The following is a 43,819-nucleotide window of genomic DNA, read 5'->3' as shown; positions in this document are numbered from 1 at the left end:
GGTGCTGGGCGCCTTGGAGGACGCTTATGCCAAGAAGAAGCCTCCAAAAGGGTTAATGCATCACTCCGATCGGGGCACGCAGTACGCATCCGAAGATTACCGCAAGAAACTCGAATCGTACCACATGCGGACCAGTATGAGCCGCAGAGGGAATTGCTATGACAATGCCTGCATCGAGTCGTTTCACAGCTTGATCAAAAAGGAACTGATCTACTGCACGAGGTTTCAAACGAAGGAGCAAGCGCGCCAAGAGATCTTCGAGTACATCGAATTGTTCTACAACCGCAAGCGAATTCACAGCTCGCTGGGCTATTTGTCGCCCGCGCAGTTCAGCAAGCAATTTGAAACCTCTTTATCTAAATTTTTTTCTTAAATTTGTGTCCACTTTCTTGACAGAGGTCCAAGAAGTTCCGTTATGCCAGCGGGAAGCGCCGTATTCCATTCTTTTTACCGGGTTAACGGAACTTTAACTTCCGTTATCGAGCCATTTCCACCCTTTCACTGCACCATAACGGAACAAGCGGTTCCGCTATGCCAAGCCGGACGGCGGATGCGCTCCCTGTTGGCGCGATGGGTCCCGCATGGCGATAATGCCTGAACCGTCCAAAGGCCGAGAACATCGATATACCGTGATCGGGTATATCTGTCCTCGGCTTTTGTGCATTCTACGGCCGGTATCGCCGGCGCCGATACGCGTACAGCTTACACTTTGCGGCCCTGCTGCGCTTTTCCGCCGCTGCGCTTATTTGCCGCTTCAATTGCTGGAGCAGCTCCACCGCCTTATCGGCAAACAACTGCCCTGCTCCGATCTCGTGGCGGCTGTAGTGCCGAATCCGGTTTTCATACCCGCCCTGCGCATACGCTTCCGGCGTGCACACATATCCGCTGACCGATCCGTTCGACAACTCGTTCACGATCGTCATAGCGAACGGCGAACGCGCCTTCACGTCCAGCCCGAATTCCACGAACATCTCCGCCGGCAGCGCGACGAGCGCCGTATCCTTATCTAGCGCCATCGCCTGGATTTCCACCTCCGCCTGCTCGTCGGCCCGCTCCGCAAGCTCAAGCGCCTGTTCGGCTAGCCGGACTTCCGTTTGCGGATAACGCTCAGGGGCGGCGAGCACTTCGCGCGCCTTAGCGACTTCGGCCTCTGTAGGCTTGCGGTAGTTCATCGTAACAAAGCCGCGGTCGGCAAGCAGCGGCAGGGTATCGGCCGTTTGCGCGCGCTCGCGCTGCCGAATGACCTCGCCCGCCAGTATGCGCCCCATCTTGATGTAGTGCGTCTCGCGCACGAACCGGCTGCGGCCGCTTACGTCGATATGGTTCACGTTGCCCGATGCGCCTTGGAAAAAGACGCTGACAAGCGATTCCCCGTACATTCGCTTCAGCGAACGGCTCAGCTCGCCGGGAAAATCGCCGTTGTATTCGAGCCCTCCTACAACATCGGCATGACACGCATAGTTGGTGACGATGCCGAGCGGTTTTCCGTTCGCGTCGTCAATGCGGATTACGGCAACGTCCGGATCGATCGGCCCCGTCGGACCGACAATGTCCGGATTGCCGACTCCCGGGTTTGTTCGCACCGTGCCGTCCTTCATCCGGAAGCGGCGGTTATAAGCGATCGTCTCTTCTTTTCCCAGCGCAAAGCCGATCCTCGCCGGCTGCCGTTTGTTCCATGCCATTACGAGCGCATCGGCGGACCGTTCCACGATAAATTGCAAATAAGCGTCGTCCTGGGCCGTCACATAGGTGGTCCGGATCGTCGGCCCGGACGTGTGCGCATGCGTCGCCGATACGCCAATCCACTCCGGCGTAAGTCCGGTCATCCCGGCCGCGCGCTGCCGAATCGCCTCCACTTCCTGCCGCCGCACGTCGATTGCATCAAGCACAACGAAAGCCATCGTCTGCCGCTCCGTTTCCAGAACGAACGCCTTCACGTATAAATCGTCCTTGACGCCCGTCGAAAGGCGCCGAACGCCGGCTCCGGGTATTTCGCTCCCAAGCGGCGGGGTAATGACCAGTTCGCTTAATCCGCATTTCATCGCTATCGTCCCCTCTCCCTGTACAGTTACATTAGCAAAATCACTCCGCCAATCATCGGTGTAAGCACCATCGCCGTCTTCAGCACCGGCGCCGGTAAACGTTTCGTAAATTTCGCTCCGATGTACGAACCGATCGTCACCCCGGCCACGACTTCCGCAAGCAGAAGCAGGTCCAGATGTCCCTGGCTGTAATAACCCGCTCCGCCTCCGAGCGCTATCGGCCATATCACGAGCATCGTCGTTCCGGCCGCCTGCCGAGGGGACAAACGAAGAAACGTCATCAAACCGATCTGGATGAACGGCGTCGAGCCGATACCGAATAAACCCGACAACACGCCGGTTACGAGTCCGACGCCGAGCGCTCCCATCCAGAAGCCCCGCCCCTTCGTCCGTTCCGCCTGACCTTCCTCGGAAGACTGGCGGCCGACGAGCGACATCCGCAGCCATAAAGCAAGACCTGACAAAATCAACATGCCCGCCGTAAACAGCTTCAAATTCTCCGACGGTATCGCATCCGAAAACTGCGTAGCGAGCAGCGCACCCGCCGCTCCCGCGCCGCCGGCGGTAAGCCCGACTTTCAAGACGGCGTTACCTTCCCGGTAATGGCTGAACGCCCCCGAGAAGGAGGAAAAAATCATGGCTGCGAGCGCCGTCCCTAATGCCGTTTGAAGCGGAACACCGAATGCGACCGAAAGCACGGCGATAATGAATCCCGACCCGCCCGCACCGACAAAACCTAACAGAAGCCCGACAATGAACATGGCGAGTACGACTTCCAGCAACATACCTTCAACGCGCCTTTCCCTGATGATGTTCCCGACCTCTCCTCCTCATTTAAGCATCGAATACTCATAACGTCCAATGTATATATCCAATCATTTCTATGCTAAAATGTAATCGATAAAATCCGGCTCGCCGCCGGGAAGGAGAATGCCGTATGGAATGGCAGCAGCTCGAATATTTTCAGGTCGTCGCCGAGGAAGAGCATTTCACGCGCGCGGCGCAATTGCTCTCGATCGCCCAGCCGACATTAAGCCGCTCCATCGCCAAGCTGGAGGAGGAATTGGGCGTTCCTCTGTTTGACCGGCAAGGGCGGCACGTCAAGCTGAACCGGTACGGCCAGTTGTTTTATCGCCGAGCGACGCGCATTTTGCGGGAAATGACCGATGCCAAGCGGGAAATCGCCGATATGCAAAATCCGGAGCAAGGCTCCGTTTCGCTCGCGTTTCTCAAATCGCTCGGACTCAGCTCCGTGCCGGAGCTGCTGCGGCAATTCCGCCGCCGCTATCCTTACGTAACCTTTCAACTGCATCAAAATTCCACGAACGCCATGCTGGACCAATTGGAAGCCGGCGAGATCGATTACGGCTTGGCCTCGATTACCGAGATGCGGCCCGGCATCGAATGGCAGCAGCTGTGGAGCGAAGACATCTACGTCTACGTACCGAACGACCATATCCTTGCGGACCGTTCGTCTGTCCGTCTCGACGAGCTGGCGCACGAATCGTTCGTCATTCTGAAACAAGGCTACGGCGCGCGCACCGTCTTCGACGAAGCTTGCCGCAAGGCGGGGATCGCGCCCCACATCGCCTTCGAAAGCGACGAAGCGGTCAGCGCCATCGGCTTTGTCAAAGCCGGACTCGGCATTACGATGCTGCCTGCCATTTCCGGTATCGATATGACGTTACTCGTGCGGCTTCCGGTCTCGGAACCGGCTTGCCGGCGCACGATCGGGCTTGCCTGGAACAGCCATCACTACCTCGACCCGACAGCGAGACTGTTCCGCCAATTTGTGAGCGATTATTACGATCGGCATCCTGGCCACTAGACGGTTTGCCGGTTCGCTTGGCCTATGTCACACTTCCGCCCTGAGGCGAACCTATCCTGTATTGCCACTTGTACCCGAATCGCTGGAGGATTTGCTTTCTGAATTTAATCGAATTATAATTTAGTTAACTTAACTAAATTATATTAGGGGAGGATCGTTTTGAAAAACAAACTCGTGTACCGGCTGGGGCTGATCTTTTTCGTCGTCTCCTGCGCGCTGTGGCTGCCCATTGTGATTGTCCCGTTCCTGCCCTTAACCACCGGAGTGAAGGCCATCATTGCCGCGGTTTCCGCCGTGCTCGCCGAAATCTGCTTCTGGATCGCCGTTCTGCTGATCGGCAAAGAAGTCGTGCACAAATACAGATCGTATTTGAATCCGAAAAATTGGAAAAAGAACAAAAAGGAACGAGAACATGAATAAACAACAAACCGCCTCCCTGTTGATCGAGATGATGGAGAACGTCTGGTTCCAATTCCATCAGGTGGAGAAACGATTTATTCCGTTTGAATTAAACAAACAACAGGAAATTTTGCTGAGCTATATTATCCGCAACCGGCTGAAGTCTCCTTCGTTTTTTGCGGAGCGAATGGGAATATCCAAAAGCGCGGTCAGCCAGCTGATTAACAAGCTGGAAAGCCGGCGGTTCGTCAAAAGAGTTCAATTAACCGACGATAAACGTTCAACCGCGCTGGATTTGGATGAATTGGGCCTCCGGTACGAGGAGGCGTACGACCGGTTTTATAACCGATTTATGGACAAATGCGGCCCCCTATTTACGGAAGAAGAGCTGTACCACACCCTGCAATTTTTTAAAACAACGCAATCCGTATTAACCGAGCTGATGGAATCCTCAGATTGAATCGCTGACCCCATTGGAGGGGCTCCACCACCACGTAGAAGCAAGAAGGGCGATCCGTCAACCGACGAAACCGCCCTCCCCTTTTCCATTCACTACCGCCACGCGCCGCTTACCTGCTAAGCTGCTCCTGAATCGCCTGGCCCATCTTTTCGTCGGCCTCGCGCAGCGCCGTGTTGATATCCTTGCCATCATATAGGATCGAATCGAACGCCTGGATAATAATCGTGGCGGCCGGCAAATTTTTGAACGTTTGCAGGATGGCCAGCTTCGGCTTCGTAAAGGCGACGACGTTTTTCGACTGGTAGCCGGGCACATTGCTGCCGAATTCGTTCTGGATCGCCGTATCCTTCAGCACCGACAAACGGCCGTCCCGGGACATGCGCCGCTGCACCTCGTCCGACAAAATGACCGAGATCACCTGGAACGCGGCGTCCTTCTGCTTGCTTTGCGCGGCGATCGCCAGCGTGAACGAATCGACCCGCTGCCCGACGCCCGGCGCCTTCGGATTTTGCGGATACGTGACGACATCCCAGTTCAGCTCCTTGACGGCCAGCATATTTTTCAGCGTCGAGGTCGACCCGCTCATCATCGCCAGCCGGCCCTCGTTAAATTCCTTCGTGTAGTTCGTGCCTTTCGGCGCATAGCCGGGAATTTTGTACAAGTCGTACCACATCGCGAACAGCTCTTTCCAGCCTTCCGTCTGGAACACGGGCTTATTCGCCTTGAAGTCGGCCCATAGCAAGCTCGCCTGATACGCCCCCCGATATACGCCGTCCGGCCACAGTCCCCAGTAGGAGACGCCGCCCTCGTTTCTTGTCATTTTGACGGCGATATCTCTCACCTGCTCCCACGTCATGCCGTCCTTCGGAAACGGCGTCGCCATCCGGCCGAACAAATCCTTGTTGTAAAACAGCGCGAACGACTGGTTGAACATCGGCAGGCCGGTCAAATAATCGAGGCTGCTGCCGATTTTGATCGATTCGACGAATTCGGGCTGAAGCCGGTTCAGGTCGAATTTGTATTTCTTGATCATTTCGTCCATATTGTAGGCGAGCCCAAGCTGGACATACTCGTTCAGATTAAGCGGGAAATTGGCGTAAATGTCGGGAATATCCTTCGCCGCAACCAGATCCGGCAGCGTTTTGCCTTTCTCCGCAATGTCGACGATTTGCACCGTGATGTGCGGATACATTTTAGCGACGGGATCGGTGATATACGCTTTGACTTCGTCTGCGGTCAAAACCGCACTGTTGGCTGCGAGCTTGATCGTCACCGGTTCCTGCTTGGCCGGCGCTTCCGGTTTCGCCGCTTCCGGTGGCTTCGGCTCCGCGGGAGAAGGAGCGCTGCCTCCCGAGCAGCCGGACAGTGCAAGCCCCGCCGCGAGCAGCGTGAAGATTGCGGTGCGTGTACGTATTTGCATAGCGACACCCCTTTGTCGTTCTAGTCGTTACGGCTCCATATTGCCCGGCGCGCACCGGTGGGCGTTCGCCCGCTCCCAGTAATCGTCCAGCGGGATCAGGCCGAATTCGCGGATGATGTCGAGCGCGGTAAACTCGTCGGTTTCGCTTGACAGCAGCACCGAGCCGAGCAGCCCCGGGTCGTGAATCGTCACCTTCGTGCCGTATTTGTTTTTGATTTTGCGGAAATGGGCTTCGTTGTAGTCGATATGAATGACAACGCTGTCGAGGTTGACCGTCCTCGTCACGTAGTGGTAGTAGTTCGTGCTCGTCGCGATCACCTCGCCGACCGGCGAAATAATCGAGCTCGTCGCATGCGTATAGATCGATCCGGCAAAAAACGCGCGGCAGCTGTACGCCCAATACTGCTGCATCAATCCGCCGTGGTAGGCGGACGAGAACAGGATCAGATCCGGCTTCTGCGCGGCGTACCTAAGTCGCAGGTCGTCGAAATTGAGGTCGAAGCAGATCGCGCAGGCAACCCGGCCGAATTCGGTTTCAAAGATGGGCGCGTCTTTGCCGTACAGCATACCGCCGTTCGTCCGTTCGCCTTCGACGAGATGGTTTTTGTTGTATATACCCGCCACGCTTCCGCTGCGGTCGAGCAGCTGCGTCGAGTTGCGGAACGTGCCGTCCTCCAGCTCGCGCACCGCCGAATAGGCGATCCAGCAGTTCCGTTCGGCGGCGACGCGGGCGAAAAAGTCGCGTATCCGGTTGCCGCGATACCGGTAATACTCCTTCATCCGCTCCGCCGTGTAGCCGGACTTCTCCGGCCTGTCGCAGCATTCCGGAAGCACGATCAGATCGGGCCGGTCCGGCAGCACCTGCTCCAGTTGACGCTCCCAAAAAGCGATCATGCGGACAACCGTGTCCTCCAGGCCCGTCTCGGGCGGCACCCGCAGCTGCGGAGCCGTTAAACAGCTGATTTTCACATAACGCGCCATGTGTATTCCTCCCCATTCGTCACTTCGCTCCGGCCCATTCGTTCACTTCCGCCGTGATCTCGTCGCCGCCGAGCCGCTTCCAATCCTCGGCAAATTGATCGAACTCCTCCAGCGGAGCGCCGAGGATGATCCGTTTCATTACATCCTCCTCAAGCTTCGCAAGCGTAGGCTGCTTGCGCACCATCGTTTTCGTCGGCAAACCGTAGAACCGGTCGGCCAGCAGTTGCCCCTTCTTGACGTAATCCAAAATAACCGTACCGCCGCCGCGCAAGCCGTTGCGGGCGATGACCGACCATTCGGCGGACCTGCCGCTCAAATAATCCTGGATCAGCACGTATTTCTCCCGCTCCTCCGGCGTAAGCCGGGCTTTCTCCGCAGCCGTCGGTTCTTTGCCGCTTACCAGAAACGGCTCCAGATGGGCGGATATTTCCGCGTTTTTGTACGATTTGTACAGCTTCACCGGCGCCTGCTGCCAGATCGAGGCTTTCTGCTCGATGTCGTAGTTGAACCGCTTATAGACGGCGTCGTCCGTATTCAAGTAAAACTTCTTGACGAATTCGTCGGCCATCCGCAGCACCGCCTCGGGGTGAGGCGTCCCCTTTTTCACCACCCAGAAGCCGATGTTCAGATTCAGTCCATGCTGGAGCATCGCACTGCTGCCATCGGCCGAAGGGGCCGGGTAAGCGAGCCAACGGCTGCCCGGCGTTTGCAAATACAGCTCGTTGGCCGACAGCGAGCCGTACGCCATGCCGATCTGACCGGCGCCGATCGACTCATATACTTTGCTGCTTTCCTTGATTCCAAAATCGGGGTCGATCAGCCCGGCACCGTACATGTCCCGCAGCTTGCCGAGCGCCTGCTTCATCTCGGGCCGTACGCTGCCGTACGCGAGCCGCCCGTCCCGTTCCGTGATCCAGATCCCTTTATACGCATGGTAGCCGTTCAGCAGCCCGATTCCCATCGACAGCGATTTATTCAGCGCCAGCCCGAACGTATCGTTCCGGCCGTTACCGTCGGGATCGCGCTTCGCAAACGCCTCGGCAATCGTCAAAACGTCGTCCGTCGTTTTCGGCTGCGGCAGGTTGAGCCTGCTGCGCCAGTCTTCCCGGACCCACAGCATCGGCACCGACTCCTTCGCCACCCCGGTAAACGGAATGCCCATCAGCTTACCGCCGATTTTCGCCGCTTCCAGCACTTCGGGACCGGCCTCCTCGATGACGCTGCGCACGTTCGCCGAGGCGTACTGCGGATATACGCCGGACAAGTCCTCGATCAGACCCGCCCGTTCGAGCTGCACGAGCTGCGTCGGCGTAGCGATGAAGAAGCTCGGGATGTTGCCGGAGGCGATCATCAGATTCGTCTTCTGCTCCAGCTGGCCGGCCGAAGTCTCCCACCATTTGTTCACGACGATACCAAGATTGTCCCGCAGATGACGCGTCCACGCATTGTCGTTCCTATCGTCGCCGGGCGGGTACACCGGGGCCGGCAGCGTCGTCCCCACCGTGGACAGCTCGATCGGAGGAACGTATTTGTAAACAAGCTCTCCGTTTTTGTTCCCGGCATCCGCGGCCGGCGTTTTCACTTGCGTGGTCCCGCAGCCGCCCAAGCCCCCGATACATCCGCCCAGCAGCAGAACGGCAGCCGTCGCAGCGATACTTGCACACCCCCTTCTGTAACCGAATCCCATGCTTTTCCCCCTTTGTACGAAACGCATGCCGTTCTCCCTTCCGCGCAAGCGGGGCCGCAATCGCTTACATCCCCACCATACAGGCGATCCCGCCCGCTGCGCCAGTCACTTGTTTTGCCATCCTATACGCTCGTTGCGCCATATCAAAACATGCAAACTAGTATAAAAAATGTAAACGGCGACGCTATTGACTTGGTCCTTAGGTTCGATTACCCTTATTTAGTCAAGGCGGTATCGCCGATTCGTAAGCGCTTTCCAAAACGGAGGGGACGGCTTTGAGAACGAACTCTTTATTCGTCAAGCTGCTGTCCGGGTTCATCGCGGTTATCGTTCTCCTGCTCTCGTTCAACATCGTCTCTTACACGTTCTTCTACCGCAATATCCGCGACGAAATTACGACGAGCAGCAAACAAAATTTGTCCCATATCGTCGACCGGTACGAAAACCATATTCAGTCCGTGCAGCTTTCGCTCGTCGGGCTGTTTTTCAACAACGAGCTGAACTATTTGTTCGATGCCGACCGTTCCGTCGCAGGCGATGCCGTCAACCAGCTTGTCAAACGAATCCGCGACATCCGCGAGAACGATATGCTGTTTCTGCAGGACATTATCGTCCAGTTCCAAACGAACTCGTTTGTCGTCCATCAAGGCGGGCCCGACCGGCTCGAGGCGTTGTATGCCAACACGTACCGAAGCCCCGAATACGGCGCCGACTTCTGGCGCGGGTTATTCCAAGCGGATTTCAAGCTGCGTTTGTACCCTCAGGCGGAATTTACCAATTCGCAGCAGCTGCGTCAAGGCGAATTTTTTCCGCTCGTGCTGAAATCGACGACGGACGAAAATATGTACGTCGCCGCCCTGCTCAACGCGGACAGCATGTTCCGCACCTTCGACAGCCGGACCTCCGGTTATTTCTACATACTGGACGAGGAGGGCCGCGTCCTGTTCGGCTCCGACCGAAGCCGCCCGTTCGCCCTCGCCGCGGATCGGCTCGACCCGGACAAGGATTACGTGAAGGCGGACAACAGCTACTACTTCTACCGCAAAGGCGGCGTCACCGGGCTTACTTACGCGCTCGTCATTCCGAATGCCAAAATCGCCAGCCAAATCTCGCGCATCAATGTCATGCTGCTCGTCCTGCTCGCTCTGGCGCTGCTCGTCAGTGCGGCGCTGTCGGTATTCGTCAGCATCCGCTTCTACACGCCGGTGCAGAACATTATTGAGACAATTCAGCGCCACGGTCCGCAGGCGAAGCTGCCCGATTCGAAGCGGATCGACGAGCTGCGGTTTATCGACGCCAACGTCAAGCAGTTTTTGCAGACGAATCTCGATATTAGCCGTGACCTGCGCAATCAGCAGTCGCAGCTCGCGCATCTCGGTTATATCCGCAAGCTCAAAAACATTTATACCCGCCCGAACGAGCTGCCGACCGCGGAGAAGCCGTTTTATCTCGTGTTGTTCCAGCTCACGATGACCGGCCGGTTTCGCGAGATGCCGGCGCCCGAGCAGGAGCGGGCGATGTTTTTCATCAAGGAGTTTATCGGGATTTCGCTCTCCGAATCGTACCCGGAGTCGGTAACGCTGCAAACCGAGAAACATCAAGTGCTGTCGCTGCTTTTTACGGAAGACGAAGCGAAGGGCGTGCAGGGCGTGTTGGAGAAGTTCAAGGCGGTGTTCGACCGCGACAGGCAATACGGCTATTTGACCGTGGCGTTTAAGCCCGAACTCGTGCAGCCGGGACGGATTACGGAGGCATACGAGGAAACGCTGGAGATGGCCGGCAGACGCAAGCTGCTGACGGAAACGCAGCTGCTCACTTCTCTGGAGCCGGAGCCGCTCTACGTCGGTCTATCTCCCGCGCAGGAGCAGGAGCTGTATGCCAATCTCCAGGCCGGACAGGCCGAGCATGTGATGTCGCTCATCGACCGCGCCCTGCGGCGGATGGAGAAGGATGCAGCGACCGAGGAGCAGTTTCGCGCCTTTGCCAAAGAAATCGTCGGGAAAACGGTCAAAGCGCTCGTCGCCGCGAATGTGGACATCGATACGGTGCTGGACCGGCTATCGCCGTATCAGGACATCAAGCTTTGCGCCAGCACGGACGAATACCGCGAGCTGTTTGCGCGGCTGCTCTCGCAGGCTGCGGGCCGCATTGCCGAGCGCAAGGAAAAGAAAGATCCCGTCGTCGAGTTCGTGCTGGACAGCATCCACAGCAAGTACCATGAGGATTTGTCGCTGGAGCGCGTCGCAAGCGGTCTCGGGCTGACGCCGAGCTACGTGTCGCGTTATGTGAAGGAGAAAACGGGCAGCAACTTCTCAGACTACTTAAACGAGGTGCGCATCGGCAAGGCGAAGGAGCTGCTTGCGAAGTCGAATGACCCGATCCGCGAGGTTGCGACCCGGGTCGGCTATGTGAACGTCACTTCGTTCATACGCATGTTTAAAAAAATGACCGGGCTGACGCCAAGCGACTACCGGCGATCGGAAAGCGGCCTACATGCGGAAAAGTCAGGAAACGTTTAAAATTGCGTTTTCTAAGCTCAGAAAAGCGATACTATTAGTAAACCGACCTAGCCGCAGGCTAGGTTTTTTTGTTGCGTGCGCTCTATTATCCCTCCAAACGCTTCGTTTGCTCGGCAGAACGGTAGCTGTCGCGATATAGTTTCGGAGTTGCGTTTTTCAGTTTTTTAAACGCCCGCCGCATCGTTTTGACATGATCGAAGCCGACTTCCACCGCTATATCCACGATGTCCATCTTCGTCGTGACGAGCAGACTCGCCGCGCGATCGACCCGAAGCTCATGAAGATGCTGAATGAACGTTTGCCCGAGATGCTGCTTGAACAGCCGGCTTACGTAAGAGGCGTTCCAACTGAAATGCTCCGCAATACTCGTAAGTGACAGCTCCTCGTTATAGTGAATATGGACGTACTGGAGCAGCAGCATAAAGTTGCTTTGCGTCTGAACGGCAGGAGATTCCTGTTCTACACCTGTATGCAAAGTGCGTGTAATAAACACTAGCCCTTCCATTAATTTGGAGCGCAAGGACGTTTCTTTAGCGAAAAATTCGCTCTCGTATTCCAGCTTCATCGCTTCGAACCACGTCTGCAGCAGGACGGTTTGCTCTTCGTCGAGCTTATACTGCGAAGGCAGCTTTTGGCCGGTCTGAAGCAAAAAGTTGGCAAACTTGCGATCCGACGGACTCGAGAAAAGCAGTTGAATGTCAAACATACAGTTGTATTTATGAACCGGCGCACGGTCCAGATGAATTTCATGAATATGATGCGGCAGCAGCAGAGATACCGTCCCGCGGCTAAACCGGAAAGGCTTCCCGTTAATGATTTCCGTGCCCGTTCCCTCGACGACGAGACTGAGCTCCGCGAAGTTATGGTAGTGCAGCCTGTAATTTCTCATCATTTGCTTCTCGACAATAAAAATCGGCAGCCGGCTTTTGCCAAATTGATCGTGTGACAGCGAATCTTCGTATCGAGGGAAAGATGCCATATCGGTCTCCTTGACATGGAATTGGATACTCTCATTGTATCATAGACCGTTAAAATGTGGGCCTCTTCGCTTCAATTATTGACCCTCCCCGCTCTCGCGTCTTCTATACAATGGAACCAGGCATCGCATTCGATTGTAAAAGGAGACGAAAGCAATGGGTTTCAAAAAGGGACGGTTACCGGTTACGTTCGGGGCTATCGCCGCAATCGTAGCCGTGACGGCAGCCTGCTCTTCCGGAGGAAGCGGTACGGCAAACAGCTCGCAGACGAAAGAAAGCCAGGAGAAGAGCGCTCCGCAAGAAAAGCTGGAGCCGGTCGTGCTGAACATTTACGGGGGGCGTTATGTTTCGGAAGAGGGCTTTATGGAAGCATACGGAAAACACATTCAGAAAAAATATCCGCACATCAGCTTTAACGTGTACGGCAACAAAAATGCCGTCGATATCGTATCCGCCGGACAACCGATCGATATTTTCTACGCCGATCCTATCGCCTATCCCCGGGATGTGGGGCAATTCGGTCTCACTTACGATATGACGCCGCTGATGAAGGAGTTTCAATTCGATCAGAGCCGTCTGTATCCCGGTCCTATCCAGGTCATGCAGGAGACGTTCGGCAAAGGTGTAACGGGACTGCCTCTAGCCATGCGGAATGTGGTGCTGCACTACAATAAAGACTTGTTCGATAAATTCGGCGTCGCCCCGCCGCGGGACGGCATGACGTGGGATGAGGTGTATGAGTTGGCCCGCAAAATGACGCGTACGGAAGGCGGCGTGCAGTACCGGGGCATGGATTTTTCGACGCACGTGATCGACTACAACCAATTGTCCTTGGGTTGGATTGATCCTAAAACGGACAAGGCTACGGTCAACAGCGCGTCGTGGAACGAGCTGGTCCGCAATTTCGCCCGCTTTTATACGATTCCCGGCAATGAAGTCGGTACGCCTGTCGCCAAAGAAATTATGGACTGGAACCGGTTCGGCGTGAAAGGAATTACCGCGATGGAGGCCACTACGTTTTATCCGGCTACGGTGACGAAGGATTTGTTCACTATGGATTATGCGAAGCTGCCCTCCTTCTCGTCCAAACCGGGAGTCGGCTCGCAATCTCCGGCTACCTACATCGGAGTTACGTCCAGCGCCAAAAACCCGAAGGAAGCGTTCCGGGTTATCGCCTACCTGCTCTCCGACGAGTTCCAGACGATGCAATCCCGGGCGGGAACGTTGTCCGCGCTGAAAAGCAAAGCGGTCAACGACGTATTCGGCGCCGATGTGCCGGAGCTCGCTGGCAAAAATGTAAAAGCCGCCATTCCGACCGAACCGGCCGCGCCCGCCCCGTCCTCCAAATGGTCGGCGCAAACCCAAGCCAGCTACTGGACCCCGCTGCTTAAAGTATTTACAGGCGAATCGGATCTGAACACCGGCCTGCGGGAGATGGAAGAATCGGTTAACAAAAAAGCTGGCGAGCTGAACGCCGCAAGCAAGTGATAACCTGCGATAAACAAGGGACTGTCCCAAAGGTCCCTTTTTGAACGATACAGAAAGTTTAACTTTGCTAAAGCAATAAAGCGAAGAGCGCGAAAAAGCTCTGAATCTTCATGCAAAAAGACGCCTCCATCCCCACGTTTATAGTGGTTTTGGAAGCGTCTTTGCCTATCGTTCGGGATGGTTTCGTTCGCGTTTTCCTTTTGGGACAGCCCCTTTTTCGGTTAATTCGTTTTTGGTCGGGACTTGTACTTCGACGGCTTAACCAGCGGACACAGGCGGTAGGAGTAGATGTCGGCGTCAAGGGTGTGTTGGATTATTATAAGAGTCTTTGAAGCGTCTTATCTTAACTTTACTTGGGCGTACGCAGGCTTAGCAGTCTTTAGAGACGCTTATTTCGTGACGAAATCACTTTTGGAGCTAGGTACACCGGATATAAGAGTCTCAATAGCACTCTATTTTTCCAAAAACGCTAATTTATGGTGAGATAGGAGTCTCAAAAGGCTTCTATTTGTAAACCGCTTCATATGGCGCCCTACCCCTTCACACTGCCGAGCACGATGCCTTTGACGAAAAACTTTTGCAGAAACGGATACACGATGATGATCGGCAGCGCCCCGAGAAAAATTTGCGCCGCCTTGACCGTCTGGCTCGACAGCTGCCGCATCAGCTCAACATCGCTGTCCGACATGGCGCTGAAGTCCTGCTGGATGATGACCGTCTGCAAATAGCTTTGCAGCGGATAGTTGTGCGGGTCGTTCATATAAATCAGGCCGTCGAACCACGAGTTCCAATGGCCGACCATCGTATACAGCAGCACGGTGGCGAGCACCGGCTTCGACAAGGGCACATATACACTCCACAGCGTGCGCAGATGACCCGCCCCGTCGATAAACGCCGCTTCCTCCAGCTCCTTCGGCAGGCTGCGGAAAAAGTTGAGCACAAGAATCACATTAAACACCGGCACGGCACCGGGCAAAATCAGCGCCCAAATTGTATCCATCAGTCCCGTATTTTTGACGGTCATATAAGTCGGGATCAGCCCGCCGCCGAAAATTGCGGTGATGAAAAAGAACCATACATATACAGTGCGCATTTTGAAATCCCGCGCTTCTTTCGATAGCGGATAGGCGAGCAGCACGCACAGCACCATGTTGAAAACGGTGCCGATCGCAAGCCGCTCCAGCGAGATGGCGAACGAACGGACGAACGCATCTTTGCCAAGCACGAACTCGTACGCCTTGAGCGTAAACTCCACCGGGAGCAAGCCGACACGGCCCGCCTCCGCCGCGCTGCTCGAGCTGAACGACAGCGCCAGCACATGGATAAGCGGAAACAGACATACAAATGCTAGAATAACCATCAGGCCGTAGTTGGCGGTAACGAACAGCTTGCGGCCCAATGACGGATTTTCGACCATAACGATTCCTCCAAAAAGTTGACATGCTGCACTCGTTTTCGGCTGACCCGAACAGCAAGTGCGGTGGCTCGCGGCGCTTCGGGCTCTAACGAGCCGGCAAAACCGGGCCGCGCTTAGAAAATGCGGTAATTGGCAAGCCGGTAAGCGAGCAAGTACGAAACGGAGATGAGCAGAAGCGAGACGACCGATTTGAGCAGGCCGACCGCCGTAGCGATACTGTATTGGCCGTTCTCTAAGCCGATGCGGTACACCATCGTGTCGATAATGTCGCCGCTTTCGTATACGTAAGGGCTGTACAGGTTGAAGATTTGCTCGAACCCGGCGTTCAGCACTTGTCCGAGGCTGAGCGTCATCAGCAGGATGATGACCGGACGGATGCCCGGCAGCGTAATATGCCACGTCTGTCTCCAGCGGCCCGCACCGTCGATGACGGCCGATTCGTACAGCGCCGGATCGACGCCGGCCAGCGCGGCCAAATAAACGATCGTGCTGAAGCCGAATTCCTTCCATTCGTTGGAAATGACGATCGTAAACGGAAACCAGCTGTTGTCGCCGAGAAAAAAGATCGGCTCGATGCCGACGGCGCCGAGCGCCTTGTTGACGATCCCCTGCCCTGGGGACAAAATGTCGATCAGAATGCCGGCCAGTATCGTCCACGACAAAAAGTGCGGCAAATAAATAAGCGTCTGCACCGTCCGCTTGAACGCCACCTTGCGCAGCTCATTCAGCAGCAGCGCCGTAACGATCGGGACGACCAGTCCGGCCGCAATTTTCATCACAGCGATGAAAATCGTATTGCGCAGCACTTCCATCGTGCTCGGCAAGCTGAAAATATAAGTAAAATTGCGAAGTCCGACCCATTCCGAGCCGAAAATGCCTTTGACCGGCATATACTTCTGGAACGCAATGACGAGGCCGCCCATCGGAATGTAATGATAGATGAATACGATGACGGCGGCGGGCAGCACCATCAGATGAAGCGGGAGCTCCCTAAGACGTCGTGCGGTACGATTCGATTTCAACTCCGCCTCTCCTTCCTGCGCAAAGCCGACTTGGCCGGAGCTGCATCAGCAGTCCGGCCAAATGCCGGGGCTTTATTTTTTCTGTGTGGCGTACCAGTCGTTAACTTCCTTCGTAATCAAATCGCCGCCCTGCTTCTTCCAATCGCTGACGTATTTGTCGAAGGCGTCGAGTCCGAGATTGCCGGTAATGATCTTCACGAACGTTTCCGTGCGAAGCTTCTTGAGCTGCTCGTTACGCTCCGCCATCGTCGTAGTAGGGGTCGTGTAAAATTGGTTCGGCACGAAGCGGTCTTCCTTGATGATCTGGTCGATAATGCCGGCCGAGCCGCCCGGACCGTTCTGCGCGAATTCGCCCCACAGATTCTTTTGTCCGCCCTTGTACAGCATGATGCGGTCATACACTTTTTTGCGCTCCGGCGACAGATCCTCCGGTTTTATTTTGCCGTCCAGCACGGCGGTTGCCTGACGGTAGTTCTCGATATTGTTGTCCGGCAAATAAATTTTGACCGGCGAGTACGTCCAGATCGCGGAGCTGTCTTCCTTGCTCGGTACGATATATTTGTAATACACGTCCTCGGACTTGTTGTAATAGTACGTTTCCAACCAGAAGTCCATCATTTTGAAAATCGCTTCCGGGTTTTTCGTTCCTTTCTTCACGACCCAGTAATAGCCGAACGTGTTAAGCGGAAGCTGGGCCATGAACGGCTTGCCGTCCACCGTCGGCATCGCGTAAGCCTGCCATTCCTGATTCGGCGTCAGCGATACGAGCGGCGAGTTGGCCGAACCCCGGCCGCCGATCATCATCCCGATTTTGCCGCCGCCGATGCTTTCGTTCACCTTGTTCGGGTCCTTTACGATAAATTCCGGATCGAAGTGACCGGCCTTGTACATTTCGTTCAGCTTCGTCAGCGCTTGCTTCATCTGCGGCTGAATTTCACTGTACGCGAGGCTGCCGGACGAATCCTTCAGCCAGAAATCGGGATACGCGCCGAAGCCGTTCATAAAGCCTGCCGCCAGGCCCAGCTCCTTATCCATCGCCAGACCGAACGTGTCGTCCTTGCCGTTGCCGTCCGGGTCCTTCTTTGTAAAGGCGTCGGCGATCGCGACGAGATCGTCAATCGTTTTCGGATCGGGCAGCTTCAGCTTTTCTTTCCAATCCTTGCGAATCCACAGGATGGCCGGACCTTCCTTCGCCACCCCGCTCCACGGAATCGCCATCAGCTTGCCGTCCAGCGTCGCCGACTTCAGCACCGTATCTCCCGCTTGCTGCATCACCTTCTTGATCGATTCGGGCGCGTAGTCGTTGTAGATCTTCGTCATGTCCTCAAGCTGTCCGGCTTCGTACAGCTGCCGGAACTGCTGCGGCGTTGCGGCGAAAAAGTTCGGGATATCGCCCGAGGCGATCATCAGATTCGTTTTTTTCTCGTATTCGGTTGACGGCACGTACCAGTTCGTTTTCACTTTGATGCCGTACTTCTCCAGCAGCGTCCGCGTCCATATGTTATTATTGATGTCTTCCCCGTTGAAAAATTTGGTCGTCGGGAAGCTGTAATTCACCGTCGTCAGCTCGATCGGCGGATCGTATTTCTCCGGTGCCTTGCCGGCGGTTGCTCCGGGCTTGTCCGTACCTGCGCCGGGAGCCGCGCCGTTTGGTGTGTCCGTCTTGCCGCAGGCGGCTAACATTGGAACCGCTATCAAACTTAGGCCGACGAGCATTGGAATCATTTTTTTCATGCTGAATCTGGGTCCCCTTCCTGGTCTTGTGTAATGCGGACAACCGGTATTCGGCGTTCCTTAAGCCCATAGTAGCGGCAGTAAGGCGTAAGCGGCAATCTGCGATATCGCCGGATTTATTCCGAAACGCCTCATTCCCGGCGCGGCAAGCCAGTTATGTGCTTTCCGGAATAAGAGTTGCGAAACGGAATAGACCAAAAAGATGGTTGAAACCGGATTCATCCACTATAATACTAAACAAGACATGTACCCGCTCTCGAACGGAGGAACCACCATGAACCGGCGCATCCGGATTAACGGAAAATCGTTGTTCGCCAAATTGCTGCTTGGATTTGTAGTCGTCATCTTGGTGTCGTTCGCGTTCAATGTGTTCGCTTACCGGTTCTTCTATACCCAGATGCGCGATCAACTGATCCATACGAGTTCGCTTAGCGTGTCCAAAACGGCGGATGGCTATGAGAAGCAGCTTAGCCAGCTCGACGATCTGCTTACCCGTTATTATTTCGACAATACGGTAACGGCGCTGAACAAAGGAAACATCGATTCCGATTTTCCGATCGTCAACGAGCTTGCGGACGATTTCAATTCGATTGTGGGCAATTACAACCTCGATCTCGAAAACGTCTTCATTTATTTCAAAGAAAAAGGGTTCGTCATCGACAAAAACGGCTACACTCGCGCCGAAGACTTGTTCGGCAAATATTATGTCAGCCGCGACTACGGAGCGGATTTCTGGGCCAGGCAGTTTACCGAGGATTTCCATTTCCGCGCCTACCCTTCGGCCGAATTCCGCAAATACCGGATGGACGCGGTCGGTCCGGAGCAGAAAAGTTATGTGCCGCTGATCGTCAAAAGCCGGATCGGCAGCCAGTTTTACGTCGGAGCGCTGATCGACACGGAGCGCATGTTCGCTTCCCAGTACGATACGTCTGGCAATCCATTCTACATCGTTGACAGCGACGGCCGGATGTTTTTCCGCGCCGGTTCGCTGCCGGCCAAGCTGCCGGAGCTGGAAGCAGGCCGCTCGAATACGCTGCTGGCGGACCATTACTTCTTTTACCAGACGGGAGCCATGTCGGGACTGACTTATGTCAGCGTTATTCCGTATGCCAGCCTAGCCTCCCAGCTTGCCAAGATGAACGTGCTGCTGCTCGCACTATTCGCTTTATCGGTGCTCGTCAGCGTCGCCATCTCGGTTCTGCTCAGCGTTCGCTTCAAAAATCCGGTTCAGCGCATCGTCGAAGCGCTGCGCCAGATGAACCCGGCGATTCGCCACAGCAGCTCGATCCACGAGTTCAATGTCATCAGCGAAGGGCTCGAGCATATTATCGAGACGGTGCACCGTAAAAACTCGCTGCTGCAAAAGTACGGCTATCTGGATAAAATCAAAAGCATTCAGCCCGCCGACAACGAGGTGCAGAGACTTGTCGATACGGAGCGCCCGTTTCACTTCATTATGTTTCATATCGATTATACACGCGAATACGCGCTTCAGCCGCTGAAGGCGACCTCTTTTCTCGAATTCATCAACCTGAACCTATCGGATTCGTTCCCCGGCTCGGTAACGATGCAGATCGAGAAGGACCGTATCCTGTCGATTTTGTTTCCGGATCGAGACGCCTCCGCCGAGCTGGCCGCCAAGCTCGATTATTTGAAGCGGGTATTCGACCAGGACAAAACGTACTACCATCTGACGATCGCCTGCCAGCTGCGGCTGTGGCAGCCTTCCGAATGGACAGCCGCCTACGAAACCGCTTGCGACATGATGCGGCGGCGCAAGCTGAACGACGAAACGCAAATCATTGGCGAAAGCGCCGCCGTAGAACCGATGACGGTATGGACGGCCGAGGAAGAACGAAGCTTCGCCGCCCATCTCGAGGCCGGCAACGAAACGCAGCTGCACAGCTTGTCTCGCGATCTGCTCCAAAAACTCGAACGCTGCGGCGGGACCGCGTGGCATTACAAGCAGCTTGCAGGCGATCTGCTGTCGAAGACGCTGATGACGCTGATGGCCCACAAGATCGACACGCAAGGGCTGTATGCCGACGGCTCGCCGTTCGACGAGATCGACAGCTTCCTCTCGCTCGAGGAATATGCCGTGTTTTTCGAGCGTTTACTGAGTCAGGCTTCTGCTCTCATTCGGGGGAAACGGGAAGCCCGCGACCCGATCGTCGATTTCGTCGTCGGCTTTATCGAGGAACATTACGGCGAAGATATTTATCAGGATCTAATCGCGGATCGGCTCAATATCTCGACTGGTTATTTGCGAGGCTACTTCAAGGAGAAGACCGGGCAAAATCTGGGGGACTACTTGAACGAATACCGGATCGGGAAGGCGAAGGCAATGCTGGCGGAAACCGAGGACAAAATCCAGGATATCGCCGCCAAGGTCGGCTATCAGAACGCCAATTCGTTCACCCGTATGTTCCGCCGGCTGACCGGTCTGACGCCGGGGGAATACCGCCGGGAACGGCTGCTCGATCCGCAGAAGTAACAGGCCTCCGCCGTAACCGCTTCGACGACGTGTTATTGTAACCGCAATATCGATATGTGAAACCGCCATTGTTTGGTGAAATGATCCTCAATTGTTAGAAACGATCTATCAATTGGGTTTCAGTTCAGGCAACTGGCGGTTTTTTGACTTGCGTCCGGCACTGTACGCGCATGGGGTCGGAGTCCAATAGCGGAAATGGCGTTCCGCTAATCGCCGCTTGTACAGCCATATTCCAAAATAACGGAAGCCCTTTCCCGCTATTCCCTCGGTATGCTGCGAGATCGCTTGGAAAATCGGCTTTTTCACCGAAATAACGGAAATGGCGTTCCGCTATCGCTTCGTTTCCGCGCCAACTGCCCCTATTAGCGGAACATTCGTTCCGTTATGTCGGAATGATCCCCTTTTAAACCAAATTATTCAAATCGGACTTTACGATTTTTATCTTCCTATGCTATATTGATAATGATTATCAATATCAACAATAGGGAGTTGAATGATTTTGTCAAGACCGATACGCCTTTCCATGTTCGTGCCGTTTATGCTCGCGCTGCTGCTGCTCCTCGGAGCCTGCGGCCAAAAACCGGACAACTCCGGCCAAGCCGGAAACACGGCCGGCTCTCCGGCTTCATTGTCGCAGCACGCCTCCTCTGCCTCCTCTAACGGCAAAGAAACATCCGGCGCAGCGGAAACGGTCACCTACTATGCGGGTAACGGAAACATTCAAGTGCCGAAAAATCCGCAGCGGATCGTCGACCTGACCAGCTTTTATACCGGTTACTTTTTGGCGCTCGGCGCGAAGCCGGTCGGCGTTATGCAAGGTTCGCTGGACAGCCCGTATTTGAAAGCCAAGCTGGACGGCGTCCAATCGCTGGGGACGAAAGCGTCGCTGGAAAAAATTCTCGAGCTGAAGCCGGATCTCATCATTACATACACCGGCTCGGAAGGCATCGAGGAAATGCAAAAAATCGCGCCGGTCGCGGCGATCGAATACGGTAAAAAGAATTTGCGGGATCAGATGCTCGATTTCGGCAAACTCGTCGGGAAGGAAGCCGCAGCCAAGGAATGGATCGCCTCCTGGGACAAAAAAATCGGCGAGCTGAAACCGAAAGTACAGGCCGCCGTCGGGAGCAAAACGGTATCTATCCTGAATCCTTATGCCAAAGGACTGTACGTATTCGGCCACAATTATGGCCGCGGCGGCGAAATTTTGTACGGGGAACTTGGTCTCAAGGCTCCGCCGGAAGCGCAAAAAGCAGCCATCGACAGCGGCACCGGCTGGGCGTCCATTTCGCTGGAGAAGCTGCCCGATTATGCCGGCGACATTATCTTCACCTGCCCCTGGTCCGGGGATACGAGCGATCCGAAGACCGTCTACGACAGCGTGATCTGGAAAGGGCTGCCGGCCGTCAAGGCAGGACATGTGTTTCAACTGAATCCGAAGGCCGATACGTACAACGACCCGGTGTCGCTGGAAGGGCAATTGAAGTTTTTAACAGATAGTCTGCTATCGGTAAAGTAACCCGAACAAACGCCATTCGAAGCTCTGTCAAGCGAATCCGCTTTACGGAGCTTCGCTGTACTCCATAATTCCACATGCACAGGGCTCCGGATCAAACTTTTCTCGCCTTCAGCATCATGAAGCTGCCTTCGAAGCCGACCAGCCTTCCGTTCTCCTCCCGCACTCGAAGTTGTCTCCGAACTTCTTCGGGCCAGCCCAGCATATCGGCTTCGAGCTGCCGCCTGACCGGCTCGGAAACGTTCATTCGGGCGCACCAAGGTTCGAATTCGAACGCTTTCGCCGTTTGCTGCAGCTGCTCGACGCGCAAACCGCTTAATTCGGTACGGCGAACCCACTCCGACTTTTTCCATGCCCGGAAGTGACTCGGGTCTCTTCGTTTCTCCGCATCGTTATAGAGCGCATCGAGACGATCGGACTCCGGAGCTACATTGTCCATCAGAATGAAGCATCCGCCGCTTTTCAGCACCCGCGTCGCTTCCTGCACGAACCGGTCCGGATCGGGAAAATGATGCGCCGCGATGCGGCAAGCGACCAGATCGAACGACTCGTCGCCGAACGGCAGTTGCTCGGCGTCGCCCTGCACATAATGAACGTTTGCGATGCCTTTCGCCGCAAGAAACGCCTCCGCTTCCCGGAGCATCTCGGGAGTCATATCCAGTGTAGTGACTTCATCGACAGCGGATGCCAAAGCAAGTGCGCAATGCCCTCCGCCGGTTGCAATATCAAGCGCCTTCGCCGCCCGCTCCGGCTTCACCCATTCTGAGAGTACATCCAGATCGCCTCCGGAAGCATGACGAGGACTTGCTACATAGTTAGCCGCATTCGCTCCAAACTGAGCTTTCACTTGTTCCTTGATATCCATATGCCTACTCTCCTTTTAATTTCATCTAATGAAACTTAATTTTATCAAACGAAACTATAAATTCAACTTATCATAGCGACCGCTATTTGTAAAGCATCGCGTCCGGTAAGCAAGGCAAGCGCGATAGGGGATCGAAGGAGCGGAGCAAGACAACCCCAACTGGAATAACAAACGGACGGCCAATCGAATGAAACGGCAAAAAGCCGTCGACGGAATCGACGGCCCGATACTTTTTTTCCCTGGCGTACCGGGGTTAAACCAATTTGTGTTCGTACCACTTCTTGCCGCGGAAACGCCACAGGAACAAAGCGCCCCGCACACCCCATTCGCAGTTCATCGCCATCCATACGCCGATGATGCCGAAGCCGAGCGTAATGCCGAGTACATATCCCAGCACGACGCGGAACAGCCACATGCTCAGCATCGACGATATCGAGGTGAAACGCGAGTCGCCCGCCGCCCTCAGTCCCGAAGGCAATATAAAGCTGATCGCCCAGAGCGGAATTTGCGCAATGGCGTTGATGAGCAGCACCCAAAAAATATCGTCGACGATCTCCGCAGGCGGATGAAACAATTGAACGAGCGGATGAAACAGCGGCATCAAAATAGCGGTCATCAGCATAAACGAAAAGGAAGCCAGCCACAGGAACGTACGGATAAACTTCCGGGCGTCGTCGATATTTCGTCCGCCGATGCACTGTCCCACTACCGTCACCAGCGTCATCGACATCGCTACGGCCGGGATTTGATACACAAGAGCGATCGTGCCGCTGATCGCGTTGGTCGCTATCGCGTACGTGCCGAGACTAACGATGAATACCTGAGTGAGCAGCTTCCCGCCGTTAAAAAACAGCTGCTCCGCGGCAAACGGCAGGCCGATCGCCATTATTTTCCGCAGCATCGCCCATGGGACATGGAGCAGCTCGACAAGCCGCAAATGAAGCGACACATCCATACGCAGCACATAATAAAGAGCGCACGCCGCCGCTCCGTAACGCGCCACATTCACGGCGATGGCCATGCCCATCACGCCCATATCCAGCATATTAATGAAGACAAAATTAAGCAGCACGTACGTGAGGTTCATAATTAAGGAAAGCGCAAGCGACACCCGCGACCTCCCGATCCCCCGCATCACGCCGCTGACCGCCTGCACAATGCCGATGCCGAGAAACGACGTACAGCTCCCGATCAGGTACACCTTCGCATTCGCCGCCACTTCCTCCGCTGCGGAACCGAGGAACAGCGTTAGCAGCGGGTTATGCAGTCCCATAACCAGCAAGCCGATACAGAGCGAAAGCAGCGAGACGGAAGCGATGCCGGCTCCGGCCGCTTTGGACACCATCCTGTCCTGGCCGCTGCCCTTATACTGCGCGACAACAACCGTACCGCCGGTGGCGACGGCGACGAATACATTAACCAGGAACACGTTCAGCGAATCGACGGTGCTGACGGCGCTGACCGCCGCTACTCCCGCCGAGCTGATCATCGCCGTATTCACCAGATTGAGTCCGATAATAAAAGCTTGGTCGATTAATAACGGAAAAAAAAGGGCGATTACCTTCCGGTAATCCATCGAGGCGCCGGATAAATGCTTATCTAGCAGACCCTGCCCCCGTACCCATGCCTTAGTCGCTGACACTAGGATCACATTCTTTTCTGCGAAATAGGCAATCGATTCGGCACAATTGCACCGCTTTATCATACCATACTTCGCAAAGCGACAGTACGCAAGTCATCCTTCCTTATCAATGAAAACGTCCCTGCAGGCTCATGGCTTGCAAGGGCGTTGCTTAAGGCGCCTATTATCCTCGCTGTTTCAGCCGCATCACATATTGCCTCGGCGTACAGCCGTTATGCCGCTGGAACAGCCGGTAGAAGTGAGTAATATTCTCAAAGCCGACCATACGCGCCACTTCGTTTACGCTGGCCGATTTCGTTGCAAGGTGACGTTCGGCCATATGAATGCGCCTGAAATTGACGTATTCGATAAACGACGTCCCCATGACTTCCTTGAAATGCTTCGAGAAGTAACTGTAGCTCATGCTTAGCAGCTTGCAAGCCTCTTTCATATCGATTTTGCCTGACAGCTGCTGATCGACATATTGAAGGACAGGCTGAAGCTCGTACAGATCCGGACCTTTGCGAACGTCGGCGCGCTGCGCATCGCTGCGGTACAAATCAAGCAAAATTTGTTTCATATGCAAGCTGACAGCGATTTCAAAACCGTCCGCCTGGGCTTGTGTTTCTTTGAAAATATGCCGCATCATCTGCCCGACCCGGCGCCTTACGTCCTTCCGTTCCCGGAAGATGACGTTCAGCTCGCTCAAAGGGCGATGGTGCTCGGAAAAATAATGGTAATACGGGGTGATCGCAGGTTCGAAATAAGGCTGGAGCATAACATGCATAACGAGATATACCGCTTCCGCGCAGTCGACTCTTTGGTTGGCGTGAAGCTGGTTGGAGCCGATCAGAAGCACATCGCCCTTATGCAGCCGGTAACATCGATCGACCGTATGAAAATCGACGCAGCCCTTTTTGACGAAGATGAACTCCAGCTCCTTATGATAATGCCACCGGAGCAGGCCGAGCTCCCAGTCGTTCTTCACTTCGATCATTTTGATGGCCAGCAAGGTGCTCTGGTAGTGGATCGGCTCCACATGCTCGTTCACATGAATCACTCGATTCTGCTCCTTCCCGCTGTGCGCACGCGCGATGCCTCAATCGCAGACAACGTTCGCGCAGCACCTATGATGTCATTTCACTGTATCACAGGAGCGGGCAAAAGGATACGGCTCGTTTTAGCGGCTTGCCGCTTTTTTCTCTTCGATCTTCAGCTTGGCCTGCTCGCTTGCATTCCGCAAAAACGTATTCACGTCTTCCTCGTCATTGATCAGCTTCGGCTGGAGCGTATTCAGCAACCGCAATACCTCAAGATCGTATTGGCCCAGGTTCTGGACCGGAGGCGTATTGAGGAACAGCGACTTCACGTTTTTGCCCTGCAGCGCCGGATTGTCGCTGCCGAACGCCGCTTTGAGCTGCGGGTCCTTCAGCGCAGGCATCCGTCCGACTTTGCTGAGCGCGAGCTGGCTGTCGTTGCTTGTGACGACGTCCATCACGCGGAACACCTGGTCCTTGTACTTGCTGGTCGAGGTCATCAACAGCACAAGGGAATCCAGCGCCATCGATTGGCCTTTCGTTTCCGGGAAGTTCGGATACGAGACCATATCCCAGCCCAGCGGCGTGCCTTTGCCCATCAGCTCCTTGACTTGACCGAATGTATATGTCGTTACGCCCGCATACATCGCCACGTCCCGTTCGACGAAAAAGTTGTTCAGCTTCGTCCCGCGATTTTCCGGCAAATCGTAGATCCGCTTGAAGTACGTCGCCGCCTTCTTCCAATCGTCGCGTTCCAGCGTTGGCGCTCCCGTCTTCGGATCGGTATAGGGAACGGCAAACTGCGAGGCGAACTGGGTAATCTGCGACGGATACATCGCTTTATAGAACGTATCCCCGTCTTTGCGGGAGATCCGTTTGCCGAGCTCGATCACCTCGTCCCATGTCATTTTATCGACAGGATATGGCACGCCGAATTTATCGAATATATCCTTGTTGTAAAACAGCGCGGAGTTGTTGTACGAGAACGGAAGCGCAATCATATTGTATTTCGGCGCATAAGACTTCAGACTGTCGATCGTAACCGGCTCGAACCGGCTCAGATCCATCTTCTGCTCGCGCACGAAGCTGTCCAAATCCTGCACGATGCTAAGACCGATGAAGTCTTCCATATACCCCTTCGGCGAGTAGATCAGATCCGGCGTCGCCCCGCTGGCCACCAGATCTTCCAGCTTCGTGCCGGGGGCGTTGCGCACGAGCTTCAGCGTCAGATGAGGGTACTTCGCTCCGACCGGCTTGACGAAATACGTCTGGAACTCTTCGTCGGTCAAATCGCCGCCGTAGTAGTAAATCGTCAGCGTTACAGGATCGTTGCTGATTTGTTTTGGCGCTGTCGTCGGGGTTTTGTCCCCTTGGTCTCCCCCTGTGCCGGAACCGGACGAGCAGGCGGATAAAGCCAGAACCGGCAAACATAACCCGAATAACATTGTTTTTTTCCAAAGTCTCATCTTTCGTTCCCCCTTGTTATGTTCGAAACCGGGCCTCCCGCTTCTACAAATGAACCCACTTCTGCTCCGTACGCGATCGATCCGCCGCAAACCCGACGAAATGACCGTTTACCGAGTCGGCAAGCGTCGTCGTGGAAATGGACGGCTGCTCCCCCCGGATGACGCGTAAAAAGTCGCTCACAAGCCGCATATCGCCGCCGCCGTGCATATTGTCCGTCACATCGACTTGAACCTGCTCTTCCCGGTAGCCGTGCGGCGCAGACAATTCGAAATGCCGGATCGTGAAGCTGCCGTCCTCCAGATTCCCTTCGATTTCGCCGAGCGTGCCAACGAGATGCAGCCGGCGGCACGGCTTGGCCGTATTGCCGTTTAAGCTGAACGTACCCGTGCAGCCGTCGGCAAATTCGACGACTACGGCCTGATGATCGACCACATCGTTATCGCTGACCCATACGCAGCGCCCGTACGGATTGTCCGTTCGCAGCGACTCCAGCTTCTGCTCCCGGGTCGGATTCATGCTCACATGCTCGATCCCGTGCCACACGTACGCGCCCCACAAGTTTCGCTCCAGGTACATCTCTTTGGCGGAATAGGAGCAGCTGTCGACGTGCGGACAATCGAGCAGGCAGCGGGTTCCCGCTCCTTCGGGCTTTTGCTCCTCGCGAAAATACATCCTTCCCCCCATGCTCGAGACGCGCTTCGGCTGAATGCCCGCCTTCATCCATACCATCAAATCCAGGTCGTGGCAACATTTGGCCATCAGCATCGAGGAGCCGCCGTGTTTCGCGCTGTTCCATTTGCCGCGTACGTAAGCGCTCGCAATATGGTGGTAGCTTACATTTTCGGCAAATTGCATGTTGATGACCTGTCCGATCGTCCCCTTGAGCAGCCGTTCGCGAATGGCCGCATAAAACGGGGCATACCGCAATTCGTGGCAGATCATCACCTTGCGCTCCAGACGGTTCGCCGCCTCCAGCAGCTCGCGTACCTCCTGCTCGGATACGCCGATCGGCTTCTCCAGCAGGACGTCGTAGCCGGCTTCCAGCAGCGGCAGCGTCGTCTGCACATGCAGATGATCCATCGTGCCGTTGAAGGCAATGTCGGCCAGACGCGGACCGGCTACGAGCTGTTCGATCGACGCATAGGCGTGCTCCGGCGGGAGTTTGTACGTGTCGATCACGATCTGCCGCCGCACGTCGTCCGGCTCGACTACACCGACGATTAACAGTTCATCGGTATGGGATTGCGAATACGAAGCGTACAGCATACTGCGGTGCCCGGCGCCGATGATGACGGCGCGTAGCGGTTTCATCTTCGGTAGCGCGTTATCCGCTCCGGCTTGCTTTTTGTCTGTTTCATCCATAAGTTTCATCTCTTTTGTCCCTCCTGAGATGAGAATAGCGCGAATAGACGCTTCTCCGATATGACGGTTTTTAACACGTTCTTATCCATTTTTACGATAACGTCCACCGGATGGCCGCCGCCTTGCGAAAGAGCGAAACAACGGCCAAGTCGGTCTTTGACACAACAAAAAATGCTCTTGCCCTGAAACAGGACAAGAACATTTTTCGATGAAACCACCTGCGCCGCGCCGCGTTACACGCCGATCTGGCCGAACTCCTCGAATATGGCGACAGTATCGACGAAGCTCCAGACGACCGCCCCGTCGGACACATTCCCGCTCGTATGGACCGGTGCGGTTGTGCCGGTCGTTCCGGCCTGTACCGCTTCGTACAGCTTGCCCGCGTTCGTGCGGCGTTCGCCGATCGCCACGGTTTGCCCGCCGCCCCACGCCGCTGCGGGAGTATCTACGCCTTTGAACAGGCAAATCCGCCCCTCACTGCTTCCCGACACTGGCGCGTCGTAGTAGATTTTGTCTCCAGCCCTTACCGGCAGTCCCGTCGGCGCCGTTCCACCCACAAGTTTCCGAACGAGATTGACGTTCGACAGCCGGTTCGAATTGTCTACGCCTTCCACGTGATTCAGGTCGAGCAGCAGATCGCTCCTTTTCCCGCTTACCGCGGTTCCGCCCGGACGGTAGATGGAGTAGATGCCATAGGTAGAAGGAGCGAGTACCGGCGCGTACACTTCATCCTCATGCCACTCGGGGAGCGTTTCGCTCGTTTGCACGACCGTCCAGCAGTCCGCGTTTACGCCCGGCTTCGTGTCGGCGGCGGACAGATGCCGCTTCTTCGCCTCGTATTTGATACCGCCCAGCGTGACCCGATCGGCAACCGGGTATTTGCATACGACCGTATTGCTCGCGACCGATCCGGATACTTCATCGATATAGAGGTCCGCAAAGCCGTTCGCCGTCGCCATATTACCGGTGCAGACCAGCCCCCGCACATACCGCACATTCAGCCCCGCGCTGCCACACAGCATGACGGAGTTGGCAGATATAACAATGCCGTAGGGCAGAAAACCTGCGACATAAGAGGCTCCGAGGCAGGCGATACCGCTCCCCTCCGCGCCTTGAATGCTGTTGCCTGTGATCGCGACGTTCAGGCGGGTGCTCGCACGGGTCACAAATACTTGCGTGTAACCGATTCCGACTCCGAGCGAGCTCGCCTTGAACGATTCCGGATCGCCGCTATTGTCCAGAAGCTGTCTCTTGACCCCTCTAATGTTGTTGGACGATACGGTGATGTCCGTATTCCATCTGGCGCCGACTCCCGTCGAGCTGATGAGAATGCCGTACTCGTAGCAGCTTACGATCACATTGCCGCTGGCGTTCACATGGGCGTGCGCGATGCCGATGCCACCGCCGTACACGAAGCCGCATTCGCGAATGTAGTTGCCGCTCACCGTTGTGTTGAAGCCGTGCGTCTGCGCCAAATATACGCCGTTTTTGCCGCAGCGCTCGATATGGTTGCCGGTAATCGACGCCTGGCTGTGGTTGTTCACGACGATGCCGTTACCGGGAGAGTTTACGAGCCGGCAGTTCTGGATGCGGATCGTGCCCATATCGCGGTCGGCATTCGTAAACTTGCCGATGATATAAATGTTCTGGTAGCCAAGTGCTCCAGCATTGTTGCCCTGCCGGTAAACGGGATCGCTCATCACCCCTTGCATGCGGTCGTTACCGTCCACATACAACTCGAATATGTCGATATCCTTGATGCCGTTTCCGAATATGACGCTGCTGGAGACGATCGAAGAGCTCGGAATGATGCCATCGTCGCGCTTCAAGCCGCCCGGGCCGAGCAGGACGAAGCCGTCGTATACGAGAACGCCGTTTACGGTGTAGATACCCGCAAAGCGGATGACCGGCCGTTTCCCTCCGTGCTGAACAGACCAGACTTTGGCCGCGTCGAGTACGGCTTGAACCATACTCTGTTCGTTGCCGGTCCCGCTGGCGCCGAAGCTTTCCGGAGAAAACTCGTTATCGCGCTCCTTCAGCCGCACCCAGCACCCGCTGCCGCTCGGATTCGTCTCCCCGCCTCCGCTGAAGAACGAGGGCAAGCCGGCTGCCGTACCGTCCCATGCCGCCGTCGGGCTGATAATCGTACCGCCGTTGTGAGCCGACTTCGGCCTGGCCGGGTCCCAGACCAGCAAGCCACCGCCGATATCGGTGCCGGGGCGGTATCCTTTCAAGGAAACTTGCTGCCCCGCATATTCCCCCGCGAATCCGAGCAAACAGGTCACGTCGTCGAAGCAACGTACCGTCTTCGGCGCATTCGGGTTATCCGGATTGGAGTAAACGCTTCCAATTACGGAAGCCTGGGATACCGCCTCTTGTCCATACATCATACCGATCGAGGCGGCTCCCGCAACTCCAAGCGCGGCGAGCATCTGTCTGCGGTTCATTCCTTGGCCTGCCATTCTCATTCCTCCTCGTATGCTGGGTGTTGATCCGGACCTTCCCTTACTTCAGCTTGGCGTCGATCGCTTTGTTCGCCTTCTCCTCCGCGTTCCGAAGCGACGTGTTGGCGTCCACGGTGCCGCCGAGCGCTTCGTTGCCTGCCGTGATCAGCTCCACGAGCGCCAGCCGGTTGAACCGGTTCGAGAACGGCAAAGGACTCATCTGATGCTTGTAGACGGCAGCGACATTTCTGCCTTTCAAAATGTCCAGCTTCGTACCAAACTGCTTGCTGATTCCGTCGCCGAGCAGCACCGGCATTTTGCCGTTCTGGGACAGTGCCGTCTGCACCTCTTCCGAGGACATCAAATGCGAGATGGCTGCGAACGCCTGCTCCTTGTGTTTGCTGGACTTGGACACCATGAAGTAAAGCGGCTTGTTCGCTCCGGCGATGCCCGGCTTCTCCTTGGACTGCGGCAGCGAAGCGACGTCCCAGTTGATTTTGTACCCTTTCTGCTCCACGCCCTCCAGCAGATTGACCATAATATTAAAGCTTTGCATGAGCGAGGCGAGCGTTTCTTTCTGGTAAAAGTCTTCGTTCGTCAGCTTCGTATTGCCCGGAATGGCCGCAATCTGCTGCATCAGGTCCAGCGATTTTTTCCAGCCGTCCGTCTGGAACGAGGCTTTGCCCGTTTTCGGATCGATCAGCGGAACGCCCCACTGGCTGCCTGTCATCGGCAGGTTGATCATGCGGAACGAAGAGTACTGGACGCCGTTCTCCATCCGGGACAGCCGCTTGAACGCGGCGATCGCATCGTCCCACGTCATATCGTCCGTCGGATAAGGGACCCCGAATTTGTTAAACAAGTCTTTGTTATAAAACCACATCATCCGGTCGGAGTAGATCGGAAGGGCGAACAGCTCGCCTTTGGAACCGATCATTTTAGCTCCTTCGATGACGATCGGGTCGATCTTTTTCAGATCTACGGCGAAATCGGCGACGTACCGGTTCAAATCTTCCGGAAAATCGTAATCGAGCAGGCCTGCGAGGTTCGGGTAATCCGTAAACACGATATCGGGCGTATTGCCGGCGGTGATCAGATTGTCGAGCGTATTGCTTGTCGCCTTCTGCTGGTCCAAATATTCCAGTGTGATAAACGGGTACTTTTTGCGCAGCGGCTCGGCGAAGTATTTATCGAATTCCGCTTGCTGGAACGCCGTGTTCCAGTTATTCACCCGGATTGTAACCGGCTCGGTCGAGAGCTGTTTCCCGGCTTGCGCCTCTCCCGGTTTTGCCGCATTTGGCGACTTGGACGGTTCGGCGGAACTGCCTGAGCTGCCCGAGCAGCCTATTGCCGATAACCCCAGCAGGGCCAGAGCCAGGCCTGCTGCGATTGGTTTTACTTTCATGGAGACCCCTTCTTTCTTCTTGTTGTGAATAAATTCACATAATAGTGGATGAGATTATCGCCCCGCGACTCAAATCGCTTTCTGACGCTGTTCCGAACCTTCCCATCGGGAGCGAAGCCGTTTCTGCAAACGCTTCCCCCTTTCGCAACCTATTTCCATCGCCCGGGTTCTTCCCTATAATAAACGTAACTTCGCTTTATTGCTTTACCAATGAGGACGAATCTTTTGCGAAATCGTACAGGGAGAGTCGGGCCGGGATGAATTTTCCGAGATTGGATTTGCGTGTGGAGCTGGCCGTCCGCCAGATTATTACGTTCTACTACATGGAGCTGCCGAAGCGATTCTGGACCCCGGGAGAAAGCCACGATTTCTGGGAAATGTGTTATGTCGACAAAGGGCATTACGAAGTCGTTCGCGGCACGGAACGAATCGTTCTGGAGCAGGGCGAGCTGCTGTTTTACGCGCCGGACGAATTCCATGCCGGACGGGCCGTGAACGATACGGCGCCCACCCTGATTATTATTTCCTTCGTCTGCGACTCGGAGGCGATGCGTTATTTCGAAGGGAAGACGTTCCGTCCGAATGAGGACGAGAAGCTGCTGCTGTCCCGGCTTGTCGCCGAAGGGCGCGAAGCGTTCGATCCCCCCGTCGATTCGCCTCGTATGCACAGGCCCTTGCGCCGGGCCAGCGCCGCCTTCGGCAGCGAGCAGATGATCAAAAATCATCTGGAAATTCTGCTTGTGGAGCTGATCCGCAGCGAAGCGCGCAAGACGCCGGCCATGCCGGAAACGATCTCCGCGGCCCACTACAACCAGACGCTCGTGGAGCAAATAGTCGGCTACATGAACGACCATATCGGCGAAAGCTTGACGATCGAGCAAATATGCGGCGTCTTCGGAACAGGACGCACCCGGCTCACAACGCTGTTCCGAACGGTTACCGGACTCGGTACGATCGCTTACTTCAACAAACTGAAGATCGAGCACGCGAGGTCGCTCATCCGGCAGCAGGCGCTCAGCATGACGGAGCTGGCCGAGCGGCTCGGTTTTACGAGCGTCCATCACTTCTCCAGATCGTTCAAGAAGGAAGCGGGCATGACGCCGACCGAGTACGCTCGCAGCGTCAAGGCAAGAGCGCTGCGCAGAGCTACCGACGTGTATCCGGAGTAGCTGTGCTGCGGCCGGGGAATTAGGGAAACTGTACGGGGTAACTGCGAAGAGGTAGTGTTCCTTCACACTACCGACCACGATTTCTTGGCAATGCAACGGCAGAGCTCCCGATTCGCCCCCATGTAGTGCTCCTTTGGGCACTATTTCTGCGAAAAAGCCGCTGCTGCGAGGTGATAGTGTGCTTTCGAACACTACCGACAACGATTTCCTGGCAAAGCAACGGCCAAGACCCGATTCGATTCCAAATAGTGCTCCTATGAGCACTATTTCTGCGAAAAAGCCGCTGCTCCAGTGAAATAGGGTGCTTTCGAACACTGCCGACCACGATTCCTGGCAAAGCAAAGGCAGAACTCCCGATCCTTCCCCGGCGGCTACCAATCTCTAATTTGCCGTACACCATCTGAGGCGTGATGTTCGGAAATTTCATCTTCAGCGGACTGACGTAGATCGTCTCGAAATCCCGCTCGTTTGGCTTACACGTCCTCTTATTCGTATGATCCGGCGGCATGTAGCGCCGGCTCGGAGCCATTGATCATCCATAAGCGGTGGCGCGAAACTTCGCCCGAAGCGGGCGATGACTCCACCGTAAGTCTGACCGCGCATTTCCGCCGAACTTTCAATCCCATCCTCCAACTACCGTTCCCCGCCCGCATAGGAGATCCGAATACCCTCGTCCCGCAAGGCGGCGACAAACGGCTCGAACCGCTCCCCCGTCACTAGTTGTTCAGGCGCCAGCACGCCCCGCTCCGGCATCCGCCCTTCCGCGATCCACTCGGCCATAACAACCGCCGGAAATCCCGTCGTCCGGGCCATCGACGTTATGCCGCGCGTCGAGTCGTACAGGTCGATCATGTCCCACTGCGCTTTGTATGGCCGTCCGCCCTTCTTGCCGGATACCGTAACCCGGGCCACTGTCAAATCTTCGTCGGTGCCGCCCTTCATCTGCGGCTCAAGCAGACGTTTTGTCAGCTCGAGGGGACAAACCGGAACTCCGCCAACCTCGACCGGCGTATCGCTCATGAAGCCGAGTTCGGCAAGCGTGGCGAGCTTCGACCAATGGCCTTTGTAGCGGACCGTTTTCTCATAAATCCGACCTACCTTATGCCGCAACGTATGCGGTAAGCTCCATGCGTCCGTGATGACCGCCTCGCACTCGCCGACCGGTTCGTCGAAGCGGATCGACTCAAGCCCGGAGAACGGAGGGAGCTGCACAAGCTGTCCGTTTTCCGCAGCAAGCGACATCTTGCGGTACAGCTGGAACAAGCTGTCCACGCTGAACACGATCTGATACGATAACGGCGGCAGCGGGTGGCGCGGCAAGCCCCCGCATATTAGGATCGCCTCCTCCGCTTCGTCCATCAGCTCGACACCGCGCGCCGCGAGTATGCCAACCAGACCCGGCGCTACCCCGCATCCCGGCACGACCAGAATGCCCGCCCCCTTCGCAGCCGCATCCAGCTTCAGCTTGTCCTCGTAAGCGGCACACGACAAGTCGACCAGATGGCATCGCGCGGCAATCGCCGCCCTCGTCGTTTGCAGGCTCAGCGATGCCGGAAGGCAGTTGATCGCCACATCGGCTTCAGCCAGCACAGCCGTGACGGACGATTCGTCGCCCAGATCTACCGCCTTGCCCGTCACATTCGGACAACCGATCGCTAACACACGCTGCTCGACTCTTTCCAAATCCGCATCCGCCGCGATCACCTCGCGAACGATCCGGCTTTTAGCGAGCTGCCGCACAACCGCATACCCGACCATTCCCGTTCCTAGCACGGCCACTTTCATTCCCATCATCCCCCCGCTCCTTGCGGAGCTGCTCGTTGTAATCATCTCTACGTTCATCTTAACGCGACCAGGGTTCAAAATATATGTTGATACTGCACAAAAAGCGTTTACAATAGGAGGTACCATTTTGGTTATGAAAGGAAAAACGAATGAAAATTCTCGAACATATGGCTCAGGATATCGCCGAGAAAACAACAGCCATTCTCGGCTATCCGATCAGCATTACAGACAAGGAAGGGATCATAATCGGCTCGACCGACCGGAGCCGGCTCGGCAACCTGCACAAGCCTTCCCTCGACGTCATCCGCAAAAACAGCCCCGTCGACTGCGAATCCGGGCTGGAGCACACGCCCGAAAACGTGCTGCCCGGCATATCCGTGCCGCTCACGCTGCATAACAAGCCGATCGGCGTGCTCGGCATTATTGGCGACCCGAGTGAAGTGCACAAATACGTTCATCTCGTCAAAAGCCATGTCGAGATGTTATGTCTGGAGGCGTTCCGCAAAGAAACGATGTATCTGGAAACGAAGATGATTGAGCTATTCGTGCAGCAACTCATTCATTTCAAGCACGGCGATGACGCCGAGCCGATCCGGCAAGTCGCCAAAACGCTCGATTTCGATCTCGAAACGGACCGGGTCTGCCTGCTGTTCGATATTTCGCAAGAAACGGCCGCCGGAGAAGATAACGCCAGCCGGGGCGAGCCGGTTCCTTTCGCTTACGTCCACAAGGAGGTGCTCGATTACTTGAATTTGTTGTTCCGGCAGTCGAAGAACGATATCGTCTCGCACGTTAACGTGGAAACGTTCATCGTGTTGAAGCCCATCAAATCGCTGACGGAACCGGAGCATATCGCAACCCGGCTGGAGAAAGAGCTGCACAAGCTGAACCAGTTTCTTCGCACCAAATGCAGCCGTTTTGCCGCCGTCTCGATCGGCCGCGTCGGCCGGGGCATACAGGGAATCGCCGATTCGTACCGCAGCGCGTCGAAAACGATGGCGGCCGGGAAGCGGACGAATAACGAGCCGCAACTTTACCGCTACGACGACTGGCGCATTACGCTCGAACTTCTCCCCCGCGAACTGACTCCGGATATCCGGACCAAGCTGGCCGCCCTCGTCGAGCCGCTTACGAGACTTGGCAACTATGAGACGCTCGCCGCCACGTTTCTCTCTTACTGCAAGCACAACATGAACATGAGCGAAGTGGCGCGGACGATGTTCGTGCACCGCAATACGGTCATTTACCGGCTCGATAAAATCGCCGAGCTTACGTCCCTGCGCATCGACTGTTTTGAGCAAAACATGCTGCTGTATATGGCAATCCGCCATCACGGGCAAAAGGCTGCGGAGCCGCAACTTTAATCGTTGTTATCGATTTGCGCCCGCTGCAGCTTGCCGCTGTAATCCACGTACACCGATTTCCATTCGGTGAACACGTCAAGCGCAGCGACGCCGGAATCGCGATGGCCGTTGCCGGTTCCTTTCGTCCCTCCAAAAGGCAGATGAATTTCGGCTCCCGATGTACCGGCATTGATATAGACAAGTCCGGTATCAAAATCGCGGATTGCCCGGAATACCCGGCCAACGTCCGAAGTATAAACCGAGCTGGACAAGCCGAAGTCGACGCCGTTATTCACCTCGATTGCCTCCTCCATGCTTCCGACCGGGATAAGGGCGACGACGGGACCGAATACTTCTTCCTGCGCGATCCGCATCTCAGGGGTCGCATCCGTAAACAGAGTAGGCTGGAAAAAGTGTCCGCCCGCCAGCCCGTCCACATTCGCCGGGGAGCCTCCGCACAGCAGACGTGCCCCTTCTTCCGCTGCGATCCGCACACACTCGCTAATTTTCTCGACCGAAGCCCGGTTGATGACGGGTCCAACATCGACCGACGGATCAAGACCGTCTCCGAGCTTCAGCGCCAACATGCGGCGCACCAGCTTTTGCTCCAGCCGCTTCTGGACTTCGCGGTGTACGAGGACGCGGCTGCAAGCTGTACAGCGCTGGCCGCTCGTCCCAAATGCGCTCCACACGATGCCGTCTACGGCCAGATCGAGGTCCGCATCCTCCAGGACGGTGATCGCATTTTTGCCGCCCATCTCCAGCGACGTTCGTTTGAGCAGCGCCGCCGCCCTCGCGTTAATCGCCCGGCCTGCTTCATTCGAACCGGTGAACGAGACGACTGCTATACCGGGATGCTCGACGATTGCGCTCCCGACCGTGCTGCCGGATCCGTGAACGAGATTCATGAGCCCCCGCGGCAATCCCGCGTCCTCGAAAACCTTCACGAAGCCTTCTGCGGTAAGCGGCGTCTCGGATGCCGGCTTCCAAACAACGGCATTGCCTGCGATCAAGGCCGGAAGCGACTTCCACGAGGCGATCGCGATCGGGAAATTCCACGGCGTAATCAAACCGACGACGCCGACGGGCACGCGCAAGCTCATCGCGAATTTGTCGGGCAGCTCGGATTGCACCGTATCCCCGAACATGCGCCGACCTTCACCGGCCATGTAATACGCCATGTCGATCGCTTCCTGCACCTCCCCCCTTGCCTCCTCGATCACCTTGCCCATTTCGCGCGTGATCGTCCGGGCCAGCGACTCCTTCCGCTCTTGCAGCAGCGACGCGACGCGGTACAGCACCTCCGCCCGCTTCGGCGCCGGTACGAGCCTCCACGACCGCTGCGCCTCGAATGCCGCCTGAACGGCACGCTGCACATCCGCTGCTTCCGACTGAATCGTTTCGCCGATCCTCTCTCCCGTCGCCGGGTTCCAATTCGGCGTATACGTCCCCGCCGACGAATTAACCCATTCTCCGTTTATATAGTTGACCGCTCTCTCCATTGCTTCAGCTCCTCTGCAATATCTTCATTCGATCGATCGCTTCCAGCAGCATACCGTCTCACACCGCCCTGCTGCATTGGCACGCATCCATCATATCGTCAAAGGAAGCTGTGAAACTATGGACGTTATGCATAAAATGGAAGCGAATTGGCACCTGTTTTCCATGCATTTTACATAAGGATGGGAACACGGCAAAAAGCCTCAGACAAACTTTCGTTCATCCGAAGCTACAAGGGAGTCGCAGTCCCCTATTCAATTAAACGGCCCCATTCGAGGGCAGCCCGTCAAACGAAAGGATTACGCATCGTGTACCCGATTCCGCGCCGAGTGACGATGTATTTATGAGCAGCGGGATCGTCCTCGATCTTTTCCCGCAAACGACGGATCGTCACATCGACGGTTCGAATATCGCCGATATAATCGAATTGCCACACTCGCTGCAGCAGAAACTCCCGACTGAACACTTTATCTATATGCCTCGCTAAGTAATGGAGCAATTCGTACTCCCGGTGAGTCAGGTCAATCGCTCTCCCCTGTTTCGTCACCGTATACTTGCTTACATCAATGCTCACTTCGCCCACGACTATAATCGGTTCTGCTGTGTCACATGTCGCGCCGCCAAGTTTACTGCGGCGAAGGTTGGCCCGAATTCGGGCCAGCAGTTCGCGGTTACCGAAAGGCTTACTTACATAATCGTCTGCGCCCATTTCCAAGCCCAGCACTTTATCAAGCTCCGTATCTTTGGCCGTCAGCATAATAATCGGAAAACGATGTTTGCGCCGAACTTCCCGGCACACTTCGATCCCATCAGAGCCGGGCAGCATGACATCGAGCAGCATCAGATCAGGCGGATGACGTCCGGCCAGCTCTATCGCCTTGTCGCCGTTATCCACACAGATGACGTCGTAGCCTTCTTTTTGCAGGCTGAACCGGAGGATATCGGCAATAGGCCGCTCATCTTCAACGATCATAATTTTCGCCATTCGTTCGGCCTACTTTCACATCGAATTCGACGGATCTTTCGCAGCTAAACGCAAAGAATGAGTATGGCTCTCCAGGTCGTCATGCTTCATAAAACCAATAGAGTGATAAAATGCATAGGCAACCGGATGATCCGCTCTCAAAACAAGAATGTCGTAATGATCTCTCGCATGAGAAATAACGGCATCTATCAGCTTCCGCCCAATACCGTATCGGCGTGCCGAAGGAGAAACGTAAAGTCGCCGCACTCGACCCACACCGCTTCCGTTTGAGTAAGGATCGCAATTCAGTCCGCACACTCCTACAATTTCATCATGCAGATAAGCAAGAAATAGCGCCTCTCCCAACTTATCGAATCGATTGGCTCCTGATTCATAATCGTCCGCCAGTCGGGCGATATGGCGGAATCCCTCCTCCGTACTCTCTGCAAGTAACGGCAACAGCTTAGACTTGTACAGGTAATCAATCTTTTGGATAACGATTCCACTCATTTTCGATCACCGCCCTGCGACTATTTGGAATGACAAGTAATTCCAGTTTACACGGAAACGACCGGATTGCAAATGTCCTCTCATCCGGCTTCTCCCCGATCGCGAAGGAAGATCAGGCAGCCGAAAGCAACGAACGCAAGCGCCCCGCAAGCGGCTAACGAGACGGAAAACGCCCACACATAGTCCGGCAAATCCGCCGCAGGTAATGACCGCCCCAAAGCAGCCGAAAACAATATCCCCACCGCCGCGACACCCAGCGAATTGGCCAAATACATGTTGGTAGCAAACATCCCCGAAGCGCTCCCTGCATCGTTCGGCGGAACCGCGGCCAGCACGACGCCGGTAAGCGGCGTTGTGACCGTGCCGAGCCCCAGGCCGTATACGAGCAAAATCCCTGTTTGGCTCAAGCTCGGCATAAAAGCCGTATCCGCTTGCAGCGACAGGATGAACCCGAAGCAGCAAAGGCCGGTCACCAGAGCACCCAAACTCAGGACGTTCATTCCCCATCTCCGGACCATTCGGGACGATAGCAGGGAAGTCAGGAAAAACCCTATACCCAACGGAAGGAAGACAAGACCGGCGGACTGTGCGCCGTAGTGCAGGCCGAATTGCAAATAATAGCTTAAGACGAAAAAAAACGAGAACATGCTGAGATAGATCATAACGACCGAGATCATGCCGACTCGAAACGTACGCCGACGGAACAAACTCAAGTCGATCAGCGGACTTTCGCCTCGATGTTGCTTCCGAAGCCCATCCGCGATAAATACGAGCAAAAGTGCGACCGACAGAAACAGGCAACCCCAAATCCATAGCGGCCATCCTTGCTTCTGCCCCTCCGACAGCGGATATACGAGCAGCAGCAACCCGCCAATCAGTAATGCGGCGCCGAGCCAGTCGATACGCGAATTCCGGCTGCCGCGGGATTCCGGAATCATCGGCAGGCATAGCAGAACGATGAGGCCGAAGGGGACATTGAAAAGAAAGACGGTCCGCCAGCCGAGCCCGAAGCCGTTCCACTCGACCAGAACGCCTCCCAGAATAAGACCGAAAGCGAAACCGAATCCCATCAACGCGCCGTAGAGGCCGAATACGAGCCCTTTCTCCCGCAGCAAAAAGTTCACCTGCATCATCGACAGCACCTGAGGCTGTATAAGCGCCGCTGCTGCCCCTTGCACACACCGAACCGCGATCAGGTAGGCCGGATTCGGGGCTAATCCGCCGAGCAGCGCCGTGATCGTGAACCCGATTACCCCGATGACAAGCAGCCGCTTTCTGCCGTATAGATCGCCGAGCCTGCCGCTGACAATAAGGGTTACGGCCAAACAAAGCGAAAAACCGGTAACGATAAGCTGTGCATCGGCAAAGCCAGCGTTCAAGCTGCTCTGGATGGACGGGAGCGCAACTTGAATCATATACGTATTCAAGGAATTGAGTAAGATGGGGAGCAAAATAACCGCCAGCGCATACCAGCGGCGCGGATCGGCCGGGATCGGCCGCTGCCCGGTTGCCGGGGTTGAGAAAATGGATGGGTTGGGCATGGACTTGTCCTCCTGGATCGATATCGTATGAACCCGATTATCGTCGCCAAAGGACTTCTTGTTCTACCTGCAGCGGGAGTTTGTCTGCCTGCTCCGGGAGCAATAAAGCCAAAAGCCGGCCTAGCTGCCGTTCGCAACCGAACGCCCCTCTCTGCCTGCTTGAAGCTTCTTCGTCAGATCCATTCGCTGCCCAGCGCCGTCTGCTCCCTATCAGCACGGCCCATCCGTTTGACATAGTCGCACGGATTGCAGCCGTAAAACTTGCGAAACGCCGTCGTAAAATTGCTCGCGTTGCTGTACCCGACCGAAGCGGCGGTTTCCCCGACATTCAGATGGGCGACTTCCATATACCAAAGCGCCTTCTCCATCCGGATTTGACGCACCAGTTCAAAAATCGTCATGCCGAACAATTCGCGGAAGCCCTTCTTCAGCTTGAACTCATTGATGCCGACGCGCCGGGCCAGCTCGCGGATCGACAGCGGGTACTCATAATGCTGGATCACCAGCTCGCGTGCCTGGTGCAGTCCGGCAATATCGTCATGGCGAAGGGACATAGTTCCGCCGGCGTTTCCGCAGCCGTCCGCTTGCCCGAATAAAGCGAATAGCTCCAGCGCTTTACTTTCCATGTACAGCCGCTTCATCGCACCCATATGCGTACAATGAATCATGTCGGAAACGCATCTTTGAATGGCCGGCGTGTCCGGGTACCGATCGATATTGCCGCGATGATGACCCAGCCAGGCTTCCATCTGCCGCTTCTCCGTCAATTCTTCGGCATAGTTCAGCAGCTGGTCAGGGGTGAGCCTGATTTCCAGCAGCAGGTTGCGGATGCCCGCCTTCTTCTCTTCATAAACCCGAACATCCTCCAGAAAAAGCACATTGCCGGTATGCGAACTCGTCAAGCTGTTTTTGCCGCTCCATTCGCAATATATTTCTCCGCTCACGCAGTAGCTGAGCTCAAACAACGAGCACGATTCCTGAATCTGAACCTTCATATCCTGCTCGAACGTAATGTCCGTCAGCATAATTTCCATACCGGGCCGAATCCGCGTCCTTGTTACGCTTCCCTTGCCTATATGCGAAGGAATGGCAAGCGTTTGATCCGTGCCGCCATGCCGGACATCTCCCTCGACCATTCCAGTAAATTGATCGAACAGATCCTGAATCCGGCTAACCTGCAATGTTTTCATAGAAATCACCTTCTTCCATAAAATCATAACACAGCATGAAACAATAACGCATCTTCGCGCAAAAAAACAGCCCGGGTTCGCTTCTCTGAAGGTAGCGTCCCGGGCTGATCTTTGGTGAAGCTATTCGATGCAATTAGCGAATTGTTACGAAGATGTCATTGCCTGCGTAAACCATAATGCGATAGCTGCCCGGGGCAAGACCTTCGGTCGGCAGCTCCACGTCGCGATCGACTTCGGATGCGTCAATAATCGCTTTGGTCGCGCGTTTCGCTACGACCTCGTTCTCGATATCGAACTTCGTATTCCAGGTCAGACCCGCCGGAATCAAGTAAACCGTCTCAGGCATATTGAGTCGTACGGTGATCGGTTCTCCTGCCCGGAAGCTCGAGGCATAAGACATTTTCGATACGATCGCGCGCGCCGGTATGTTGTAAGTAATGCGTTCTTCCGTAAATACGTTGCCCTGCGCGTCCTTGACAGAGCCCGCCGCCAGCTTCCAACGGTTGTTCGCGCCGGTGTAAGGCTTAGCAAAGGAAATGACGACTGCATTATTCATAAGTTCCACTTTATCGTCCGTTGCCAGCGGCACGAACTCGCCGCCGTCTCTCGAATACGTGACCGCCGCTTTCAGGGCGGAAGCATCGGCCAGATTATTCACGATCGACTTGTTAAAATTGAATTGAACCCGCTTGTTCGTAAATTCCCCTGCACCGAACGAATCCTTCGAATGTTGCAGCGGATCGTTAGGAGCGGCAAACAGCTGGATGGAAGACGGATTCGAAAGCTGGTATCCTTCGCTGAGCGCGATGATTTTGAAATCGACCATCGATTTGCTGAGGGAAGCCGTATCGACATTGGCGCTGTACACGCCTTGGACAACCGTATTGGCTACAAGCTGCTGCTTGACAGCCTTGCCGACTTTCACGGCATCTTCCAAAACAAGAAACGATCTGGTTACGTCATAGTTCACAATGTAGACCGAGCCGGCCATACTGGAAGCTACGTACACACTGTCGCCGACAGTTCCCCGGTAGGGCGCCTGCACAATAACAGGGATGTCCCCGGTTGGCAGCGGGTTCACTGGAACGCCAGGACCAGGGTTTTGGCCTCCGCCATTGGAACCTCCGTTGTTCTCTCCGCCTGTGGAACCCCCGTTGTTGCCTCCACCAGTCGAACCACCGTTGTCTCCGCCCGTGGAGCCACCGTTGTTCTCTCCATCGATCGAACCACCGCTATCTCCGCCCGTAGAACCTCCGTTGTTCTCTCCGCCCGTGGAGCCGCCTGCACCGGAACCTGCACCGCTGCCGCCGCCTGCCTCCGGAGCTTGTCCGCCCGCCTGAACGTCGCTGCCGCCGATTTTCACCGTCGTATCCGCCGGGACTCCGGAGCCGACCGTCGTTTTTTCCGGGGCTTTTTCCATCGAAACGCCTGTTGCATTAATTTGCGCGTTCTGTACCTTGCCTTGACCCAAAATGCTCGTAGCCGCATTCACAATCAAAGTAAGGATCGAGGCTTCGCTGCCGAGTTTGACGGAAGAGCCTTCCGCCTTCCCGGAAACGTTCAGATCTTTGATCGAACCTTTCGGGATGTCGACGACGATGTTTGTCGCTACAATATTAACGGACTCGTACG

General features: G+C 55.6%; 34 protein-coding genes (1 of these 34 running past the window's edge). 10 read left to right on the top strand and 24 right to left on the bottom strand.

Features of this window, described 5'->3' with window-relative positions; translation table 11 throughout:
• Positions 1-373 (top strand): integrase core domain-containing protein (locus tag D7M11_RS30110; RefSeq protein WP_158606911.1); only part of this gene is annotated, 373 nt, incomplete at its 5' end.
• A gap of 292 nt (positions 374-665) precedes the next feature.
• Here the strand turns inward: D7M11_RS30110 and D7M11_RS30105 are convergent.
• Entirely contained in the window at positions 666-2,042 is a 1,377-nt protein-coding gene (locus D7M11_RS30105) for a hypothetical protein (protein WP_120750979.1), read from the bottom strand.
• Positions 2,043-2,068: 26 nt separating this feature from the next.
• Positions 2,069-2,827, bottom strand: coding sequence for a sulfite exporter TauE/SafE family protein (locus D7M11_RS30100; protein WP_120750978.1), 759 nt, complete (start codon positions 2,825-2,827; stop codon positions 2,069-2,071).
• Between the two features lie 152 nt (positions 2,828-2,979).
• Between D7M11_RS30100 and D7M11_RS30095 the strand changes: the two genes are divergently transcribed.
• The 3 genes from D7M11_RS30095 (at position 2,980) to D7M11_RS30085 (ending at position 4,729) form a co-directional block, all read left to right on the top strand.
• Positions 2,980-3,870 carry a LysR family transcriptional regulator gene (locus D7M11_RS30095; protein WP_120750977.1) on the top strand — a complete coding sequence of 297 codons (891 nt, stop codon included), beginning with the start codon at positions 2,980-2,982 and terminating at the stop codon, positions 3,868-3,870.
• Between the two features lie 159 nt (positions 3,871-4,029).
• Positions 4,030-4,290, top strand: a complete 261-nt coding sequence (locus D7M11_RS30090) for a transporter suffix domain-containing protein (protein WP_205127132.1) — start codon at positions 4,030-4,032, stop codon at positions 4,288-4,290.
• A complete protein-coding gene (locus tag D7M11_RS30085) occupies positions 4,283-4,729 on the top strand; it encodes a MarR family transcriptional regulator (protein WP_120750976.1) in 447 nt (148 codons plus the stop codon). The genes D7M11_RS30090 and D7M11_RS30085 overlap by 8 nt, the downstream gene beginning before the upstream one ends.
• Positions 4,730-4,838: 109 nt before the next feature.
• Here the strand turns inward: D7M11_RS30085 and D7M11_RS30080 are convergent, their stop codons facing one another.
• The 3 genes from D7M11_RS30080 to D7M11_RS30070 are packed head-to-tail and all read right to left on the bottom strand — an operon-like array spanning position 4,839 to position 8,817.
• Entirely contained in the window at positions 4,839-6,149 is a 1,311-nt protein-coding gene (locus D7M11_RS30080) for an ABC transporter substrate-binding protein (RefSeq protein WP_120750975.1), read from the bottom strand.
• Between the two features lie 27 nt (positions 6,150-6,176).
• Positions 6,177-7,130, bottom strand: coding sequence for a carbon-nitrogen hydrolase family protein (locus D7M11_RS30075; protein ID WP_120750974.1), 954 nt, complete (start codon positions 7,128-7,130; stop codon positions 6,177-6,179).
• Between the two features lie 19 nt (positions 7,131-7,149).
• Positions 7,150-8,817 (bottom strand): extracellular solute-binding protein, encoded by a 1,668-nt coding sequence (locus D7M11_RS30070; protein WP_158606910.1) that lies wholly within the window; start codon positions 8,815-8,817, stop codon positions 7,150-7,152.
• 275 nt (positions 8,818-9,092) lie between these two features.
• Between D7M11_RS30070 and D7M11_RS30065 the strand changes: the two genes are divergently transcribed.
• Complete coding sequence (locus D7M11_RS30065; RefSeq protein ID WP_120750972.1) at positions 9,093-11,336, top strand: helix-turn-helix domain-containing protein; 2,244 nt, start codon at positions 9,093-9,095, stop codon at positions 11,334-11,336.
• A gap of 85 nt (positions 11,337-11,421) precedes the next feature.
• Here the strand turns inward: D7M11_RS30065 and D7M11_RS30060 are convergent, their stop codons facing one another.
• Complete coding sequence (locus D7M11_RS30060; protein ID WP_120750971.1) at positions 11,422-12,315, bottom strand: AraC family transcriptional regulator; 894 nt, start codon at positions 12,313-12,315, stop codon at positions 11,422-11,424.
• A 154-nt stretch (positions 12,316-12,469) separates the two neighbouring features.
• Here D7M11_RS30060 and D7M11_RS30055 point away from each other — a divergent pair, with 154 nt between their 5' ends.
• Positions 12,470-13,801, top strand: coding sequence for an ABC transporter substrate-binding protein (locus D7M11_RS30055; RefSeq protein WP_120750970.1), 1,332 nt, complete (start codon positions 12,470-12,472; stop codon positions 13,799-13,801).
• A 532-nt stretch (positions 13,802-14,333) separates the two neighbouring features.
• Here the strand turns inward: D7M11_RS30055 and D7M11_RS30050 are convergent.
• The 3 genes from D7M11_RS30050 to D7M11_RS30040 form a co-directional block, all read right to left on the bottom strand.
• Positions 14,334-15,218 (bottom strand): carbohydrate ABC transporter permease, encoded by an 885-nt coding sequence (locus tag D7M11_RS30050; protein ID WP_120750969.1) that lies wholly within the window; start codon positions 15,216-15,218, stop codon positions 14,334-14,336.
• Between the two features lie 113 nt (positions 15,219-15,331).
• Positions 15,332-16,189: an ABC transporter permease gene (locus D7M11_RS30045; protein ID WP_120750988.1), complete on the bottom strand. Its 858-nt coding sequence runs from the start codon at positions 16,187-16,189 to the stop codon at positions 15,332-15,334.
• A 123-nt stretch (positions 16,190-16,312) separates the two neighbouring features.
• A complete protein-coding gene (locus D7M11_RS30040; RefSeq protein WP_120750968.1) occupies positions 16,313-17,974 on the bottom strand; it encodes an extracellular solute-binding protein in 1,662 nt (553 codons plus the stop codon).
• Between the two features lie 274 nt (positions 17,975-18,248).
• Here D7M11_RS30040 and D7M11_RS30035 point away from each other — a divergent pair, with 274 nt between their 5' ends.
• Positions 18,249-20,468, top strand: a complete 2,220-nt coding sequence (locus D7M11_RS30035) for a helix-turn-helix domain-containing protein (protein WP_158606909.1) — start codon at positions 18,249-18,251, stop codon at positions 20,466-20,468.
• A 108-nt stretch (positions 20,469-20,576) separates the two neighbouring features.
• Here D7M11_RS30035 and D7M11_RS37180 read toward each other — a convergent pair whose 3' ends face one another.
• Complete coding sequence (locus tag D7M11_RS37180; RefSeq protein ID WP_205127131.1) at positions 20,577-20,774, bottom strand: hypothetical protein; 198 nt, start codon at positions 20,772-20,774, stop codon at positions 20,577-20,579.
• 193 nt (positions 20,775-20,967) lie between these two features.
• On the opposite strand from D7M11_RS37180, the gene D7M11_RS30030 reads away from it, so the two are divergent.
• Complete coding sequence (locus D7M11_RS30030) at positions 20,968-21,987, top strand: iron-hydroxamate ABC transporter substrate-binding protein (RefSeq protein ID WP_240041367.1); 1,020 nt, start codon at positions 20,968-20,970, stop codon at positions 21,985-21,987.
• Between the two features lie 91 nt (positions 21,988-22,078).
• Here D7M11_RS30030 and D7M11_RS30025 read toward each other — a convergent pair whose 3' ends face one another.
• The 7 genes from D7M11_RS30025 to D7M11_RS29995 all read right to left on the bottom strand — a co-directional run bounded on the left by D7M11_RS30025 (position 22,079) and on the right by D7M11_RS29995 (position 32,185).
• Entirely contained in the window at positions 22,079-22,849 is a 771-nt protein-coding gene (locus tag D7M11_RS30025; RefSeq protein WP_120750966.1) for a class I SAM-dependent methyltransferase, read from the bottom strand.
• A gap of 253 nt (positions 22,850-23,102) precedes the next feature.
• Positions 23,103-24,491 (bottom strand): MATE family efflux transporter, encoded by a 1,389-nt coding sequence (locus D7M11_RS30020; protein ID WP_420818450.1) that lies wholly within the window; start codon positions 24,489-24,491, stop codon positions 23,103-23,105.
• A gap of 163 nt (positions 24,492-24,654) precedes the next feature.
• Entirely contained in the window at positions 24,655-25,530 is an 876-nt protein-coding gene (locus D7M11_RS30015) for an AraC family transcriptional regulator (protein ID WP_120750964.1), read from the bottom strand.
• A 120-nt stretch (positions 25,531-25,650) separates the two neighbouring features.
• On the bottom strand, positions 25,651-26,973 hold the full coding sequence (locus tag D7M11_RS30010) for an ABC transporter substrate-binding protein (protein ID WP_120750963.1): 1,323 nt from the start codon (positions 26,971-26,973) through the stop codon (positions 25,651-25,653).
• 43 nt (positions 26,974-27,016) lie between these two features.
• Positions 27,017-28,345 carry a Gfo/Idh/MocA family protein gene (locus tag D7M11_RS30005; protein ID WP_240041366.1) on the bottom strand — a complete coding sequence of 443 codons (1,329 nt, stop codon included), beginning with the start codon at positions 28,343-28,345 and terminating at the stop codon, positions 27,017-27,019.
• A gap of 224 nt (positions 28,346-28,569) precedes the next feature.
• Entirely contained in the window at positions 28,570-30,798 is a 2,229-nt protein-coding gene (locus D7M11_RS30000) for a right-handed parallel beta-helix repeat-containing protein (protein ID WP_158606908.1), read from the bottom strand.
• Between the two features lie 43 nt (positions 30,799-30,841).
• Positions 30,842-32,185 (bottom strand): ABC transporter substrate-binding protein, encoded by a 1,344-nt coding sequence (locus D7M11_RS29995; protein ID WP_120750961.1) that lies wholly within the window; start codon positions 32,183-32,185, stop codon positions 30,842-30,844.
• Between the two features lie 257 nt (positions 32,186-32,442).
• On the opposite strand from D7M11_RS29995, the gene D7M11_RS29990 reads away from it, so the two are divergent.
• Positions 32,443-33,354: an AraC family transcriptional regulator gene (locus tag D7M11_RS29990; RefSeq protein ID WP_120750960.1), complete on the top strand. Its 912-nt coding sequence runs from the start codon at positions 32,443-32,445 to the stop codon at positions 33,352-33,354.
• A gap of 633 nt (positions 33,355-33,987) precedes the next feature.
• Here D7M11_RS29990 and D7M11_RS29985 read toward each other — a convergent pair.
• Positions 33,988-35,148, bottom strand: coding sequence for a saccharopine dehydrogenase family protein (locus D7M11_RS29985; RefSeq protein WP_240041365.1), 1,161 nt, complete (start codon positions 35,146-35,148; stop codon positions 33,988-33,990).
• 140 nt (positions 35,149-35,288) lie between these two features.
• On the opposite strand from D7M11_RS29985, the gene D7M11_RS29980 reads away from it, so the two are divergent.
• Positions 35,289-36,503 (top strand): CdaR family transcriptional regulator, encoded by a 1,215-nt coding sequence (locus D7M11_RS29980; RefSeq protein WP_120750959.1) that lies wholly within the window; start codon positions 35,289-35,291, stop codon positions 36,501-36,503.
• Here the strand turns inward: D7M11_RS29980 and D7M11_RS29975 are convergent.
• The 6 genes from D7M11_RS29975 to D7M11_RS29950 all read right to left on the bottom strand — a co-directional run.
• On the bottom strand, positions 36,500-37,984 hold the full coding sequence (locus tag D7M11_RS29975; RefSeq protein WP_120750958.1) for an aldehyde dehydrogenase family protein: 1,485 nt from the start codon (positions 37,982-37,984) through the stop codon (positions 36,500-36,502). The two genes, D7M11_RS29980 and D7M11_RS29975, sit on opposite strands and share 4 nt — an antisense overlap.
• Before the next feature lie 284 nt (positions 37,985-38,268).
• A complete protein-coding gene (yycF, locus tag D7M11_RS29970; RefSeq protein ID WP_120750957.1) occupies positions 38,269-38,967 on the bottom strand; it encodes a response regulator YycF in 699 nt (232 codons plus the stop codon).
• Positions 38,968-38,982: 15 nt separating this feature from the next.
• Positions 38,983-39,456 carry a GNAT family N-acetyltransferase gene (locus D7M11_RS29965; protein ID WP_120750956.1) on the bottom strand — a complete coding sequence of 158 codons (474 nt, stop codon included), beginning with the start codon at positions 39,454-39,456 and terminating at the stop codon, positions 38,983-38,985.
• An 80-nt stretch (positions 39,457-39,536) separates the two neighbouring features.
• A complete protein-coding gene (locus D7M11_RS29960; RefSeq protein ID WP_120750955.1) occupies positions 39,537-40,997 on the bottom strand; it encodes an MFS transporter in 1,461 nt (486 codons plus the stop codon).
• A 173-nt stretch (positions 40,998-41,170) separates the two neighbouring features.
• Complete coding sequence (locus D7M11_RS29955) at positions 41,171-42,187, bottom strand: helix-turn-helix transcriptional regulator (protein ID WP_120750954.1); 1,017 nt, start codon at positions 42,185-42,187, stop codon at positions 41,171-41,173.
• Between the two features lie 133 nt (positions 42,188-42,320).
• Positions 42,321-43,819, bottom strand: partial view of an S-layer homology domain-containing protein gene (locus tag D7M11_RS29950; protein ID WP_120750953.1) — the 3' portion only. The gene runs 1,081 nt beyond the window's last position; only the last 1,499 of its 2,580 coding nucleotides appear in the window; the start codon falls outside the window, past its right edge; its stop codon occupies positions 42,321-42,323.

Source organism: Paenibacillus ginsengarvi (assembly GCF_003626695.1).
Taxonomy (GTDB): domain Bacteria; phylum Bacillota; class Bacilli; order Paenibacillales; family NBRC-103111; genus Paenibacillus_AB; species Paenibacillus_AB ginsengarvi.
Note: the sequence above shows the minus strand (reverse complement) of the source record. Positions and strands in the feature narration are given on the sequence as shown.

Excerpts from the sequence above, each read along its gene's own strand:
- D7M11_RS30035 (WP_158606909.1), top strand. The coding sequence starts at position 18,249 with ATGAACCGGCGCATCCGGATTAACGGAAAATCGTTGTTCGCCAAATTG.
- D7M11_RS30095 (WP_120750977.1), top strand. The coding sequence starts at position 2,980 with ATGGAATGGCAGCAGCTCGAATATTTTCAGGTCGTCGCCGAGGAAGAG.
- D7M11_RS29960 (WP_120750955.1), bottom strand. The coding sequence starts at position 40,997 with ATGCCCAACCCATCCATTTTCTCAACCCCGGCAACCGGGCAGCGGCCG.
- D7M11_RS30100 (WP_120750978.1), bottom strand. The coding sequence starts at position 2,827 with ATGTTGCTGGAAGTCGTACTCGCCATGTTCATTGTCGGGCTTCTGTTA.
- D7M11_RS30040 (WP_120750968.1), bottom strand. The coding sequence starts at position 17,974 with ATGAAAAAAATGATTCCAATGCTCGTCGGCCTAAGTTTGATAGCGGTT.
- D7M11_RS29965 (WP_120750956.1), bottom strand. The coding sequence starts at position 39,456 with ATGAGTGGAATCGTTATCCAAAAGATTGATTACCTGTACAAGTCTAAG.
- D7M11_RS29985 (WP_240041365.1), bottom strand. The coding sequence starts at position 35,148 with ATGATGGGAATGAAAGTGGCCGTGCTAGGAACGGGAATGGTCGGGTAT.
- D7M11_RS30010 (WP_120750963.1), bottom strand. The coding sequence starts at position 26,973 with ATGAGACTTTGGAAAAAAACAATGTTATTCGGGTTATGTTTGCCGGTT.
- D7M11_RS30000 (WP_158606908.1), bottom strand. The coding sequence starts at position 30,798 with ATGGCAGGCCAAGGAATGAACCGCAGACAGATGCTCGCCGCGCTTGGA.
- D7M11_RS30005 (WP_240041366.1), bottom strand. The coding sequence starts at position 28,345 with ATGAAACTTATGGATGAAACAGACAAAAAGCAAGCCGGAGCGGATAAC.
- D7M11_RS30070 (WP_158606910.1), bottom strand. The coding sequence starts at position 8,817 with ATGGGATTCGGTTACAGAAGGGGGTGTGCAAGTATCGCTGCGACGGCT.
- D7M11_RS29980 (WP_120750959.1), top strand. The coding sequence starts at position 35,289 with ATGAAAATTCTCGAACATATGGCTCAGGATATCGCCGAGAAAACAACA.
- D7M11_RS29995 (WP_120750961.1), bottom strand. The coding sequence starts at position 32,185 with ATGAAAGTAAAACCAATCGCAGCAGGCCTGGCTCTGGCCCTGCTGGGG.
- D7M11_RS30025 (WP_120750966.1), bottom strand. The coding sequence starts at position 22,849 with ATGGATATCAAGGAACAAGTGAAAGCTCAGTTTGGAGCGAATGCGGCT.
- D7M11_RS30060 (WP_120750971.1), bottom strand. The coding sequence starts at position 12,315 with ATGGCATCTTTCCCTCGATACGAAGATTCGCTGTCACACGATCAATTT.
- D7M11_RS29955 (WP_120750954.1), bottom strand. The coding sequence starts at position 42,187 with ATGAAAACATTGCAGGTTAGCCGGATTCAGGATCTGTTCGATCAATTT.
- D7M11_RS29975 (WP_120750958.1), bottom strand. The coding sequence starts at position 37,984 with ATGGAGAGAGCGGTCAACTATATAAACGGAGAATGGGTTAATTCGTCG.
- D7M11_RS30080 (WP_120750975.1), bottom strand. The coding sequence starts at position 6,149 with ATGCAAATACGTACACGCACCGCAATCTTCACGCTGCTCGCGGCGGGG.
- D7M11_RS30055 (WP_120750970.1), top strand. The coding sequence starts at position 12,470 with ATGGGTTTCAAAAAGGGACGGTTACCGGTTACGTTCGGGGCTATCGCC.
- D7M11_RS30075 (WP_120750974.1), bottom strand. The coding sequence starts at position 7,130 with ATGGCGCGTTATGTGAAAATCAGCTGTTTAACGGCTCCGCAGCTGCGG.
- D7M11_RS30050 (WP_120750969.1), bottom strand. The coding sequence starts at position 15,218 with ATGGTCGAAAATCCGTCATTGGGCCGCAAGCTGTTCGTTACCGCCAAC.
- D7M11_RS29990 (WP_120750960.1), top strand. The coding sequence starts at position 32,443 with ATGAATTTTCCGAGATTGGATTTGCGTGTGGAGCTGGCCGTCCGCCAG.
- yycF (WP_120750957.1), bottom strand. The coding sequence starts at position 38,967 with ATGGCGAAAATTATGATCGTTGAAGATGAGCGGCCTATTGCCGATATC.
- D7M11_RS30085 (WP_120750976.1), top strand. The coding sequence starts at position 4,283 with ATGAATAAACAACAAACCGCCTCCCTGTTGATCGAGATGATGGAGAAC.
- D7M11_RS30105 (WP_120750979.1), bottom strand. The coding sequence starts at position 2,042 with ATGAAATGCGGATTAAGCGAACTGGTCATTACCCCGCCGCTTGGGAGC.
- D7M11_RS30045 (WP_120750988.1), bottom strand. The coding sequence starts at position 16,189 with ATGGTGCTGCCCGCCGCCGTCATCGTATTCATCTATCATTACATTCCG.